Raw genomic sequence first — 56,088 nt, forward strand, 5'->3', positions numbered from 1 at the left:
ACGAGCCCGCGAAGGCCGCCTTCGGTCCAGCACAGCTGCTCGCCGCGACCCCGGGCGCCTTCCGCAAACTCGACCCGCGGCTCATGGTCAAGAACCCGGTCATGTTCATCGTCGAGGTCGGGGCGGCACTGACGACCGTCCTCGCGATCGCCGAACCGTTCCTCGGTGGTGCGCAGGAGTCAGGCGGGTCGGCCGTGCCGGCGTCGTTCACCTGGGGCATCGCGATCTGGCTGTGGCTCACGGTCGTCTTCGCCAACCTCGCGGAGTCCGTGGCAGAGGGCCGCGGCAAGGCGCAGGCCGACAGCCTCCGCAAGACGCGCACCTCGACCATGGCGAACCAGGTCACGGCCTACGACGCCTCGGCTGATCCGTCCGCGGAGCACGCCGCCATCGGCCAGGTCTCCTCGGCGGACCTCACCCTCGGCGACGTCGTCGTGGTGACCGCCGGCGAGCTCGTCCCGGGTGACGGCGACATCGTCTGGGGCATCGCCTCGGTCGACGAATCGGCGATCACTGGCGAGTCGGCCCCGGTCGTCCGCGAGTCCGGTGGCGACCGCAGTGCCGTCACGGGCGGCACCCGCGTGCTGTCCGACCGCATCGTCGTCCGCATCACCTCGAAGCCCGGCGAGACCTTCGTCGACCGCATGATCGGCCTCGTCGAGGGTGCGGCGCGGCAGAAGACGCCGAACGAGATCGCGCTCAACATCCTGCTCGCGAGCCTGTCGATCGTGTTCGTGGTCGTCGCGCTCACGCTCAACCCGATCGCCTCCTATGCGGCGGCTCCCGTCAGCGTCCCGGTCCTCATCGCCCTGCTCGTCTGCCTCATCCCGACGACCATCGGCGCCCTGCTCTCGGCCATCGGCATCGCCGGTATGGACCGACTCGTGCAGCGCAACGTGCTCGCGATGTCCGGCCGTGCGGTCGAGGCCGCCGGCGACGTCACGACCCTGCTGCTCGACAAGACCGGCACCATCACCTACGGCAACCGGCAGGCGGTCGAGTTCATCGCCCTCCGCGGCGTCACGCCGGAAGAGCTCGCGCAGGCCGCAGCCCGGTCCTCGCTCAGCGACCCGACGCCCGAGGGCAAGTCGATCGTCGACCTCGCGGCCGAGCGTGGCATCCACCTGGACGGGTCCGGCGCTGGCGAGATCGTCCCGTTCACCGCGCAGACCCGCATGAGCGGCCTCGACCAGCCGGACGGCGCACAGATCCGCAAGGGTGCCGGCTCAGCCGTACTGGCCTGGGTGGAGTCGTTCGGATCCCTCGCCGAGGCGACCCGCGCCGAGCTCCAGGAGCACGTCGAGGCGGTGTCCGCCGGCGGCGGCACCCCGCTCGTCGTCGCACAGACCGACACCACCGGCACCGCGCGGGTGCTCGGCGTCGTCCGCCTGAAGGACGTCGTGAAGGCCGGCATCGCGGAGCGGTTCGCCGAGCTGCGCGCCATGGGCATCCGCACGGTCATGATCACGGGTGACAACCCGCTCACCGCCAAGGCGATCGCCGCCGAGGCCGGAGTCGACGACTTCCTGGCCGAGGCGACGCCCGAGCAGAAGCTCGAGCTCATCCGCAAGGAGCAGGAGGGCGGCAACCTCGTCGCGATGACCGGTGACGGGACGAACGACGCTCCGGCGCTCGCGCAGGCCGACGTCGGTGTCGCGATGAACACGGGCACCTCCGCTGCGAAGGAGGCCGGCAACATGGTCGACCTCGACTCCGACCCGACGAAGCTCATCGACATCGTCCGGATCGGCAAGCAGCTGCTCATCACGCGAGGTGCGCTCACGACGTTCTCGATCGCGAACGACGTCGCCAAGTACTTCGCGATCATCCCGGCCATGTTCGCCGGGGTGTTCCCGGGGCTCGCTCTGCTCAACATCATGCAGCTGCACTCCCCCGCGTCGGCGATCCTCTCGGCGATCATCTTCAACGCGATCATCATCGTGATCCTGATCCCGCTGGCCCTCCGCGGCGTGAAGTACCGACCGCTCAGCGCCTCGAAGGTCCTCAGCCGGAACCTGTTGATCTACGGGCTCGGTGGCGTGATCGCGCCGTTCATCGGCATCAAGCTCATCGACCTCGTCGTCACCCTGATCCCCGGCTTCTAGCCCCACCCAGCACACGAAAGCAGACAGATCATCATGAGTGCCTCCCGCAGCGGCATCGCCCAGTACTGGGTCGCCATCAGGGCCATGCTCGCCCTCACCGTCGTCCTCGGCGTCGGCTACCCCCTCATCGTCACCGGCATCGGGCAGGCGACGATGTCCTGGCAGGCGAACGGATCCGCCGTCACCGAGGGTGGCGAGACGGTCGGCTCGGCGCTCATCGGGCAGTCGTTCACCGACGCCGACGGCGAACCGCTGCCGCAGTGGTTCCAGTCGCGTCCGTCGGCGGCCGGCGACGGCTACGACGGTGGCGCGTCGAGCGGCAGCAACCTCGGGCCGGAGAACACCGACCTCGTCGCATCGATCGAGGAGCGCCGCGCTGCCATCGCCGCCTTCGAGGACGTCGATCCGTCGAGCATCCCCGCCGACGCGCTGACGGCCTCCGCGTCCGGCCTCGACCCGCACATCAGCCCGGCCTACGCGCTGCTGCAGGTTCCCCGCGTCGCCGCCGAGCGCGGCCTCGACGAGGGTGAGGTCCGTGCCCTCGTCGAGCGCCTGACGCAGGGTCCCGACCTCGGCTACCTTGGGGAGTCCACGGTCAACGTCCTGCAGCTCAACCTCGCCGTGGCCCGACTGAACGGATAACCCATGCAGCGCGGACGACTCCGGGTGCTCCTCGGCGCGGCCCCCGGCGTCGGTAAGACCTACGCGATGCTCGAGGAGGGTCACCGTCTCGCCGCGGAGGGCGTCGACGTGGTCGTCGCGGTCGTCGAGACCCACGGCCGGGCCGCGACCGCCGCCCTGACGGAGGGGCTCGAGACCTTGCCGCGTCGGGGCGTCGAGCACCGGGGCGTGACGCTCGACGAGATGGACCTCGAGGCCGTCCTCGCGCGCCGCCCCGGACTCGCGCTCGTCGACGAACTGGCCCACACGAACGCCCCCGGCTCCACGAACGACAAGCGCTGGCAGGACGTCGAGGCCCTGCTCGCCGCCGGTGTCTCCGTGCTCTCGACGGTGAACATCCAGCACATCGAGTCGCTCAACGACGTCGTCCGGCAGATCACCGGGGTGCCGCAGCGGGAGACGATCCCCGACGCCGTGCTCCGGGCGGCCGACCAGATCGAACTCATCGACCTCGCTCCACAGGCCCTCCGCGACCGCCTCGCCGGCGGCCGGGTCTACCCGGCCGAGCGGATCGACGCCGCCCTGTCCAACTACTTCCGTCTCGGCAACCTCACGGCACTGCGCGAGCTGGCGCTGCTGTGGCTGGCCGACGAGGTCGATTCCGCCCTCCGCGACTACCGCGCCGAACACGGCATCGACAGCACCTGGGAGGCGCGTGAGCGGGTCGTCGTGGCCCTCACCGGCGGACCGGAGGGCGAGACCCTGCTCCGGCGCGGCGCCCGGATCGCAGCCCGCTCCTCCGGCGGTGAGCTCATCGCCGTGCATGTGACGACGCAGGACGGCCTCCGCACCGCGAACCCCGGCGCACTCGCGCAGCAGCGAGCGCTCGTCGACACCCTCGGCGGCACCTTCCACCAGGTCGTCGGCGACGACGTCCCCCGTGCGCTCGTGGACTTCGCGAAAGCGGCGAACGCGACGCAGCTCGTCATCGGCGTCAGCCGGCGCAGTCGCCTGTCCGCCGCGGTCACGGGGCCCGGCATCGGCAACACGGTCATCCGTGAGTCGGGCAACATCGACGTCCACATCGTCAACCACGAGGCGGCGGGCGGCCGGTTCCGACTGCCGAAGCTCGGCGGCGCCCTGAGCGCACGGCGCCACATCGCGGGCTTCGCGCTCGCGCTCATCGGCGGGCCGCTCGTCACCTGGCTCCTCCACCTCGCCCGCACCGAGGAGTCGATCACGAGCGAGGTGCTGTCGTACCAGCTGCTCGTCGTGCTCGTCGCGCTCGTGGGCGGGTTCTGGCCGGCGGTGTTCGCGGCCGTCCTGTCCGGGGTCACGCTCGACTTCGTCTTCGTCCAACCGCTCTACACCGTGACCATCGACGATCCGGCGCACCTCGTGGCGCTCGTGCTCTACGTCGTCATCGCGGTGATCGTGAGCGGGGTCGTCGACCTCTCGGCCCGGCGGGCTCGCACGGCCAGGCGCGCGGCCGCGGAGTCCGAGCTGCTCGCGACGGTCGCGGGCAGCGTGCTCCGCGGCGAGGGTGCCCTGCAGGCACTCGTCAGCCGGACCCGTGAGTCCTTCTCGCTCGCCGGGGTGCGCCTCGTCGCGGGTGAGCAGGTCCTCGCGGTCGACGGCGAACCGACCCGCGGAGGCGACTTCACGAGCATCCCGATCGGCACCCGTGCGGTGCTCGAACTGCACGGCGGGGTGCTCGCCGCCTCCGACCGCCGCCTGCTCGCCGTCATCGCAGCGCAGCTCGACGCCTCGCTCGAGCACACCGATCTACGCGCCACCGCCCAGGAGGTCGGCCCGCTGGCCGCGACCGACCGGGTGCGGAGCGCGCTGCTCTCGGCGGTCAGTCACGACCTCCGGCGCCCCCTCGCCGCCGCGACCGCCGCCGTCACCGGACTGCGCGCGACCGACGTCGAGCTCACCACGGCGGACCGCCGCGACCTCCTCGAGACCGCGGACGACAGCCTGCGCACGCTCGCGTCCCTCGTCACCAACCTGCTCGACGTCAGTCGCCTCCAGGCCGGTGTCCTCGCCGTGACCGTCGCACCGATCGACGTCGAGGACGCGATCCTGCCGGCCTTCGACGAACTCGGCATCGGCCCGCACGACGCCGAGCTCGATCTCGCACCGGACCTGCCACCTGTCCTCGCGGACGCCGGCCTCCTCCAGCGCGTCATCGTGAACCTCCTGACGAACGCGCAGCGTTTCAGTCCCGACGACACCCCCGTCCGGATCGCGACGAGCGGGTTCCGCGACGCCGTCGAGATCCGCATCGTGGATCACGGCCCTGGCATCGCACCCGACCGGCGGGAGGACGTGTTCGTCCCGTTCCAGCGGCTCGGCGACACCGACAACCTCACCGGTCTCGGCCTGGGACTCGCGCTGTCGAAGGGCTTCGTCGAGGGGATGGGTGGCACACTCGAACCGGAGGACACGCCGGGTGGGGGTCTCACCATGGTGGTGTCGCTGCCGGCGGCACGTGACCAGGAGGGGAGCGCTCGATGAAGATCCTCATCGCCGACGACGACCCGCAGATCCTCCGGGCCCTGCGCATCACGCTCACCGCCCGCGGCTACGAGATCATCACGGCCGAGGACGGCACCGCTGCGCTCAACGCCGCGACGACGCACCGGCCCGACCTGTACCTGCTCGACCTCGGCATGCCCGGGCTCGACGGGCGGCAGGTGATCGAGGGCCTCCGCGGCTGGACCGACGCGCCGATCCTCGTGGTGTCCGGTCGTGCCGGCTCGACGGACAAGGTCGAGGCGCTCGACGCCGGAGCCGACGACTACGTGACGAAGCCGTTCGCGATCGACGAACTGCTCGCCAGGGTCCGAGCGCTCACCCGACGGGTCCCCGGTGCCGAGGCGGAACCCACCGTGCGGTTCGGCGACATCATGGTCGACCTCGCCGCGAAGCAGGTCACCAGGCAGACCGCTGGTGCGACCCCGGTCACCGTCCGCCTGACGCCGACGGAGTGGCAGGTGCTCGAGCTGCTCATCCGGAACGCCGGCAAGCTCGTGACCCGACAGATGCTGCTCACGGAGATCTGGGGTCCGACGCACGTGACCGACACCGGCTACCTGCGCCTCTACATCGCGCAGCTGCGGAAGAAGCTCGAGCCGGAGCCGGCAACCCCCCGCCATCTGCTCACCGAGGCCGGTATGGGGTACCGCTTCCAACTCTGAGCGAGGGCACGCGTCGCGACGGGCAGGGTAACAGGTTGCAGCGCCTGTGGCCATGCCCCCGGAATCGCAGCTTGCACGCGTACCGTCGCAGTCGCGTCCGGGCTTTCCGGACGAGACCCGTGCAGGTACCGCAGCACCAGAGAGGATGGCGCCCATGACGCAGATCATCGAAACCATCGACGTGGACGTTCCCGTCTCCGTCGCCTACAACCAGTGGACCCGCTTCGAGGACTTCCCGAAGTTCCTCGACGAGGTCGAGTCGATCACGCAGGTCACCGACACCCTCACCGAGTGGACGGTGAGCGTCGCCGGCCAGACCCGCACCTTCGAAGCGGAGATCACCGAGCAGCACCCGGACGAGCGCGTCGCCTGGAACAGCACGGGCGGCGAGGCGGACCACGCCGGCGTCGTCACCTTCCACCGCCTGGAGGACGCCAAGACGCGCGTCACCGTGCAGCTGGACTGGGAGCCCAAGGGCCTCCTCGAGCACCTCGGTTCCGCCGTCGGTGTGGCCGGACATGCGGTGAAGAAGGACCTCGGCAACTTCAAGCAGCTCGTCGAGACCGAAGGTCAGACCGGGCAGGGATGGCGTGGCGATGTCGAATAACGGACCCGAGTCGGACGCGCAGCGCGCACACGACGACGACATCGAGCAGGCCGTGACGAAGCCCGAGGAGGTCGATCCCGAGACGGGGACCGACGCCGAGGGCGATCCCGTCGAGAACCCCTCGGGCTGATCCTTCCTCGTCGGCCCGTCCGAGGGGAGCACCGCCCCGAGACGGGGACCGACCCCGAAGGCGATCCCGTCGAGAACCCCTCGGGCTGATCCTCTGATTCCTGCCAGCCGGCAGTTCCACCGCCTCTAGGCTCGGAGCATGAGTGCTCGCGCCGGTCAGGCGAACCCCCGCCCCGCGCTGTCCGCCCCTCTTCGGCGGCGGCGCGGGGCGATCTTCGTCTTCATGCTCACCGTCGGGGTGGGCCTGTCGTCGTTCATCGTCCGCACGCCCGCGGTCCGCGACCTCGTGCACGCGAGCACCGCCGAGATGGGACTCATCCTCTTCGGGATCTCCGTCGGGTCGATGACGGGCATCCTGTCCTCCGCGGCCCTCGTCCGTCGGTTCGGTGCGCGTCGCCCGATCGTCATCGGCGGGGCCGCGTTCGTCATCGGGCTCGCACTGCTCGCCCTCATGGCGGGTGCCGGGCAGGGCGTCGGCGTCTTCATCGGTCTGATCGGCATCGGCCTGGGCTTCGGCCTCGCCGAGATCGCGATCAACATCGAGGGGGCGATGATCGAGCAGCTGTCCGGACGGTCCATCCTGCCCGTGCTCCACGGCTGCTACAGCCTCGGGTCCGTCATCGGCTCGGTGGCCGGCATCGCGCTCACGGCGATCGCCTTCCCGGTGACGATCCATCTGCTGATCGTCGCAGCCGTCGCGCTGGCGGCGCTGCTCTGGGCGATCCCGAAGATCCCGGCCGAAACCGGACGACAGGCGGACACGGGTGTCGGCTCCCCCGGCATCCGCGCGCAGCTCGCGGTGTGGCGACAGCAGCGCGTGATCTTCCTCGGACTCATCGTGCTCGCCCTCGCGCTGGCGGAGGGCGCCGCCGGCGACTGGTTGCCGCTGATCATGGTCGACGGACACGGAACCACGGCGGCCGTCGGTTCGATCGTCTTCGCCGGGTTCGCGCTCGCCATGACGATCGGTCGCTTCGCCGGCGAACCGCTCCTCGCCCGCTTCGGCAAGGCCAACGTGCTGCGGGTGAGCGCGCTGGTGTCGGCGGTCGGGATCGCGCTCGTCGTCTTCTCCGACAGTGTGCTCGTCGCTGGGCTCGCGGTCCTGCTCTGGGGGCTCGGAGCGGCCCTCGGCTTCCCCGTGACCCTTTCCGCGGCGGGTGAGAGCGACGATCCGACGACGACCGTCGGCGCCGTCGCTTCGGCCGGCTATGTCGCGTTCCTCGTCGGGCCGCCGCTGCTCGGGTTCCTCGGGGAGCATTTCGGTCTGCGCGGCGCGATGATCGTCGTGCTCGCCGTCGTCGTCCTGGCGTCGTTCCTGACGTCCGCGGCGAAGCCCCAGGCCCGGCAGCGGACGGCCGCGCCGACCGGTCCCTGAGCCGAACCCCGGTCCCTGAGCCGCGTCAACCAGTCCCTGGGTGACATCGCCCCGCTCAGCGCGGGTGGCGCTTGGAGCGCCGGATGTACCCGGGCAACAGCACGCGGCCGGAGACACCCGAGCGGCGAGCGAGGATCTCGCCGAAGGTGACGCCCGCGGCGAGCGCGAGGCCGGTGAGCCCCGCCTGCAGGAGCTGCTCGAAGCCCTCAGAGCCCTGCTCGCCGTTCACGAGGGCGAGCATGCCGCGGTAGATCGCGAGCCCGGGCAGCAGTGGGACGATCCCACAGATCGTCAGGATGATCGCCGGGATCCGCAGCCGCGGGCCGAGCGCCTCCGCAGCGAACCCGATCACGAGTGCGGCGAGCGCACTGGCCGCCGCCGGGGCGACGCCGCTGCCGGAGACGAACACGAACACCGAGAACGCGATGGCGCCGGTCACGCCCGCGAAGAACGCCGCGCGGAGGGCCGCGTACGAGGCCATCGCCCAGGCTGCCGAGGCGACGGCCGCTCCGACGATCTGCACGGCGACCGGCCAGGGGCTCACGGGGAGGTCGAAGAGGACGAGCGAGATGCCGAGTCGTCGGGCGAGGTCGAGCACCCCACCGATACCGACGACGATCCCGATGGTGAGGAGCATCACCTCGACGAGGCGTCCGCTTGCGGTGACGGGGAACCCGTTGATCGCGTCGTCGGCCGCCCCGACGAGCGAAGCGCCGGCGAGGAGGACGACGATGCCGGACGCCACGATGAGGGCTGGGGGCAGCGCGGAGAGGTCCGCCGGGACGTAGGGGCTGAGGATGGAGATGAGGACGGCGACCGTCGTGGCGATGGCCGCTCCGGTGAGTTGGAGGAAGAAGACGGGCAGCTTCCAGACGTTCAGGGCCCGGAACGCGCTGTCGATGAGTGCCGTGGTGGCTGCGGCGAGCAGCATCGAGACCACACCGCCGCCGAGGAGGACGGCGACGGCCGCGGCCATGGTCGACAGCAGCACGGTGATGAAGCCGCGACGGTAGGTGCGACGGGCGGTGAGGATGCGGTCGAGGTCGCGATGGGCGGTGCCGAGGCGGGCGTGCAGTTCGTCGAGCACCTCCGCCTCCTCATCGCGGGCGACGTCGGTGACGGTCATGATCGGCTCGGAGCGACGGGTGATCCCCTCGGCGACCACGACGACCTTCGCGAGCCGGTCGAAGTCGGCTGCGGGCGAACGCACGACGCGCAGCACCGTGACCCCAGGTGACCGCTCGGACCCGTCGTGCGCGATGAGGATGGAGGTGAAGGTGAGGTCGACCTGGCATTCGAGGTCGAACGCGCGGCAGACCCGACGGATGGCGTCGGTGACCTCGGCCGCTGCGGCCCCGAGCGCGAGCATCGACTCACCGATCCGGCCTGCCAATTCGAGCACCTCGCGCACGGGCCGTTCGGCGTTGAGGCGGACGACCGCCTGCTCGTCGACACCCTCCGGCGCCGCTCCTCGGACTCCCCCGGCCAGCTGACTCAGCAGCGAACGCATACCCACCCGCTCATCGTACGAGCCACCGGTGACGGCGGGCTCGCCCTGGTGTTCGGCGGTCGGCTGTGCGAGGCGATGGGCGGGTCAGAGCGGCCCGGATCCTCGTGATCATCTCGAATGTCAGTGGTCCATGTTGGACTGGAGTCATGACCGAGACCGCCACGTTCGAGGGCCCCGAGGTGCACGAGCGCTCGGGGTATCCGGAGCACCCGGAACACCCGAGCGATGTGTTCGCCGCTCGGATGGCGTCGTTCACCGACCGCTTCGTCGACCTCGCCCGGCGCCGCGCGGCGCTCGACGCCGAGGAGGCGCAGCTGCTGGCCGAGGCCTTCTCCTACGCCGATGCGACCGCGTCAGCGCTCGTCTCCGCGAGCACCACCTCGACCGACGCCCGCGACCTCGCGAGGCGGTCGATGTGCGCGTCGCTCGCGATCGCCACGAGGATGTCCGAGCCGACGCTCCAGGCGCGGGTCGGCGACGCCGAGGCGCTCGTCCACCACGCACCCGTCGTGCTCGAGGCGCTCGCGCAGGGTTCCATCAGCGGCGGTCACGCCCGCGCGATCACCGACCAACTCCGCGACGTCCCGGCGGAGGGCCGCGCGGTGTTCCTGGAGCAGGTGCTGCCCGTCGCCCTCCGATCGACGACCGCACGCCTCCGGCAGCGCGCGAGGGTCGTACGGGAACGACTGCACCCCGAATCGATCACCGCCCGGCGCACGCGCTCGATCACCGAGCGCCGTGTCGAGCTCGAGGCTGCGGCCGACGGCATGGCCTGGCTGCACCTGTTCACCACCGCCCCGCTGGCGCACGCGATCAGGAACCGCCTCGACGCCGTCGCGGTCCCGGCGCGGATCGCCGGCGACACCCGCACGCTCGCTCAGCTGCGTGCCGACGCCCTCGCGTCGCTCGCCGTCGCCGGAACGGTGCACGACGACGTCGGTCCCATCCCGGTCGACCCGGAGACGACCGGGACGTTCACGTGGCTCCCCGGTTCCGCGCCGCTCGACGACGCCGCCAGGATCGTCGAAGAGGCGGTCGCCGCCCGGGCCGACCCCCTACTCGCCGAGCCCGTCGGCATCGAGGCCCGCATCCGGGCCACCGTCCAGATGACCGTCCCGGCCCTGTCCACCCTCGGCATCACCGACGAACCCGGCGTGCTCGACGGCTACGGCCCGATCGACCCCGACACCGCCGCCCGACTCGCCGTCACGGCCCCCTCCATGACCCGCATCCTCACCCAACCGGAAACGGGAGCCGTCGTGTCCGTCGGGCGCGAGCAGTACCGGGTACCGGCAGACCTGGCGCGCGCCGTCCGCCTGCGAGACACCACGTGTCGGGCACCGGGCTGCGGACGGGCCGCCCGGAGCTGCGACCTCGACCACTCGATCGCCTGGCAGGACGGCGGCACGACAGCTGTCGACAATCTGGCCTGTCTCTGTCGACATCATCACCGGCTGAAACACCTGCCGGGTTGGAACCTCGAGCACCACCCCGGCGGCATCCTCACCTGGACCACACCCGACGGCCGACGACACGAGACGAGACCCGAGCTCGCCGAGACCGGGTGAGCCTGGGCGACCCCGGGCTCAGTCGGTGACGACCGGCACCACGAACCGGTGCTCACCGTGCGCGACCACCTGCTCCTCCGCACCGGGGAGGGCGATCTCAGCGGTGACGCCGACGGGCACGACCACGGCGACCTCCAACGTCTCACCGGCGACCCGCCAGGACACACTGATGCGACCGTAGGGCGACTCATGCGCGACCGCCGCCGACGTCAGCCGCGGATCGGGTCGAGGCGCGATCCGCACCCGACGGTACCCCGGCGCGACACTCGTGAGCCCACCGATGGTTCGGTGCATCCAGTCGGCGACGGCCCCGAGGGCGTAGTGGTTGAACGACGTCATCCCGCCGGGGTTCACGGTCCCGTCCGGACGGAGGCTGTCCCAGCGCTCCCAGATCGTCGTGCCGCCCTGCTTCACCGTGTACAACCACGACGGGCACTCGTCCTCGAACAACAGGTCGTAGGCGGTCGACAGGTGGCCGCTGTCGGTCAACGCGTCCGTGATGAGCGGTGTCCCCGCGAAGCCGGTCGCGATGCGGTTGCCGGCCGCGGCGACGAGCTCGGCGAGCCGACGACCCGCCCAGCCCCGCTGCTCCGGAGTCGGGAACAGTCCGAACTCCAGTGCCAACGAGTACGCCGTCTGCGCATCGCTCGTCAGCTCGCCCGAGTCGAGCACGTACTCCGCGGCGAAGGCGTCCCGGACCGCTGCCGCGAGCCGCCCGTAGTGCTCGGCGTCAGCCGTCAGTCCGAGTTCGGCCGCCGTCTCTCCCAGTCGCTTCGCCGACCACGCGAAGTACGCGGTCGCGACGAGGTAGCGGTCGGTCGCGGCATCGGCTGGATCGTTCGGGGGTGCAGCCGGGTCGAGCCAGTCGCCGAGCTGGAAGCCCGTGTTCCACAGATGGCCGGGCCCTGCGAGACGGTCGACGAGGTCCACCCACCGCTTCGCGCTCTCGTACTGCGTCGCGAGCACCCCACGGTCTCCGAACCGTTCGAACAGGGTCCACGGCGTCAGGACGGCGACGTCGCCCCACACCGCGCCCGGCCGGATCGGCGTCCACTCACTGCCACCGGGGATGACCGGGACGTACCAGGGGATGGTCCCGTCGTCGAGCTGCTCCGCCTCCACGTCCCGCAGCCACCCGCCCAGGAACCCCGCGCAGTCATAGAGGAACGACGCCGTCGGGGCGAACACCTGGATGTCTCCGGTCCAGCCGAGTCGCTCGTCGCGCTGCGGGCAATCGGTCGGTAGGCCGACGAAGTTGCCACGCATCCCCCAGACCACGTTCTCGTGCAACCGGTCGAGCAGCGGGTCGGACGATTCGAACCACCCCGTGCGCTCCATGTCGCTGTGGTAGACGAGCGCCTCGACGTCCGACGGATCGAACGCGCCCGGCCATCCCGTGATCTCGGCGTACCGGAATCCGTGGAACGTGAAGCGCGGCTCCCAGACCTCGACGTGATCCGGGCCATCGGTGCCATCGGCGGCATCGGCGTCGGATGCCGGACCACGCAGCGTGTACCGGTCGGTCGCGAGGGCACCACGCAGCGGACGGGTGTAGATCTCGCCGTCCTGCATGACCTCCGCATGGCGGAGCTGCACGGTCGTCCCGCGCGCTCCGGAGACCCGGATGCGGAGGCGACCAACGAGGTTCTGCCCGAAGTCGAGCACCGTGGCGCCCGAGGGCGAGGTGGTCACCTCCACCGGCAAGACGATCTGCGTGTTCCGGACCGGCGGCCCCTGCGGCGCCACCAGTGTCCCGGTGTCGCGCGACCCGACGGCGACGGGAGAGAAGCCCTCACCGTCGAACCCCGGAAGCGACCACCCGGCCACCTCCTCACGCGCGTCGTAGTGCTCGCCGAAGTAGAGGTTGCTGCGGAGGATCGGCCCGAACCCGGCCGTCCAGTCGGCGTCGGTGGCGATCGTCGTGCACGTGCCGTCGGCGTGCGTCACCTCGAGCTGCGCGATGAGCGACAGGTCGGCCCCGTACAGGTTGGGATACCCGCCGTGGAAGCCGATGCGGCCGCGGTACCAGCCGTCACCGAGCCAGGCCCCGATCGCGTTCCCACCCGCCCGCAGCGCGTCGAGGACGTCGTAGGTGCGGTACGTGAGGCGCTCGCCGTAGACGGTCCAGTCCGGCGCCAGGGCGTCCGCCCCGATACGGCTCCCGTTGATCTCGACCTCGGCGAGCCCGTGGGCGGTCACATAGAGGCGGGCGGAGACGACGTCGTCCGGCAGCGAGAACTCCCGACGGACGAGTGACGGTCGCCGTTCGGCCTCCGGGTCCTCCTCCCACGCGCCGCCCACCGGCGCCGCCGACCAGTCGGACGGCTCCAGCAGGCCGGCCTCAACGGTCGCCGACTCGCTCCACGCCGACCACGCACCGTCACGATCCTGGACCCGGATCCGCACCACGGCCGCCTCACGCGACGCGAGCGGTTCGAACGGCCAGTCGACGAGCACCTGCTCGGAGGACACGACCGGCTCCGCCTCCCTGCGGCTGCCGGCGCGCACCGCCTCGACCTGGTACGCGGACGGTTCGAAGCCGGACGGAGCGGTGAGCTTCCAGGACAACCGCGGCGAGGCGACGCCGATGCCGAGCGGCTCACGGAGGTGCTCGAAACGTGGCGCGGTCACGGTGACCTGCTCGGCGGCGGCAGCAGGAGGCCGACCGGCCTGGTCGGCGGTGGTGGCGGTGATGGAGGTGGTCATGGCGAGACATAGCCTTTCTCCCGGTCGGAACGGACCCGGGTGAGCGGAGTGGTGGGAAGCGCGATCGAGGGCGCTGGGGACGGCGGCGATTGAGGGATCAGCCCTTGACGGAGCCCGCCGTGAGCCCCTTCATCACCCGCTGGTTCAGCACGAGGTAGAGCACGAGGGTGCCGAACACGTTGATGCAGATGGCTGCGAACAGCGGACCGTACTGCGTGGCCCCGAACTCGCCGGTGAAGTTGAGCAGCCCGACCTGGATCGTGCGGAGGTCGGAGCTGTTCGTGAAGGTCAGCGCGATGAGCAGGTCGTTCCAGATGAAGAAGAACTGCACGAGGGCGATCGTGAAGATCCCGTTCCGGACCATCGGGAACCCGATGACGAAGAACGAGCGGATGATGCTCGCGCCGTCGAGGGTCGACGCTTCGAAGACCTCGCGCGGAATCGCCCGGAAGAAGGTCGCCATCATGAACACCGTGAGCGGCAGGCCGATCGCGGTGTAGGTGATGATGAGCGGCCAGAGCGTGCCGGAGAGCCCGGTCTGGAAGTAGACGGTGAACAGCGGCAGCAGGATCATCTGCCCCGGCACCATGATGCCGACGAGGAACGCCAGCAGGACGCCGTTCCGGCCCTTCCACACCATGACCTCGAGGGCGAAGCCGGCGGCGGTCCCGAGGACGATGATGAGCGCGAGCGCCGGGAACACCGCGAGCGCGCTGTTCGTGAGGTACTGGCCCATGTTGCCGGTGGTCCACGCTTCGATGTAGTTGTCCCAGGCGATCGAGGACGGCAGGGCGAAGGCGTCACCGTTGATGAACTCGTCGTTCGTCTTGAACGAGCTGATCACCAGCCAGAACAGCGGATAGATCGTGATGACGAGGATGACCGCGACGAGGACGTTCAGGGGCAGTTTGACCAGTCCGCGGCGGAAGCGCCGGGCGCCGGGTGAGACGCGCGGTCGGCGCTCGGGGGTCTTCGTGGGAACCGCGGTGGCGGGCAGGGTGCTGGAGGTCATCGGCTCAGGCTTTCGTGAGGTCGCGACGCGAGGAACGGAAGATGAACACGGTCACGACGAGGCAGATGATCGTCAGCAGCAGGGCGATGGTGCTGCCGTAGCCGTACTCGCCGTAGGAGAAGGACGTCTGGAACATGTACAGCGTCAGGGGGCTCGTCGCGTTGCCCGGGCCGCCGTTCGTGAGCGCGATGATCGAGTCGAAGACCTTGAGGGTGCCGTTGATGCTGAAGATGATCGCCGACAACAGGACGGGGAGCGACAACGGGATGACGATGTGGCGCACGAGGCTCCAGCCGGTCGCTCCGTCGAGGCGGGCGGATTCCAGCGTGTCCTCGGGGATCTCGACGATGCCCGCGTACAACAGGACCCCGTAGAAGCCGATGGAGCGCCAGATGTCCATGATCGCGATCACGAGGAAGGCGTTCGCGCCACTGCCGAACCAGTCGACGGAGTCACCACCGAAGCTGGTGATGACCGTGTTGACGACCCCGGTGGAGGGTGCCACCTCGAACATCTTCTGGAAGAGGAGCGCGACCGCGACGGTCGGCAGGACGACCGGGAAGAACACGAGTGTGCGGATGATTCCGGACGAGCGCTTCAGGACGAACACGTACAGGAGCGACATCAGGTACCCGATGAACACCTGCCCGATCGTGACGACCAGCGCGTACTTGACCGTGAAGAGGACCGCGTCCCAGACCTTCGGATCGCCGGCCGCGCGCACGAAGTTGTCCACGCCCACGAACGTGAAGCCGGTGATGGCGTTGCCTTCGAAGACCGTGTAGCCGAGCGACCAGATGACGGGGACGAGCATCACCAGGGTGTAGACGAGGAGGGCGGGACCGAGCAGGATCGCGATCGCCCGCTTGTCACCGAGTACGTGTTTCATGTCATGTCACTTCCGTGTGCAGCCGCGGTTGGAGGCGGGCGACGGCGCGAGGTCGCCGCCCGCCGCGGGTCAATTGTCGAGGTCCGCCTGGACGAGCTGCATGAACTCCTCGGGGCTGATGGCCCCGGTCACGAGCTGTGCGGCGTTCGTCTGGCTGGTGGTCGTCGCCTTCGTTGAGAACAGCGCCTCGAACCAGAGCACACTCGACGTCGACTCGGAGATCGTCGTCTGGATCTCCTGCGTGAGCGGAGCGACGCCGGTCACCTCAGTGTTCGTCTTGAAGCCCGAGATGGTCCCCTGATCCTGGAGCGCCGCACTGCCGTAGTTCTCGGCGATGCAGCCGAGCCAGTCGCCGACCTTGTCGTCGTAGAGCTTGGCGTTCATGGTCGTCGGCAGGCCGACGTTCGCCGGGTACTCGTCGATCGACCCCTTGCCGCCCTCGACGGCCGGGAACGGCATGAAGCCGACGTTGTCGATGCCGATCTGGTTCGCCGTCTCGTCGTTCATCGACTCGAGGATCCAGCTGCCCATGTAGAACATCGCGGCCTTGCCAGTGAGGAACTGCTGCGCGGCCGTGTCGTAGTCGATCGATCCGACGCCCTGTCCGAAGTAGCCCTTCGCGCCGAGGTCGGCGACGGCAGCTGCCGCCTCGACGTACTCGGGGTCGGTGAGCTTCGCATCGCCGTCGGCGACCTTTTGGAGCGCGTCGGCGCCGAGGTCGCGGAAGAGGTAGTCGCCGACGAGACGGGTGAGCGGCCAGCCCTGCTCCCCGGACGCGGAGAACGGGGTGACGCCCGTCTTCGAGATGGTGTCGGCCGCGGTGACCAGCTCATCCCACGTCTGCGGGATCTCGACGCCGGCGTCGGCGAAGATCTGCTTGTTGTACCAGATCCCCTCGATGTTGTACTGGTAGGGCAGCACGTTGAACTTGCCGCCGTAGAGCGCCTTGATGGTGCTGATCGCCGCGGGCTCGATGTCGTCGAGCGCGTCGAGGTCGGTGAGGGCCTGCTCGAAGTCGACCACGTTGCCGGAGCCGTCGAGCGTCTTGGTGAGATCGGGCGCGTTACCCGCCGCGTACATGACGGGGAGGGAGTTCTGCCCGGCGAGCAACTGGAGCTTCTGGTCGAGGTTCGTCTGCGGGACCGTCTCCACCTTGAGCGGCAGGGCCGTGTTCTCGGCCTTGCACTGGTTCTCGCTGAGGGCCGTGATCTGCCCCGGGATCATCGTGTTCTCGGAGTTGATGAGGTAGGTGAACGAGGTCGCCGTGGTCGAGCCACCGCCGCCACCGCAACCGGTGAGGACGAGAGCGAGCGCTCCGGCGCTGGCGGCCAGCGGAGCCAGGACGGCTTTCCGGCGCATGGGTCGTGTCATTGCGATTCCTCCTTGAATGCAGGCCCCGAGCGGTGCCGTGTGTTGTTGACGCGCATCAATTGATGCGCGTCAAGTGATGAGACTAGGTAAACTGGCCTCGATCCGCAAGGTGGAATCGGTAACGATTCACCGATCGACGCGGATCACGACGAGGGTGGGCGAAGATGTCGGAAGCGAGAGCGCGGCGCGGGCAGCAGGGCGACTCGCGCATGGGCGACGTCGCTGAGCGCGCGGGAGTGTCCCACGGCACCGTGTCGAACTTCTTCAACCGACCCCACCTGCTCAGTGACGCGACGCGCGAGAAGGTCGCCGCCGCGGTCGACGCCCTCGCCTTCGTCCCCAACGACGCAGCCCGCACACTCGCGAAAGGGACCGGCAACACCGTCGGCGCCGTGCTCGTCGACATCGGGAACTCGTTCTTCGTCGACATCGCGCGCGGGATCGAGTCCGCAGCGGCGGAAGCCGGGCTGAAACTCCTCCTCGCCAACAGCGACGTCGACCTCCAGCGCCAGAACGACTACCTCGACCTGTTCGACGAGACCCGCGTGCGCGGCATCATCCTCGCTCCACTCGACGGCGAACAGCGGGGCGCGGCCCGTGTGCGCAGTCACGGCCGCCCGGTGGTGTTCGTGAACTGGCCGGGCGATCCCGCGCAGTCCTGCGGCGTCATCGTCGACGAGGAGTTCGGCGGCTACCTCGCGGCGAGCCACCTCATCGGACTCGGACGGAGCAGGCTGCTGTACGCCGGCGGACCGCTCCACCTGCACGCCGTCGCCGACCGGCTCGCGGGCGTGCGACGCGCCGTGTCCGAGCACGCCGGCGTCGAGCTCGAGGTCGCGGAAACCCACAGCCTCACCACCAGGGTCGGCCGCATCCTCGGTGAGCAGCTGGCCGACCGCGCGGCCACGGATCGGCCCGACGCGATCGTCTGCGCCGCGGACTCACTGGCCGTCGGGTGCATCGAGCACCTCGTCACCGCCGGGATCAGCGTCCCCGACGACATCGCCGTCACCGGGTACGACGACAACCACTACGCCGCCGAGAGTGCCGTCCCGGTGACGACGATCGCGCAGCCCGGTCGGGAGATGGGCGTGATCGCAGCCGGACTGCTCGCCGAGGAGGTCGACGAGCCGGCGACGCACGAGCACCGCACGGTCGTGCTCAAGCCGGAACTCGTCGTCCGGCGCAGCTCGGTGCGGTGACCGCGGCAAGCTCCGCCGATCTCCGCGGTTACCATGGATACCCGTGACTGATCGCCGACTCCCGCTCCTCGTGCAGCTGCGCCGGCGCATGCCGCTCGTCCGACTCGGGACGGATCCCGCCGAATCCGGGACGTCGCTCCGCCGTTCGCTCGGCGTCTGGCAGCTCACGATGATCAGCGTCGGCGCGACGCTCGGCACCGGCATCTTCGTCGTCCTCGGCACCGCCGTCCCGCTCGCCGGACCCGCCGTCTGGATCGCGTTCGCGGTCGCCGGGCTCGCAGCACTGCTGTCGGCCCTGTCCTACGCCGAGATGGCCGGGTCGGTGCCGGTCTCCGGATCCAGCTACTCCTACGCCTACGCGACCATGGGTGAGGGCGTCGCCTGGGTGTGCGGTTGGTGCCTCGTGCTCGAGTACGGGGTCTCCGTCGCCGCGGTCGCCGTCGGCGCCGGGCAGTACGTGAACGAGGCGCTCGCGGTCTTCGGCCTGGGACTGCCGCCGGCACTCGCGAACCCGATCGGCGTCGCCGACGGACTGATCAACCTGCCGGCCGCGGCCCTCGTCCTGCTCGCGATGCTGCTGCTCGTCCGCGGTGCGAAGGACAGCGCCTGGGCGAACACGATCATGGTGTTCGTGAAGCTCGCCGTGCTGCTCGTCTTCGTCGTCATCGCGTTCTCGGCGTTCTCGCTCGGCAACTTCGAACCGCTCGCACCCATGGGGGTCGCCGGCATCGCGGCAGCCTCCAGCCGACTGTTCTTCTCCTACATCGGGTTCGATGCGGCATCGACCGCCGGCGATGAGGCGACGAACCCGCGACGCGACCTGCCGCGCGCGATCATCCTGTCGATGGTGATCGTCACCGCCGTCTACATCCTCGTCGCCATCGCCGCGATCGGCGCCCGGCCGTGGACCGCCTTCGCGGACGACGAGTCGGCGTTCGTCGGCATCCTCACCGAGATCACCGGACAGCCGATCGTCGCGCTCTTCTTCTCCATCGGCGCGGTCATCGCGATCGCGAGCGTGGTGCTCACCGTCTACTACGGGCAGACGCGCATCCTGTACCGGATGGCGCAGGACGGCATGGTGCCACGGGTGTTCTCGCGCGTCGGTCGCCGCAGCGGGACGCCCGTCGCCGGGACCGTCATCGTCGGAGCGGTCGTCGCCGTGGTCGCCGCCCTCATCCCGCTCGGCGAACTCGCCGACGCCACGAGCATCGGCACGCTGTTCGCGTTCGCCCTCGTGAACCTCTCCGTCATCCTGCTGCGTCGCCTACGCCCCGACCTCGATCGCAGCTACTCCGTCCCGCTGTTCCCGGTGGTCCCCGCGCTCGGCATCGTCATGTGCCTCGGGCTGATGGTGTCGCTCGGCGGGACGACCTGGATCGTGTTCCTCATCTGGATGCTCGTCGGCGCGGCGCTCTACCTCGGGTACGGACGCCGGCACTCGACGGTCGGTGCCCTCAGCGACGAGGAGTACGCCGAGGCGATCGCGGCGGAGGACACGTCGCAGAGGTGATGTCCGGGGCCTAGATGACGCCCTGTTACGGGAGAGGCCGATTGCCAGGCGACGTCCGGGACGCGTGATGCAGGATCGTGCCTATGACCCGACAGATCCGATTCAACGCCTTCGACATGAACTGCGTCGCCCACCAGGCGTCGGGGATGTGGCGTCACCCAGACGACCGCTCGAGCACCTACAAGGACCTCTCCTACTGGACGGACCTGGCGCAACTACTCGAGCGAGGCAACTTCGACGGCATCTTCATCGCCGACGTCCTCGGCACCTACGACGTCTACGGCGACAGCAACGAGGCCGCGATCCGCAACGGTGCGCAGGTGCCGGTGAACGACCCGATCCTGCTCGTGTCGGCGATGGCAGCGGTGACGAAGCACCTCGGCTTCGGCGTCACGGCCGGCACCGCGTACGAGCACCCGTACCCGTTCGCGCGGCGCATGTCGACGCTCGACCACCTGACGAAGGGGCGCGTCGGTTGGAACGTCGTCACCGGGTACCTGCCGAGTGCGGCGCGCAACATGGGGCACGACGACCAGCTCGAGCACGACGAGCGGTACGACGTCGCCGACGAGTACCTCGAGGTCCTCTACAAGCTGTGGGAGGGCTCGTGGGAGGACGACGCCGTCGTGCGCGACCGCGAGACGGGCGTGTTCACCGACCCGACGAAGGTCCACGAGATCGGGCACTTCGGCAAGCACTACACGGTGCCCGGCATCCACCTGTCCGAGCCGTCCACGCAGCGGACACCGGTCATCTACCAGGCCGGTGCGTCGCCGCGCGGCATCCAGTTCGCCGCCGGCAACGCGGAGGCGATCTTCGTCGGTGCGTCGACGAAGGCGGGCTTGAAGGCGACGGTCGGCCGCATCCGCGACGCCCTTGAGGCCGCCGGTCGCGACCGGCACTCGGCGAAGATCTACACGCTGCTGACGATCATCACCGACGAGACGAGCGAGAAGGCCCAGGCGAAGCACGAGGACTACCTGCAGTACGCGTCGCAGGAGGGTGCGCTCGTGTTCATGTCGGGCTGGATGGGCATCGACCTGTCGCAGTACGACCCGGAGGAGCCGATCGGCAACGTGAAGAGCAACGCCATCCAGTCGGCGGTCGCCAACTACCAGGCGGCCAACGAGGAGGGTGGCGAGTTCAAGGTGAAGGACATCGCGCGCATGGGGGCGATCGGTGGTCTCGGTCCGCGGATCGTCGGCAGTGCGTCGGAGATCGCCGACACCCTGCAGGAATGGGTGGAGGAGACCGACGTCGACGGCTTCAACCTCGCCTACGCGATCACGCCCGGCACCTTCGAGGACATCGTCGAGTTCGTCATCCCCGAGCTGCGTCGTCGTGGTGCCTACCCCGAGGAGTACGCCGAGGGCAGCCTGCGCCACAAGCTCCACGGCCGTGGTGACCGTCTCCCCGAGGAGCACACCGGCGCCCGCTACCGCTACACGAGCTGACTTCCCCGGCCTCTGCGCCTCAACCACCCCGTCCCCTGAGCCCCACCCCGGTCCCTGAGCCCACGAGCACACCCCGCCCGTCGACGAGCTCGGGACCGAGCATCACCCGATCAGCGCGCGTCGAGCCACTCCCGCACTGCCGCTTCGACCGCCTCCGGCGCGACGTTCCACTCCAACCCGTGCGGTGCCGCGTCGACCTCAACGAGCTCGAACGAGGGTGAACGCCGAGCGACTGCCCGCGTGAGCTCCACGGGGATCGTCGTGTCGCCGGGCGAGTGGATCGCGAGCGTCGGCAGGCCGTCGACCGGCCCGGCCGACAGCGCACGGACCGGAACCGCACCGCGCACCCCGGCCGATCGCGCCAGCACCGGCGTCGAGAGCACGGTGAGCGCCGAGTGCACGAGCGCCCGCGGCACCCCGGCGACCGCAGCCGCATGGAGCACCGTCTCGCTGAGGCCGAGCATCGGCGAGATGAGGATCGCGCCCTGCACCACCTCGGGGCGCTCGCGTGCCGCCGCGAGGCTCAGGGCGGCGCCGTAGGACCAGCCGCAGACGATGACCCGACGGGCACCGAGCGCCACGGCGTCGTCGATGGCCGCGACGACGCGGTCGACGTCCGTGGCGTCAGCCCCCGAGCGACGCTCGGCGAACGCGGACCCGAGGCAGGTGACGAGCGACGGCAGACCCGCCCGCCGCACGGCCTGCACCGAACGAAGCGTGGCCAGTGGCGATGCCCCGAGTCCGTGGGTGTGCACGACCCAGGTGTCGTCATGAGCGTCGCCGTCGACGAGCGTCTCGAAACGCCATGCCCCCGACGGCGTCCTCGGCACGCGCGCCTCGTCCACCCCGAAGTCCGCGGGTGTCACAGCCGCCCCGGTGAACCGCGCACGGGTCGTCCCAGCGGGAACCTGGCCGTTGACGACCGCTCGCATCACGGACCCGTCGGTCGTCTCGCGGCCGATCACCGGTCCGACGATGACCCGCGAGCCGTCGTCGAACTCGAGCCCGTACCGTCCCGGCAGCGCGGTGGCAGCGTTCCGTTCGAGCCGCACGGTCGTCGGCGACGAGGTCGGCAACACCTCGCTGTAGTGCACTCGTCCGGCCCCGATGACGCGTCGGGCGACCATCGCGCTCGCGACCCCGAACCCGGCGACGGCAACGGTGGCGAGGCCGGCCACGACGACACCTGCACTGCGCTTCACGTCACACCCTCGATCCCGTCCCGCTCGGGGAACGGTGAACCAGCCTAGCTCCGCGCACCCCCGGCTCACTGAGCCGACCCCGGTCGCTGAGCTATCCCTGATCCCTGAGCCCAACCCCGGTCCCTGAGCCGAACCCCGGTCCCTGAGCCAACACTCGCCCCGGTCCCTGAGCCTGTCGAAGGGCACACGAGGACACCCCACCCTTCGACGAGCTCAGGGACCGAACGGAGGCCCGCCGGGTCATGTACGATTACTCAGGACGCTCCGGCGCCACGCGGATGTAGTTCAATGGTAGAACTTCAGCTTCCCAAGCTGATAGCGCGGGTTCGATTCCCGTCATCCGCTCCAAATGCCTGGTCAGAGCCGGTTTTGCACTCGGTCTCAGATGGGTTTCCGGGCTCGACTTCAGCAGAACTTGTTCCCAAGCTCTTGAGACAATTAGTTCATCTGACCAGGCATTTCAGCCCGTTCTGTGTCGGCTTCATTAACCGTGAGTCACGGTTTTCTCACCACAAATTCGGCAACCACGTGCGCTGCCCGTGTGCACAATGCCCGGGGGGGGTGACTGTCTGGGTAGCCAATCGCGCATCCGGGCAGTGCGTCGGCCCCGTTGGGCGGCTGCGCGTGCTGCCCGTGGGCCGTGTATGGTCGCCACGTGGAAGACCCCGATCGTCACAGTGCCTGGGACGTCGTGAACGTCGTCCAGAGCGATTTCAACGCCGAAGACGAGCCGCTCGGCACGAAGGAGAAGTTCTGGGTCGAGAATCCTGATGACGAGACCGCCTGGCTCTTCAAGTTCGTCCGTCAGGTCAACGGCCGTGTGCTCGGCGAGGATTGGGCCGAGTGGATCGTCTGCCAGGTTGCGCAGGTCGTTGGGGTCCCCGCGGCGGTGATCCGTCCGGCGGTGTGCGAGGAGCGGCGGGGGATCGTGTCGCGAAGCGTCGTTCCTCAGAATGGCCGGCTCGTGCATGGCAACAGCGTGATGGCCGCGCGCATCGAGGGTTACGACACCACCACCTCCCGCAACAACCCTGCGTACACGCCGTCCAACGTGGCGACTGCCCTGACGGATGTTGCTTCGCCAGCCACCGAGCTCGTGCCGGCCGGGTTCAGCGCTTACGACGTGTGGGCGGGCTACCTCCTGCTCGACGCGCTCGTCGCAGGGAGAGACCGACACCACGAGAACTGGGGCGTGATCAGTACCCCTACCGGGCGCTTCCTCGCTGCGTCGTACGACCACGGCAACGCACTGGGGTTTCAGGAGCACGACGAGCAGCGCCAACGGTGCCTCGATTCAACGGAAGCGCTCGAACGATGGGCCGCGAGAGGGTGCAGCCACCACTTCGCTGGCAAACCTGCGCTCGTGTCGCTGGCCCACGAGGCACTGTCGCTCACAAGCCCCGCGGCACGAGACCACTGGGGAAATGCTCTCGAGGCGTTCTCAGAGAAGGACGTCGAGCCTATTCTGGAAGCGGTACCGGGCCCGCTAATGTCGGGGGTCACCCGTACGTTCGTCTCAGAGCTGCTGCTCGTGAACCGGAGGAGGCTTCTTGATGACTACCCAACTGCATGATCGAGTGGCGTCCGACGTGCCCGCGCAAGTTCTTCGTCGTCTCAGCGTCGTGTGGCGCAACCCCGAATCGCGGCGCTTCTCGCCCGTCGGTACCCTCGACCAGCTCGACAACGGCCGCTTCGTCTTCGAATACACCGCTCAGGCCCAGTCCACCGATGGGTTCGTGCCTCTGGACGAGTACCCGGACTTCGGCGAGTCCTACGTGTCGGACGCGCTGCCGGTGTTCTTCCAGAACCGTGTGATGTCGACTGGCCGTGTGTCGTACGCCGACTACCTCGACCGCCTCGGCCTCACCGGGGTGTCCGCGGAAGACATCCCAATGGAGGTCCTCGTCCGCTCGGGCGGTGGCCGTGCGACCGATACCTTCCACATCGTCGAAGCCCCGGTCCATGAGGGGGATGAATTTTCCAGCCGGTTCTTCGTCTCCGGAATCGGTCACACCGAGGGTGCGGGCGTCCTCGTCGCTGCGCTCAGCGCCGGCGACCAACTCGAACTCCGACCCGACCCCGCGAATCCGGCGAATGCTCGGGCGGTGCTCCTCGACGCCCAGGAGGGCCGACCGATCGGCTGGGTGCCGGACTGGCTCTGCGAGCAAGTCAGCGAGCTTGTGGAGTCCGGGGTTGAGCTCCGGGCGACGGTCGACCGTGTGAACAAGGACTCACCGGCGCGACTGCAGGTGCTGTGTCGGATCGACGTGCGGCCGCGGTAGGCGGCCTGCGTCCAGCTGACAGAACAGGGACAGCGGTTGGTTCGATGGTTCCGCTACCGGCGCTCCGGAGGTCGCCACGATCGGCCAACCCGAGAAACCGCACCCCATCCTTCACTGCCTGCGCGGCAAGCCCGGCCGACGATGTCAACCCGTAGTGCGGCGACAGGTGTGACGCGACGTGAAGGTGGGAGAAGCTCACGTCCAGGCGACCGCGAGCGCACACCCTCCATCTGCGGCGCGCCGCAAGTCATACCGCGCCGACCCCTCGTCAGCCCGACTCGTATCCACCCGCCAGACCTCGATACCGATCCGCGCCGACGATCGGGCACCATGCCACCGCGCCTCATGCCAGAACAACACCTGCGGCTGCCCCAGCACCCGGTCGCGTGTGCCCTGGATTGACCGCGGCAGATGATCTGGATGAGACCGCCGCGCCAGGAGTCGGCACCCGCAATACGCGCGAGGAACTGCCTTCTCTCGGGGAATTCGACGCTGACGGGCTGCTCGGCCTAGGCGGAGAGGGGAGGACCTCCATCACGAGCGACCAGTGACCATATTGGCCAGCTCCGTAGGGCATCGAGCTGATCTGCAGACAACTCGTCTAGGACAAGCGCTAGCTCTTCGGGATCCTCGAGGAGGATGACTAAGCATGCTTCGCGCAGGATCGCATCCTCTGACACTGTCCGTTGCAGTGCTCGCCGGGCACGCCGAACCTCCGTGGAATCCTCAGCGGTGAACTGACCCCGTCGGCGCCGAACTTGCCATCGATTGATCTGGTATACGAGGGTGTCCTCGCCGTTCGAAACCAGCCAGTCACTCAGGATGGCCGCGCCTTCGAGTAGGTTGCGATGGCTCCATCCGCTCGCCATATCGGCAGCCCTGAGAAAGTTCAGTAGCGTCTGATTGGCTGACGCAACAGTGGCACTTCGATTGCCAAGGGCATCATAAGCCTCAGCGATCGCGTGAACGTGTAGGTTCAGTGTGGCAACCATCTCCGCCGCGTCTAACGAATCATAGACTGTTCCATCAACGAATTCCTCGACAGATTGATCTTCAGCCGTTCGATACATGCGGAATCGGGCACGCATCGCTGGATTAAAGGGGTCAATGATGCGTTGTTTATCGTTACTTGAACCGGGCGCGATGAGGGTGACGATATTGCATTGCCCAAGTTTGAAATCATAGCGCCCAAACCCATCCGTTTGACCTCCGACTTCTTGGTCTAGGACGAGAGCTTTATGGAGATGGAGAAGCGTTCTTCGGTCTTGAATTGTGAGAGTGTAGTCGTCGAAGACTTGTTCGTCGATTCCGAGAGCATCTAGTACTTCCATGATGCGATTTAGCCGATCACGGACGTCTGAGAGACGCCTCGTGCGATCAGGTGATGCCGAACCCGAGATGTGTGATATGCCATCGATAACGAGTGCTTCACCCCGCAAGGCTGCAAGAAAGAAGTCAAGCTCCTTCAGTTGCGCGCGAGGGCTGGTGTGCGAGAACTCGGCACCGTGTGTCTCCAGTGAAAGCTCGCCCTCTTCTGCTCGTATCGAGAGCCCCTCTGAGAGTTGGAACCGAATGGTCTTCGGGTCAACCTGCTGGACTGTCGATTGTGAATAGGTGATTGTCCCGCATTGAATTTCAATTCCGCTCTTTTGTGGCACATAGCTCGCAGGATACACCGTGAGATCCATGTCAAAGGGCATGCGAATTCCATCGGCGGTTTCGATTGTTACGGCGAAGTCCGTCTCGTCGAGGTTGAAGACCGTCGGACGATCCTCATGGATGGCATCGATCGAGTGGATTGTAATGCTGCGAAGTCCTTGCAGAACGTTTGAGTCGATTCCTTCTAGCTTGCCTTGTTTGCGACCCTCTAGGGCCAATTGGAAGATCTTCTCAATATGATGAGGATCTTCGGGAAGTCGTCGCAGAGAGACTGCAAAACTCTTCTGACTTGGATTACCATTGTTGAGCAGTCTGTCAATTTTATGAGGCAGTAGAATGGCATAGAGAATGCTTCGATCTGCACTATCTGAGCTCATTGAGACATAGAAGTACACCCCGCCACCTTCGCCTCTGAAGAATGTCAATACATCACGATCTACTTGGAAGCTCGCGGTGTCGCGTTTTCGCTTCAGCGTTCGCGTAGAGGTTCGTCCCTTGACCTGCACAGGCACCCGGCCCATGCGGGTAGAGTTGCTGTGCTCTTCGCTGGAATGAATGTCAACATGTCCATCAGTGATTGGAGTTCTGTCGTTCGAATCGACGAATCCCTCAAGGTGTGGGCAGAGCTCGATCCGATCACTTACGGCGTTTATTGCGAGTTTTTCAACTTTCGACACGATCTCATTGTCGCTGATGACATGCGGATTGCAAGGGAGGCAAGCTGATCAGGCGCAATCAGTGGCGGCGAAGTCCTGATCTCCAGTGCGGCGTGGGCAAACCGTTGCGCTGAACAGGCTCAACTACAGTGGGATCCTCCCGGTGGGCGGCCCTGACGACCGTGGTGCCCCCGGATGCCATTCACTTCGAGAGATGCCCAGTCCTTTCGCCCTCTCCCGCCATTCGTTTGAGCACACCAGGCCTTCACGTCTCCCCCCTCCCGCGGGAGGGGGTGCTCGATCGCCCCGAATGCTACGACGTTTCGTGCTGCACTCGACTGCGAGGACCTCACGGCCGCGGTAGCGACGAGCAGCGCGCGGCCCGCCTGAGCCCCAGATAACTGAGCCGCGCTGTGCTTGCGTGGGGGGGGCGACTTCGAATCCGGAACTCGTCTCTGCCGATGCGCGCGAGTCCGACGAGCTGGCCTTTCTTGCTGTCAGCGCACCATCCTCTGGCTCAGTGGTCCGGGCGTCAGGCGGAGAGTCAGGCGGACTCGTCGACGTGGTCCGGTGGCGGTGCGGTGCTTGCGCGCACGCGGAGATGCGGTGTCATCGTGTCGTGCTCCACGACGCGCCAAGCGCATGGAATCGTCGTCATGCGAGGTCCGCCGCTCCCGAGCTGTCGACACGTCGGGGCAATCGGGAGCGAACGCACTCGACATCGCGATCAAGCCAGGCATGCTCGTTTCGCTGCTATCTCACGATTGCGCCTCGCCGGACCTCTTCCTGCGGAAGTTGCAGCTGCAAGCTGAGCGGCGTTCCTCGCCGGAGTCGCCGGGGTGTGAGTAGTCGGAAAGTTGACGGGGGCCGGCGCGCGATCCCCCTCCCCCGGCATCGTTCGCCTTCCGATCTGCTCGTTCCTGCCGCTCACCCTTTTCTCACCCCAAATTCGAGCACACCACGCCTCACCACGGCTCACCCTCCCTTGGAATCACGCGGATGTGCGCTTCGGTGAGCCCCAGTTAGCCGACAATTGGTAACTTCAGCTTCCCAAGCTGATAGCGCGGGTTCGATTCCCGTCATCCGCTCCATACACCAGGTCAGCGGTCGCTCTAGAGTCGACGACATGCCCTCGATTCGGAACATCTCCGTCGGCCTTCCCATCCGAGACGGTCACGTACTCGTCTTGAACGGCGTGGACACCGTGAAGGACCAGGCCTTCCATCCCGCGATCGGGGGCGGTATCGAGTTCGGTGAAACCGCGGAAGCCGCCTTGCGCCGAGAGTTCGTCGTGGAGCTCGGCGTCACACTGGGCCGTGTGACCCTCCTCGACGTCGCGGAGAACATCTTCGAATACGAAGGTGAGCCAGGCCACGAGATCGCCCACATCTTCGCCGTCGAGTCCGCCGAGATCGATGCCATCCCGCTCGATGCCGAACTGCACGTCCTGGATGAGGGAAGCCCTGTTCGGTGGGTGTCGATCAGCGGGACCGACCACCCCTTCTACTCGGCAGGTGTCACGCGCCTCCTCCGTTCCCCGGCACTCACGGCCTCATCACGCCAGGTCGTTCGCCACATCGACTCGCCGTGACAACACCTGGCCCGGCCACGCGTCAGTCCCGTCGCCGACCGTGAACGTCAGGTCACGCTCAAAACCAGCGGCCTCATAGAAACGGATGAGATTCCCCGAGCCTCCCGCGTAGCAGTCGACCCGCATGCGACCGACCCCGGCGGCCCGCGCGCGCTCCTCTGCGAATGCCAACAAGTGGCGACCGGTGCCCTTCACACGGACATCGCGCGAGCCGATCAACACTCGGACGTAGACCTCCGGCTCGGTGGCGGCCGGCACGTACTCGAGCGCCTCGCCCAGCACGAGCGCTCCGCAGACGCCGACCGCGGGATGTTCGGCGACCCAGGCATCCGATGAGGCACACCACTGCTCGACACGCGCGATCCAGCGCTCTTGCCCGGATGCAGGTTCGACACCCCACTGCCGTGTGTTGCCGATCCGCACGAACCAGGCGATCGCTTCATCGAACAGTGCGAGCACCGCGGCTGCGTCCGCCAGGACGGCCCGACGGATTTTGAGCTCGTCCATCAACGCGCTCAGCTGTGCGTCGTGTTCGCCCGCATCTCCTCGACGGTCATCTCCGGCGCGCCGCCGGCGGCCGCCTCCGGATCCATCCAGACGAAGTCCCAGTGGTGACCGTCGAGGTCGTCGAAGCTCTTCGAGTACATGAAGCCATGGTCCTGCTCGCCGGCAGGCGTAGCCCCGCTCGCGATGGCCTTCTCAACGATCGAGTCGACGTCGTCCTTGCTCTCAGCACTGAGCGCGAGCTGCACCTCAGTGGAGGTGGTGGCGTCGATGATCGACTTGCTCGTGAATTCCGCGAAGAACTCCCGCGTGAGCAGCATCGCCGTGATCGTGTCGCTGATGACCACACTGATGGCGTTCTCGTCACTGAACCCCTCATTGATCGAGTACCCGAGTGCCTCGAAGAACACCCGTGACCGGTCCAGGTCGCTGACGGGAAGATTGACGAAGATCATGGTGGACATCGGGGCCTTCTCTCTCAAGGGTGCCGGCGGTCCGTTACCGTCGATCGTTGTTGAATGATGGCGAGGATGGTCGACATCGTCAAGCGTGATAGGGCGCGAAGCGGCTCGAGCAGCGCACGCCTGTGGTCACGACGACACGTCCGCGCACGGATTCACGCCTCCATGTGGCGGACAGCAGCCACCGACAGCGTCGGCCGACGGTCGTTCCCGGGATGATGACCCGGTCGCATCGAGCTGAATCCGATCACCGGCGGGAGTGTCGACAGTTCGGCCAACGGCACCTCTGCTCCCGCCGACGCGTGTCCGACTGACAACGCTGCTCCACGCCCCGCTGACGGCGATCCCGACATCCGGCCGTGGTGGCCCGGAGCGGGCGGGCCACCGCGCCGCTCAGCGAGGCAACGGTCGCAGCTGGTCCTCGGTCACGGGGAAGGACACCTCGTAGTACAGCTGCGTGGCGGTCATGTCGCCCCAATCGTCCTTCTTCACGCGGACACCGGCGGTCGAGACCTCTGCGATCCGAACCCGCAACCAGGAGCCGTCCTCCAGACGAAGCTCGTGCGGGTCGGCGAGATAGCCCATGCCGATCTCGTCGAGCGCCTCCTCGGCATGGAACCAATCCAGCGCCTCGGTTCGCTGACGCCCCAGGAGATCGATGACGACGAACCCCTCACCGACAGACTTCATCCACCCCAGCCGCTCTCGGTCCTCCGAGCGCCGATGTTCGATCCAGTCCGGTTCCATGCAGCGAGCGTAACGGCCACCGAGGAACAACGCCTGATGGGTGACCGACCGAACGCCAGCCCGTCAACAGCACGAGGGGGCCGACTCGAAAGCCGACCCCCTCGTGCGTCGTGTGACGACGAGTGCTCAGTGCTCGTCGTAGTGCTCGCCGTGCGCGGCGTGCTGGTGGCCGTCGTGGAGATAGTCGACGTGACCGTCGTGGTCGACGGCGTCGTGACCGCACGCCGCACCGTGCTCGTGGTCGGCGACGGTGTGCTCGGCGACACTCTCGTGCTCGTCGTAGTGACCGTCGTGCAGAGCGTGGTGGTGCGTGCCGTGCACGTAGTCGGTGTGGTCGTCGTGCTGGACGGCCTCGTGGCCGCAATCCGTTCCGTGCTCGTGCTCGGTGACGGAGTGCTCGGCGTGGATGTCAGTCGTGCTCATGGTTGCCTTTCGAAGGAGGAGATCGGGTGTCGCGATGGACGGCGACGCTTGACCAGTACATCTCACGCATAAGCGAATTGCAATACATGCAGCTAATCGATAGTGGTTCTCGCTATCCCTCGAGCGCGTGCTGCACGGCATCGTCGACGATGTGCGAGACGTGCACGTCAGCGACGTCGTAGTGCGCCTCTCGACCAATCCGCTGCACCGAGACGAGGCCGGCTGAGCGCAGCGTCCGCAGGTGCTGCGAGACCAACGGCTGCGACAACTGGCTCTGTTCGGCGAGTTGACCAACCGTGGATGTGCCGCCGGCCAGGATGCGCAGCAACCGCAACCGCGAGGAGGAGGACAGCGCCTTGAACAACTCGGCAGCAGGTTCGAGATCCTCGTTCATCTGTACATATAAGCAGATGTGAATGCATCAGGATCGCCGGGACCCTCGAAGACCCCGTTCGACGTCCGCGTTCTGGATCGTCACCCTGACGATTAGGCTGGGCGACTGTGCTCGATGGACCGCTGATCGCCGAATGGCTCCCCGTCTCGGTGGCCGCGCTCATCCTCCTCCTCGTGGCGGCGGGAGTGGCCGGTTGGGTCGACGCGGTCGTCGGCGGTGGTGGACTGATCCAGCTGCCCGCGCTCGTCATCGCCGTTCCGAGCGACGTCGCGACCCCGTTCATCCTGGGCACGAACAAGCTGTCGTCCTTCTTCGGCACCCTGTCGGCGAGCTGGGTGTACCTGCGCAAGATCAGGGTGCAGCTCGTGCTGTTGGTGCCTCTCGTCGCCGGGGCCTACGCAGGATCGACCGCCGGTGCCGCGTTGTCGCGGTACGTCCCTCGCGACGTCTTGACGCCCGTCGTGCTCGTCGCCGTGATCGCCGTGGCGCTGTACACCCTGTTCAAGCCCACCATGGGCCTGCACCACGAACCCCGCCATGACCGTGCCAGCGCGGTCGCCTGGCGGGCGGCGATGATCGGCCTGCTGGTGGGCTTCTATGACGGCATCCTCGGGCCGGGAACGGGTTCGTTCTTCGTCATCCTCATCGTCGGCGTGCTGGGGTACGGCTTCCTGCAGGCCAGCGTGAACGCGAAGATCGCCAATCTCACCACGAACCTCGCCGCCCTCGTCGTGTACGGCGTGCACGGCGAGGTCCTGCTCGCGCTCGGTCTCGCCATGGCCGTGATGAACATCACCGGCGGGTTCATCGGTGCCCGGATGGCGACGAAACGCGGAAGCGGCTTCGTGCGCATCGTGTTCCTGGTGACCCTGTCCATCCTCATCGTGAAGCTCGCCTGGGACACCGTGACGCAGTTCACCGGTTCATGATGCAGCAGGCACAGCGACCTCGTCGACGGATGTTCCGAGCAGCCGTGTCGTCCAATCACCCAGGGCCGCGATGGCGGTCCGCGAGATGGCGGCGGCCGGCATCATGCTCGTGAAGCCGTGGAACGCCCCCGGCCACACGTGCAGTTCGGCATCGCCGCCGGCCGCCCACATCGCACTGGCGTAGGCGACCGTCTCGTCTCGGAACACCTCGGCGCTACCACAGTCGATGTAGGTGCGCGGAAGACCGGCGAGGTCGGTAGCCCGCGCGGGGGCGGCGTACATGGACACGTCCTCACCGGCGCGACGGTGTCCGAGATAGGCATCCCAGCCGAACCGCGTCATCTGCCGATCTGCGACCCCGACCCCGTCGATCTGCATCGTCGACACGGTGGCATCGCGGTCGTCGAGCATCGGCGAGACGAGGATCTGCCCGAACAGGGCCGGCCCACGGCGGTCTCGGGCGAGCAGGGCGGTCCCCGCGGCGAGCCCGGCACCCGCGCTCTGCCCGGCGATCACGATGCGGTCCGGGTCGATGCCGAGTTCATCCGCGTGCTCCGCGACCCAGACGAGTCCGGCATAGCAGTCCTCCACCGGGTACGGGTCGGGGTACTCGGGGGCGAGGCGGTAGTCGACGCTGATGAGCACCACGTCGTGGTCGTTCAGGAGCCAGTCGTCGTAGGACTCGAGGTTGCCGAGGTGATGGCCGAACATCATCCCGCCGCCGTGGATCGTGTAGACCGCCGTCGTCGCGCCCGAGCGCCCGATCCGCTGGATGACCGCGAGCGTGATCGGATCCCCGAGATGGCCGGGCACCGTGAGGGAGCGCCGCTCGAACCCCCGCGAGCGCAGCCGTTCGTCGAGGGCCTCCTCGGTCGTGTCGAGGCTGCGCATCCTCGGCAGCATCTCGGTCGTCAGGGTGAACGGCCCGCGCGCCTCGAGCGCGGCGAGGAAGGGGGCGAGTTCGGGGTCGAACGGGGGACGGGGCATGCGGTCAGACATGGGAAGGCTCCTGGGTTGCGGGCTGAGATGGGAGGTGATGTGAACGGAGGACACCGACAGCCACCAGGGCTGCAGCGAGGGCGGTGATGGTCGATCCCGCGATGAGGACCGCTTGCTGGAACGACGCGACGAGGGCCGGGGTGAAGTGCTCGGTCGCGATACCGTCGCCGACGACCGCAGCGAGGATCGTCCCGGTCGCAGCGATCCCGACAGCGGTGGCGATCTCGCTCGCGGTGTCGACCAGGGCCGCACCGATGGACGTGCGGTCCGCCGGAAGCCCGCGGAGGACGTTGTTGCCGGCGACGACGCCGACCACCCGCATCCCGGCGGCCACGAGGACGAGTGCGACGAGGACCCACGGATAGCCGAACCGGCTCAGGAGCGCGAACACGGCGAGCCCCGACACGACGGCGGCGGCGCTCATCCAGGCCGCCCGATCGAGACCGACGCGGTGCACGAACGGACCGACGAAGCGACCGCCCGCCAACAGCACCACGACCTGCGGGAGCATCGCGACAGCGGCCAGGGCCGGCGGCCACCCCCAGGCGAACTGCAGCTGCAGGGTCGCCAGGTACGACAGCCCGGCCATCGCCAGCCCGGCGGCAGCCTTGTACGCCAAACCGGAGGCCACGAGCGGCTGAGCCACGAGACGGAGATCCAGCAACGGGTGGCGGGCGGTGCGCTCCCTGACCACGAAGCCGATCGCGGCGGTCACCGTTGCCGCCGCCGCACCCCAGCCCGCAGCGACGTCGGTGTCGGCGACGAACAGGGTCGGCGTGAGGAGCACACCGACGACGGTCGCAGTCCCGAGCACAGCGCCGAGCACGTCGATCCGGTCACGGTGCAGGTGCGACCGCTCGTCGGCACCGATCCCGGCACGGATCCCGATCCAGGCGATCACCGCGATCGGCGCGTTGGCGACGATGAGCACCTGCCACGGCGCCACGGCGAGCACGAGTCCGCCGATCGTCGGCCCGGCGGCGAGGCCGACCAGCCCGGCGGTCGAGATGACCGTCAGCGCGCGGACACGCAGGTCGTCCCGGTCGAACAGGCGGAACGCCAACGCCATCGATCCCGGAGTCGTCATCGCCGCGGCGACACCCATGAGCGCGCGCACGGCGATCAACTGCTCCACCGAGGCGACGAACACGGTCAGCACGCTGACGACGGCGAGCAGCGTCAGGCCGATCAGCATGACCCGACGCCGGCCGAACCGGTCGGCGACCGCACCGAAGAGCAGCATCAGACCACCGAAGGCGACCGAGTACGCCCCCGACACCCACTGCAGTGACGCGGTGGAAGCGGTGAGGTCACGGCCGATGGTCGGGAGCGCGACGTTCAGGACGGAGTTGTCGAGCATCTCGAACAGGAACACGGCCGAGAGGCCGGCCAGCGCGACCCAGGCGTCGCGGAGGCGTGGCGGCGAGTCTTCGACAGCCGTGGAGGTTGAGGGTTCGGGCATGGGCGCACTCCTTCGATGAAGAAGTGACGACTCCCACGAGCCGCGTGCGCGTTTCCGTCGGCCGGAGCACGACGGGATTTTTCCCTCTGCGTCGAGAGTAACGCATCATCGGCCGGTCGTCGCACCTGCGGATCACCGCAGATACGCGTCGACCAGCAACGGACCTCGGACGGCCCTGAGCGTGTCGACCAGCCGGTCGAGTGCTCGGCGGTTCCAGGAGGAGAGCTGGAGATCGTGAGGACCGAGCGGTTCGAGCTTCCCGGTCCGGAGACGGATGACCTCCCAGCCGGCCGAGCGCAGCGCGCGGTCCTTCCGTCGGTCGACGGCTTCACGGCGACCGACGTGCTCGAGACCGTGCCGGCCGATGCTGTCGTACTCGATGGCGATGCGCAGTTCCGGGTAGACGAGGTCGGGCCACACCTCGAGGTGCTGGAAGAACGGACGTTGCACGCGCACCGCGTTCAGTCCCTCCGTCAGCGCCAGCCGCTCATGGACGTCCGCGCGCAGCTGAGCCTCGACAGCGGACGCCGGTTTCGGCGCGCACACGGACAAGAAGGCCTCCCCCACCGGCAGGTCGGGGGTCTTCTCGCACAGCGACGCCTTCGGCCGCGCGCGACGCTCCCGGATGATCCCGGCGACCGCGGGCACGGGATCGGTCACCGACTCCCGCATCGGCAACGCGACGATCTTCGACGGATCGGCCTCGTCGGAACATTCCGGACACCACGCGCTGCGGCGACGCTCGCGTCCGGGCCGCGAGCGCTGCTCCGCCGGTATCGCGACGAAGCGGTGTCCGCGGTCGCACTGCCACTGCAGGAGGACGTCGGCAGCCGGCGGCACCTGGCTCAGGACGATTCCGGCGTTGAGATCCGCGTGGTACTGACGCCACAGCGCGGGGAACGACGCCCAGGCCTGCCGGTAGGCGCCCACCGGGTACGGCGTGTCGAGGCCCTTCGACCATTGACGGCGGGCCCACCACGCTTCCACACGTTCCGGCACGATCCCGAACCTACGACGGGCCGCCGACATCGGGCCCCGCGAAGGGCGCCCACCTCGGCGACGCCGTCGTCAGCGCTTCGCGTGGACGGTGTCACCCCACCGGGACCTGGAAGTCCTCGCTGCAGGGGACGTTGTCCTGCCCGGTTTCGAAGTGGCCCGTCGGCGCCTTGCGCTTGACGTCGTCGATGTAGTGGGTCTCGGTGCTCTGCGAGTAGCCGTCTCCACCCTGGAATTCGTAGACGGTGATGTCGACGCGGATCCGGCCGGTCTGCTCGACGTACTCGGTTCCCGCAACGGCATCGACGTGTCGGGTGAGGTCGATGTGCCGCTCTTGTGCCGCCGACTGATCGAGTACTTCGATCAGTCGGAGACCCTCGTCACCGGCGAGCTCCTCGTCGCTCAGGACCTCCGACAGCACTCGATCGGCACGGTGCTCTCCAACCGCTTCGCCTGACCCGGGCCGGACTGCACATGCGGATCCGGCCGACGATTTCCTCGTCACCCTCTGAGTCGCCACGGAACGTGAACAACGGGTGAATCCGCCCGCTCACCCGTTGTCGATCCCGCGATCGAGGAGCAAGCTCGTCGCCGTGGACCCCATCATCCTGCTCTCGCTCGTCGTGATCACGGCGCTCGCCTTCGATTTCACCAACGGATTCCACGACACGGCGAACGCGATGGCCACCTCGATCGCCACCGGTGCGCTGCCGCCGAAGGTCGCGGTCACCCTCTCGGCGGTGCTGAACCTCGTGGGCGCGTTCCTCAGCATCGAAGTCGCGCTCACCGTCACGAACGCGGTCGTGAAGATCCAGGACTCGTCGGGAGCTCCCGATCCGGCGCTGCTGGAGGGCGGCGGCTCGGCACTCCTGCTGATCGTGCTCGCCGGGCTCATCGGTGGCATCATCTGGAACCTGCTCACCTGGCTGCTCGGTCTTCCGTCGAGCTCGTCGCACGCACTCTTCGGCGGTCTCATCGGCTCGACGCTCGCGGGCCTCGGCCTGAACGGCGTGAACTGGGCCGGTGACGGCTCGAAGCTCGACGGCGTCGTCGGGAAGGTCATCCTGCCGGCCCTCATGTCGCCCCTGCTCGCCGGCGCGGTGGCTGCGATCGGCACCTGGCTCGTCTTCCGGGTCATCGGCAACCTCGCTCAGGGACGTCTCCACCGCGGCTTCCGGATCGGGCAGATCGGCAGCGCGTCGCTCGTCTCCCTCGCCCACGGCACGAACGACGCACAGAAGACGATGGGCGTCATCACCCTCGCGCTCATCGCGGCCGGCGGCTGGGACGACACCGAGTCGGTCCCACTCTGGGTGAAGCTCGCGTGTGCCCTCGCGATCTCGCTCGGCACGTACATCGGCGGGTGGCGGATCATCCGCACCGTCGGCAAGGGCATCGTGGAGTTGAACACGCCGCAGGGCATGGCCGCCGAGAGCTCCTCCGCCGCGGTCATCCTCGCCTCGAGTCACCTCGGCTTCGCGCTCAGCACCACGCACGTCGCGACCGGATCGATCCTCGGCTCCGGGGTCGGACGACCGGGGGCGCAGGTGCGCTGGCGGGTGGCGCTCCGGATGGTCGTCGCCTGGGTCATCACCCTCCCGGCTGCCGCGCTCGTGGGCGCCGTGATGTGGTGGCTCGGTCACCTCGCGGGCGGGGCGATCGGCGGGATCCTCATGGTCGCGATCCTCGCGGGTGTCGCACTCGCCATCTACCTCCGCTCACGCCGCGACAGCATCGGATCCCACAACGTGAACGACGACTGGCAGGACGCCCCCGCCCGTTCGTCGCAGAAGACCGCAGCGTAAGGACGTCGGACATGTTCATGCTCTTCCTCGAAGCCGCCGGCCAGGTGGCCGTCATCGCGCTCGTGCTCGGAGCAGGTCTTCCCGCGCTCTTCGCGCTGGGTGTCCGCTCGTTCGCGGTCGCCGGAGGTGCCGGTTCCGAAGACCGGAGCGCGCCGGCCACGCCGACGCTCCCGTCGGCGCTCCTCCGTGCCATCGGCGTGCTGTGCTTCGCCGTCGTCGTCGCCGCGGTGCTGGTCGGCCTCACGATCATCGTGGCCACCGGTCTGGGGCAGGAGGTCAGCTTCGAACACGTGATCCCGACCTTCACCCCGAAGGACTGATCGTGTCGCACGAGAACGGTGTGGACGCGACCGGCGCAGACGTGGCCGGCGTCGATGTCGCTGGCAGCGGGTCCGGCGTGGTGGCGCGCGTCGTCGGTTGGCTCCGCGCCGGATACCCGACGGGCGTGCCCGAGCACGACTACGTGCCGCTGCTCGGCATCCTCCGACGGAGTCTCACGCCTGAGGAGCTGGACCAGGTCGTCAAAGGACTGCTCATCGAGGCGGAGAACGCCGATGCGAGCGGTGAGCAGGTCGGCAACGATCGCCTGCGGGCGCGTGTCGAACAGCTCCTCCTCGGTCCGGCGCTCCCGGAGGACCTCGTCCGCGTCTCCGCCCGGCTCGCGAGCGCGGGGTGGCCGCTCGGGAGCCCGGACGACGTCCGCGCGGTGGCGACCGACCATGACGTCGGTCGGGAGGCGCGCGCGAACCTCTTCGAGGAACGCGGAGGGCTGGTCGCCCGCATCGTGCGCTGGCTTCGAGCCGGGTACCCTGCAGGATTCCCCGAGCAGGACTTCGTCCCGCTCGTGGCGCTCCTCCGTCGTCGGCTGACCGATGCCGAGGTGGCTGAGGTGGGCGCGCGCCTCGCGGCGGAGGGCGACGCGTCGCTGAGTCGGGTCGACGTCGCCACGGCGATCGCCCGGGTCACCGCGGAGTTGCCGAGTGACGAGGATGTGGAGCGTGTCCGCCGGTCGCTCGCCGAGCACGGGTGGCCGAGCGACTTCGCGGTCTGAAACCCGCCCGCGGTCCACGTTGCGGGTCATCTGCAGGACGGCTCCCGGCTCAGCTCGGAAGGATCACCCGCACCTGTGCCTCGATCTCCGCGACGATCTCGTCGATGGTGTTGCCGACGTTGATCGTCGCCGCCATGCTGACGAACATGATCGCGGACACGATGTGCGCCGTCGTCGCGGCACGCTCGGCGGTCATGAGGCCGTCTCGTCGCAGCACCGCGGCGATCGCCTCCTCGGTCTGCACGGTGAGGGCGAGCGCGGCGCGGTGATACGGCTCCTCGGGATCGCCGAAGACGATCTCCCGCAGGTAGGTGCGGCCGTTGTCGACCTGCTTCCGATTGCACTCCACGACCGGACGGATGATCGCCATGACCGCATCGAGCGGGTCGGCGGCGGCGTCAGCGTCAGCCACCCCGCGGACGAGTGCATCCGCATAGGTGGAGTTCTGCACGAGCAGCAGGAGCTCACCCTTCGTCTTCGCGTAGAGGAAGAGCGTGCCGGTGCCGATGTCGGCACGGTCGGCGATCTGCTGCGTGGTCACGTCGTCGACCCCGTGCTCGGCGAACAGCTCGCCGGCTGCTGCGGTGATGCGTTCGAGTTTGTCGAGCTTGTTGCGCTCGCGGCGACCGAGCGGCCGGGGTTCGGCGGTCATGGGTGTCCTTCGGGAATACAAGATGATTGCGCTCAGTTGTGAGCATAGTCAGTGGATCGCGACATCACGGGATGTCGCTCATTGTTCCACGGCCACATCGGAACCACTCATTCGAACAGAACGGTCAACCACATGCCCTCACTCAACGGAGCAGTCGTCCTCGTCACCGGCGCGAACGGCGGCATCGGGACCGACTTCGTCCGCGACGCCCTCGAGCGCGGCGCCGGCAAGGTCTACGCCACGGCTCGGAACCCGCGCACCTGGGACGACGAGCGTGTCGTCCCGCTCGCGCTCGACGTCACCGACCCCGCTTCGATCGCCGCCGTCGTCGCCGCGGCCCCCGACGTCACGATCCTCATCAACAACGCCGGCACGAACGCGTCGACACCCGGCATCCTGTCGCACACCGACGAGGAGATCCGGACCAACGTGGAGACCAACTTCCTCGGCCCGCTCTTCCTCGCTCGCGCGTTCGCACCGATCCTCGCCGCCAACACCGGATCCGCGATCATCGACATCCACTCCGCCCTCAGCTGGTACGCCGTCGCGGGAATCTACAGCGCGACGAAGGCCGCACTCTGGTCCGCGACCAACTCGCTGCGCCTCGAACTCGCCCCCGCAGGCGTGCACGTCGTCGGCGTGCACGTCGGCTACGTGGACACGGCCATGGCCGCCGGCGCGACCGACCCGAAGCTCGATCCCGCCGTCCTCGTGACGAAGGTGCTCGACGCGACGGAGGCCGGTGAGTACGAAGTCCTCGCGGACGACACCTCGGTGCAGCTGAAGGCCGCCCTCAGCGCCCCACTCGAGGCGGTCTATCCGCAGCTCGCCTGACCCCTCCCGAGAGTGCACAAAACGCTCCCAAACCTCGTGTTTGGGAGCGTTTTGTGCACTCTCGCTGTCATCACTGACTAGTCCGCGATGACCGCTTTGCCGCGGATGCCGCCGCCAGTGAGCGAGCCGAGGGCCTCCACCGTGTCGTCGAAGGGGAACACCCGTCCGACGACGGGACGGATCGCGCCGCTGTCGATGAGGGCGGTGATCTCGCGCAGCTGGTCACCACTCGCCTGCATGAGGAGGAACCGGTAGCTCACGCCGAGCCGCTTGGCCTGCCTGCGGATCTTGCCGCTCAGTGCGGAGATCGCGAGCCGGAGCACCGCGCTGAGACCGACGGACCGGGCGAAGTCCGGGGTGGGCGGTCCGGCGATGCCGACGGCCGTTCCACCGCGTTTGAGGATGCGGAGCGACTTCTCGAGGTTCTCGCCGCCGAGGCTGTCGAGCACGAAGTCGTATCCCCGGAGGAACTGCTCGAAATCCTCGGTGCGGTAGTCGATCACGGTGTCCGCGCCGAGTTCGCGCACGAAGTCCGCGTTGGAGGCGCTGGCCGTCGTCGCGACCTCCGCACCGAGCTGCTTGGCGAGTTGGATCGCGATCGATCCAACCCCGCCCGCACCGGCGTGGATGAGGACCTTCTGACCGGGCTGCACGTCGCCGAGCTCGACGAGGGCCTGCCAGGCGGTCAGTGCGACGAGCGGCAGCGATCCTGCCTCCACCATGCTGATCGACGCCGGCTTGAGCGCGACATCCGCCTCTGCGAGAGCGATGCGCTCGGCGAAGGTCCCGATCCGGTGATCACGAGGACGCGCGTAGACCTCGTCACCGGGCTTGAAGCTGCGGACATCCGCGCCGACGCGGATCACGGTGCCGGCGACGTCGTGGCCGAGGATGATCGGCAACCGGTGAGGGAGGATCTGCTTGAACTCGCCGAGACGGATCTTCTCGTCGAGCTGATTGAGGCCGGCGGCCTGCACCTGCACCAGGACGTCGCCGGCGCCGACGACGGGCTCGGGCACCTCGGTCTCGTGCAGTGGGGACGCGTAGCTCGAGATGGTGAACGCCCTCATGGGTGGGGCTCCTTCCGGGTCGATTTCCCGGATTGACCCGAGTTAGCTCAATTATGAGCAGACTCAGTTATTTTGTCAAGGAGCCCCCACAGCCGCCCCGACGCCCAACTCCCCCCAACCACATCACGCCCCGACTGGGCACCACAAGACCATCGGGCCGCTGGTCGAGCGGCAGCCGTCAGACCCTCGACGACGAGGATGCTCGCCGATCAGGGCGTCGCGTACGCGGGGATCGACGAGTCGATCATCCAGTACGTGTCCTCCACCCGCTGCGCGGTGTCGGTGAAGCCCGAGTCGGGGATCATGAGGTACGCCGAGGGGTCGCCGCCATCGTTCCAGGTGGTGTCGACGGCGAGCCACTGCCCGTCCACGAACACCTTGTTCCACGCGTGCGGCCCACCGGAGAGGACGTCGCCGGTCACGACGACCGTCTGCACACCCGCGGCGTTCGCGAGCGCGTTGAAGGCGTAGGAGTAGCTCGCACACACACCGAGCCCCTGCAACAGCGTCCCGGTGGCGTTCCAGGCGTACTCGTAGCCGACCGGGACCCCGTCGAACGCGTCGCCCTGCAGGGTCGCGAAGGCGGTGTCGTCGTACTCGGCGTTCGAGACGAGCCACTCGTTGAGCGCGGTGACCTTCTCCCGATCACTCAGCCCCTCGGGTGCCACTGCCGCCACGACCTCGTCGACGCGTTGCTTGAGTTGCGCCTGCAGCGCCGCCACCTCGTCGTTCGGCAGCGAATACGTCACGAGCAGGGTGTCTCCCCCGTCGCGGAGTCCGACGTAGCTGACGTTGAAGACGTAGGGGTTCTGGGCCCGCGCCTCGTACACGGCGTCGTACGGGTCGGGCGCTCCCGGAGTGTCGACGAACTCGGAGATGTCGATCGACTTCGTCTGGGCGATCAGGTGCCCGGCGAGGAACCTGGTGAACTCGGTGCTGCCGTAGACCGGGTAGTCGGTGGGCGGCACCTCGGACACCGGTTCGGCGTCGGTGTTCTCGGGCGCCACGAAGGCGTCGAACCGCGGCATGCCGGTCGGCGGGGCAGCCTCCTGCGCTGCGGCGTTGAACTGGGCGATGGCTGCGACCGGGTCGGGGGTCGACCGCTTCGTGATCGGGATCCACTCCCCCAGCTGTGTGTTGCGTCCGCGGAGCGGGACGACCCATCGATCGCCGTAGTCGAGCACGGCGCTGTCATCGAGGTACGCGACGGTCGAGCGGGTGCGCCCGTCGACCGAGACGAACGGCAGCACCTTCTGCACGTTCTCGATGCCCTCGATGTAGCCGCTGGCACCCCAGTTCTTCAGCGCCCGCGTGGAGTTCGACGCGACCTCGAGCGGGAGGAAGCCGGCGGAGCGGGTGAAGTCGTACGGCTTGTACGGGGAGAAGGAGGTTCCGTCGGTGGCGATCACGCCGAGGTCGAACCCGATCGTCTCGGCGGCGATCTCCTCCTCGCCGGCGTCCTGCTCCTCGCCGCCGGCCACGTCGTCCTCGGTCTGCGAGCGGTAGTTGTAGGCCTGCAGCCCGATGTTCTGACGACTGACGAACGGGGCCTCCTTCACCTCGAGGTTCTCGGTGTCGCCAGCGGAGGACCACTCGGTCCCGTCGACCTCGGCCACCAGTTTGAAGACGCCGTCACCCCGCTTGGTGACCTCGTGGTGCACGATCAGGTAGGTGTCGGCGCCCTCCACCGACTCCCAGGACAGCGTGACACCGCCGCTGTCGTCGGCCGCCCCGAAGGTCACCTCGGGCGCCGAGTACTCCGACTCGACGGTGAACTTGGTCACGAGCGGCTTGTCCCGCTCGGTGCCGTCCTTCTCGAGCCGGCTCACGAGGAAGTACTCGTCGTGCAGGCCCCAGCGGCCGCGGGATGCCCCGGCCTCGTCGAGGATGTCCGCCTCGGTCTTCCCGAACGTCTTCCCGAGTTCGGTTCCGGAGATCGTGACGCCGCCACCGGAGTCGGACTGGTACACCGAGTACTCGGCCTGCTTCGTCAGAGCCGCGTCGTAGAAGACCTGGAACGCCCATGGGGGCGCGTTACCGCCGCGGTCGAGGTCGTCGGCGTCCGCCCGCTTCTTGTTCTCTGCCTTGACGTCGTAGTCGACGTCGATCTCGAACTCGTGGTCGCGTTCGAGGCCCGCCTGTGGGGCCGTGAAATCGTAGAGTGCGGACTGGTCGGTGGTGATACGGCCCTCGTCGCCGCCGGTCACGGCAGGGACCACGACGAACGCCGCCACGACGGCGAGCGCGGCCGCGATCGCGACGCTCCCGGTGACGATGCCGATCGTGCGGCCCCGCCGTTTGCCGGGACGCTTCGACTGGTGTGGCTGCTGTGGCTGACGCTGAGCCTGCTGTGGGGCTGGTGGCTGCTGCACGGGTCGTGGCTGCGATGGCGGCTGCGGCTGCTGCTGCGAAACTCCGCTGTGCACCTGCGGGGTCCACTCCGAGCCGTTCCAGTACCGCTGCCCGGTCGGGTTCCACGGGTCCGCATACCAACCGGCCGGCGTACCCCCACGCGATTCCGTCACCCGACATCCCCCTTCAATCCGAACGCATCACTGCGATGACCCCATCAAAGCAACGCAACATACGATATTCGATTCACGGGAATCGGGAAGCGAATCGGCCCGCCGTCACCGCACGACCTCGAGCGGTCAGATCGTCGCGCCGACGTCCCGGAACCCCTGCGGGGACGTGCCGGCGAGGCGCTGATCGACGGACGAGCCGGCGCTCACAGGGCGAAGATCACAGCGCCTGGATGATGAGGGCGACACCGAATGCGGCGATCAGGCCGTTGCCGACGATGGCCGTCCACCTCCGAAAGGACGCGCCCGTCCTCCGCCGCAGTCCGGCTCCGAGCGCGACCAGCAGCGCTTGCCAGCCGAAGGATGCGAGCCCGACACCCACGATGAAGGCGACCGCCGTCGACCCTGGTGCCGTGAACTCGGTGAGCCCGGTCAGGATCGCCGCGAAGTACACCAGCGTGGCCGGGTTGATCGCCGTCAGGCCGAGGAAGAGCACGTACCGCTGAGGCGAGGTGCCCGAGCGCTCAGCGGATCGCTCCCCGGCTGACGGCTTCGCACGGAGGCCCTGCAGGAGGCCGTGCACTCCGAGCGCGATGACGACGACACCCCCGAGAAGCTGCGGCCAGGGAGACCAGCCGCCCACGATGGGCGCGGCGAGCGCACCGGCAGCGACGGCGACCGTGCAGTACGCCACGTCCACCGTCGCAACGGCGACGGCCGCAGGCAGTCCACGGCGCAGCCCGCGCGTGATGCCTTCCTGGAGGAGCAGCATCCCGATCGCCCCGAGCGGTGCGGCCAGGGCGAGCCCGGCGACGGAACCGGCGAGGAGGGCGACGAGAAGGTCCATGCCGACGACTCTGGTGCAGCACACCGGTCGAGACAGTGTGTTCTGGCGCTGAAACGGCATACTGTGTCGCATGGACGACCTCGACAGTGCAATCATCGATGTCCTGCGGACCGACGGGCGCATTTCGTTCAGTGAGCTCGGTCGTCAGATCGGGTTGAGCACGAATGCGACTGCGGCTCGTGTCCACCGTCTGGAGCGCAGTGGTGTCATCACCGGGTACCGCGCGATCCTCGGCTCCGACGCCCCGGTCGCCGAGGACGGGCTGGAGGCGTTCATCGACGTCCGACTCGACCCCGCGCGCAAGTCGGAGGAGTTCCTGGAGTGGACCCGTCGGATCCCCGAGATCAGAGACGCGGTGCACGTCACCGGCGCCTACGACTACCTCGTCCACATCCGCGTCGCCGGCACTGCCGCCCTCGACCGCCTCCTCCGCAGCATGAAGAACGACGGCGGCGCGACCCACACGCAGACGCGGCTGGCGCTCCGGTAGGCGGGAATCACACGCACCGTCGCACCGCGATACACCGCGATACTGCGGAGCTGCCACTACACCGGCGCGAGGGGTACCCGGGCTCCGTCCGGAAGTTCCACGGCGATCGGGTCACCGGGCTGCACGACGCCGCCGGCGAGCACGACGCCCATGACTCCCGCCTTGCGCACGGTGCGACCCTCGGCGTCCGTGCCGACGACCTGCTTGAGCAGACCTGGTTCGAAGCGGTCGATCTGGACACAGGGATTCCGAAGCCCCGTCACCTCGACGACGGCGTCCGTCCCGAGCCGGAGCACGGCACCCGCGGGGAGGTCGAGGAGGTCCAGCCCCTCGGTGGTGATGTTCTCGCCCAGCTCACCCGGGGTGAGATCGGCGTCCACCTCCACGAAGAGCTCACGGTGGATGAGGTGGACCTGTCGGAGGTTGGGCTGCGTCGGATCCCGTCTCACGCGGGATCGATGCTGCACCGTCGCACCGAAATGCGCGTCGCCTTCGACACCGAGACCAGCGATGAGCGTGATCGCGTCCCGTCGCGGCTTGGAGAAGCGGTGCTCATCGTCGCTGCTGACCGAGACGACACGGGCGTTTGTCATCACTCCAGTGTGCACGGGGCAAGCGCGGATGACCACTCGACCCACACGACACGGTCAGTCGTGCAGGATCACCTGGTACAGGTTGTGGTCCTGCCAGGTCCCGGCGATCCGCAGGTACGACGGCGCCATGCCGATGTGCTCGAACCCGGCGTTGCGGAGCACCCGTTGCGAACCGTGGTTGTGCAGCAGGGTGCTCGCCTCCACCCGATGCAGGCGGAGGTCGTCGCGCGCCACCCGGAGGATCGCCTGCACGGCGGCCGTCGCGAGGCCCTTGCCCGCGTACTCCGCATCCACCCAGTAGCCCAGACCGGCGTTCTGGAACGGGCCGCGGACGATCCCCGACAGGTTGAACCGGCCGACGATGGTCGCGCCGTCGAACAGGCCGAGCGAGTATGCGCTCCCGGCGGCACTCGACGCGAGCTTGCTGGTGAGGTCCGCCGCTTGCGCGGCCTCGGTGAAGAACTCGTCGGATCGGGCCGGCTCCCACGGGGCCAGATGGTCGCGGTTTCGCACGTATGCGGCGGCGAGTTCGCGCGCGTCGCCGAGTTCCAAGGGCCGCATGTCGATGCCGTCGGCGAGGTTGATCACGGTGAACACCCGTCAACGGTAGTCGCCGCCGGGTGCACTCGACCACCCCGATGCGACATGCGGACCGCAGAGCGAGATTCAGCGACTGGCGATGGGGTGGGCCGGGTACTCGCGCAGCACCAGGGCCGTGCTCACGGGACCGAACCGACCGATGGCGTCGATGATCTGCTCGAGGCGTTCCGGCGAGGAGGCGTGCACGTCGAGGACGAAGCAGTCCTCGCCCGTCACGCGGTAGATCCGGTGGATCTCCGAAAGCTCGTCGAACTGGGTCAGCGACGCCTGTATCTGTGCGTGGGTCGTCCGGAGTCGGACGACGGCGTGCGTCGTGAGGCCGAGCTTCTGCGGTGACACCCGAGCCCCGTAGCCGGTGATGTACCCGGCGAGCTCGAGCTTGCGGACCCGCGCCGACACCGCCGGCTGGGACAGGTGCACGAGCCGGGCGAGGTCCGTCATCGTGGTTCGCCCGTCGACCTGGAGCACGTCGAGGATCGTCTGATCCGTTCGATCGAAGGAAAGCGAAGCATCGTCCGTCATCTGCTTAGTAAACAACGGATGGTGACGCTCCAGCTGCTGAGACGGAGGGTTCGACTGGCACGCTGAGGGCAGATCGCCCGACCACGACGAAGGAATCCCATGTCGATCATCACCATGCCCGGGATCGGTGGCTCCGACGACGCCCACTGGCAGTCCCTCTGGGAGCGCGAGACACCCGCGATCCGACGGTTCGCGCCGGCCTCCTGGGACGAGCCGGATCTCGACGACTGGTCCGCCGCGCTCGACCGGGCGGTGGCAGGTGAGCCGGCGATCCTGGTGACTCACAGCCTCTCGTGCCTGCTGGCCGTCCGCTGGGCGGCGGCGAACCCTGCACGAGTCGCCGGGCTGTTCCTCGTCGCCGCACCCGATCCCGAGGGGCCGCGATTCCCGAGGGTCGCCGCCGCGTTCGCCGAAGATCTCGATGTCCGGCCATCCGCACCCGCAGTGCTCGTGACCAGTGACGACGACCCGTACTGTTCAGAGGCACGCGCAGCCGAGTTCGCCGCAATGTGGGGCGTGCCTCGGATCAGCATCGGGCGGCAGGGCCACGTGAACGCCGCCAGTGGACTCGGCGCCTGGCCGGAGGGCCGGCGACTGCTGACCGCCTTCAGCGCGGGCACTGCGAACGCCTCCCCGCCTGGAGGGGGCTGAGCGCCGGGATCGGCGGCAGGAGTGAGCTGCGCGGTGCCGCTAACCGTTGTCGCTCACGCGGACTTCTTGACCGGACCGCCGCGCTCGGGCTGCTCGGGGCGTCACTCGCCGGCCGCCTGGACGTCGGGAAGTCCGGTCGCACCCGATGAACCCTGCGATGGACGGCGTTCGCGCTGTGCGGGCGTCGGGCAGACTGGAACCGTGACCCGAGCCGAAACGACCCGAGCAGCCCTCCTCCGCGACCGCATCGTCCAGCAGGTCGCCGAGCTGGGCTTCGACGCGCACGGCCTGCACGTGCTCGCCGGTGACGACGAAGCCGGGCACCGCTGGACCGAGGACGTCCGCGAGGACATCCACTCCGCAGCGAAGGGCGTCTGTGTGCTCGCCGTCGGCATCGCCATCGACGACGGTCTCATCACGATGGACACCACGCTTGGCGCGGTGTTCCCGGAAGTCGACTTCGGCGAGGGTACTGCCGACGTCACCCTCCGCCACCTCCTGAACATGACGAGCGGCGTCGACCTCCCCTGGTCACCGACCCTGCTGTCCGACTGGCCGGACCTCGCCCTCGAGTTCCTGAGCAGGCCGTCCCGCGGTCGTGTGTTCCAATACTCGAACGCCAGCACCTACACGGCGATGCGCGCGCTCGAGACCCGGGTCGGCGACGTCGGCGACTACATCGAGCAACGGCTCCTCGCACCGCTCGGCATCCACGACGCGCCCTTGGAGCGGTGTCCCCGCGGATTCATCGCGGCCGGCGGAGGGCTGCACCTCCGCACCACGGAACTCGCGCGCATCGGCCGCCTCATCCGCGACCGCGGCCGGTGGGGAGGCGAACGACTCCTGTCGGCGGAGTGGATCGACGCCATGCACACCGAGTGGGTGCCCTCCGGCACCGGCGATGGCTACGAGCGGTATGCGCTCGCCGGGTGGGATGGTCCTGGCGCGGCCTGGCGACTCCACGGGGCCTACGGGCAGCTCGTCATCTTCGCCGGCGACGCCGTGGTCACCATCACGGCCGCGGACCACGAGGGGGCCGACCACATCGCGACCTCCGTGTCCTCGCTCCTCACCGACACCGCGGGCTGAGCCCGGCTGCGGGCGCGGGTCAGCTTCCTGCGCGGAGCACTCCCGCCGCCGCTTCGACGGTCGAGACGAACGTGGCGCCGACGCTCCGGTGCCCGGACCGGATCTCCTGTTGAGGAGCATCGGAGACCACGACCACGTCGATGTCGAGGATGCGACAGACACGCGCTTTGTACGCGATGTCGACCCGGTCCCCGACTCGCGGGCACAACACGACCGCACTCGGAGGGAACCGGTCGTCCGTGAGCATCTCACCCCAGGACGACGCCGCGATCGTCACCTGCAGATCAGGTGCGTGGGAGCCGAGCCACGACACGGCAGACGCACGGGCGCGGTCGTCACTGTCCAGTACGCCGACCGTTCGCATCGATACCTCGTCACTCCTCACCGCATCCGGATTCACACCCCGATGGTGTCGGCGGCATCCGTAAGATACCAGCGCTGGGACCGCCCGCGGAGCACGGAACCCGAACTCCACCGCACGACCCACCCACATCTCACGCGGACCGTCCACCGCGGGCGACTCGCGACGCTTGCACCCCGCAGGCCTGGCGGGCACGATGGACGGGTACCGCGGTGTCGTGGTGATCGTCGAAGCCCAGGCCGACTTGTCTGCCGATCGATCCCCCGCTCCGCCTCGGAGGCATCGTCCATGACGACTGCTCGCTCATTCCCGCCCTCCATCCTCGGCCACTTCCGCTCAGCCGCCCGCCGGTATCGCGGCGTCCTCGGCCACCCCGGCGCGCCCCGGTTCTTCCTCGCTGCAGCCCTCGCCCGGCTCGGCGTCGCCATGACCGGACTCGGGCTGCTGTTCTCGATCCAGCACGCCACGGGGTCGTTCGCGGCCGCAGGGGCGGCGACGGGGGCGTTCGCGCTCGCCGAGGCGGTGGTCGGCCCGCAGATCGCCCGACTCACCGACCGGTGGGGACAGACGGCGACCGTGCCGGTGGCCGTGCTCGTGCACGTCAGTGCAGTCGTCGTCGCGATCGCCACTGCAGGACGTGCGCCGTTCGGCATCACCCTGGCGATCGTCGTCGTCGCGGGTGTCGCGATCCCGCAGCCCGGTGCCCTGTCGGCGGCGCGCTGGTCGCGGCTCCTCCCGGAGCCCGATGCGCTGCGGACCGCCTTCGCCCTCGAGGCGAACGTGAACGACGCGGTGTTCCTGTCGGGACCGATCCTCGTGACGCTCATAGGTACCTCGCTCGCGCCGTGGGCGGGATCCGCGGCTGCGGGGATCCTCGTGGCCACCGGCTGTGTCGCACTCTCACTGCAACGCTCCACCGCCCCGAAACCGCGACGTCGACCGGAGCGTGGGGCGGACATCCACCGCTCCACCCTCCTCGCCCCACCGTTCCTCGCGGCGCTCGGGGTGAACCTCGGGCTGGGGTGCTTCTTCGGTGCGGTACCACTCCTCGTCACGGCGGCGGCGACGGCGGAGGGACGACAACCGTTCATCGGACTCGTCCTCGCGCTCTCCAGTGCCGCGAGCATCGTCGCCGGCGCGCTGTACGGTGCGCTGCGATCGACACCGCAGCCCCGGACCGTGCAGCTGATCGCGTCCGTCGTCCTCACGCTCGCCGTCGTCGTCGGTGCCGTCTGGCCCGCCTTGCCTGGCCTGGCGATCATGCTCCTCGTCGGCGGGACCGCGATCGCACCGCTCCTCGCCTCGTCCTCACAGATCGTGCAGGCGACGGTCGTCCCCCAGGAACTGACGCAGGGGTTCACCTGGATCAACTCGGCTTCCGCCGCGGGTATCGCGGCGAGCGCCGCGCTCACCGGTCGGCTCGTCGCACAGGGAGGCGCCGAGGCCGCGATGCCGCCGCTCATGATGCTCGTGCTGATCGCGGTCATGGCTGCAGCGTCGGCGTTCCGGACACGCACGCCCGTCGACTGAACGGCACTCCGAGCGGCGGTCGATGTGACATCGGCGAGATCCACCCACTATGGTATTGATAACCATTATCAATATGGAGGGTGCGGTCATGAAGGTCAGGAACTCGTTGAAGTCGCTGAAGAAGATGCCAGGAGCGCAAGTGGTCCGCCGACGCGGTCGCGTCTTCGTCATCAACAAGCTCAACCCGCGCTTCAAGGCGCGTCAGGGTTGAACGAGGTCGTCGTCGCGTCGATCCGGCGTGGCCGCCGGCATGACGCGGCGATGACCGTCAGTCTTGCCATGCTCGCCGTGGCGACGATCCTCATCGCCGTGGCGATCGGCCCCGTCCCCATCGAACCGCCGACGGTGGTGGCTGTCCTCGCCCGGCACCTCTTCGGAAGCGCACCCGGCCCCTGGCCGGACTCGGTCGATCAGATCGTCTGGATCACGAGAGCGCCGCGGGTGGCGATGGGACTCGTCGCCGGCGCCGTGCTCGCCGTCGCGGGAGTCATGCTGCAGGCCCTCGTCCGCAATGCGCTCGCAGACCCCTACCTGCTCGGACTCAACTCGGGCGCTTCGACGGGTGTGGCCCTCGTCGTGCTCGTCATCGGCGGTGGCGGCGCGCTCCTCGTCGCCGGCGCCGCATTGGCCGGGGCCATCGGTGCGGTGCTGCTGGTCGTCCTGCTCGCCGGGATGGCGAATCGACGCGGGCCCCTGCGCTTGGTCCTCGCCGGGCTCGCCGTCGGGTACGCGCTGAACGCCACCACGAGCTTCCTCGTCTTCTCCAGCGACGCACCGGAAGCGGCACGCTCCGTGCTGTTCTGGCTCCTGGGGTCGCTGGCGTCGGTGCAACCGGCCGCCCTCCTCGCCGCGGCGATCTCCGCGGTGATCGGCCTGAGCGCCCTCATCGTCCTCGCGCCCTGGACCGACGCCCTGGCATCAGGCGACGACTCGGCCAGATCGGTCGGACTCGACCCCGAGCGAGCGCGGATCGGACTGATGGTGGGCGTCTCGGCGATGGTCGGCGTGACGGTGGCGGCCGTCGGGGGCGTCGGCTTCATCGGGCTCGTGATCCCCCACCTCGCGCGCCGGCTCGTCGGCGGACGCCACCGGGCCGTGCTCCCCGTCGCCGCCCTGCTCGGCGGCATCGTCCTCGTCATCGCCGACACCATCGCAAGGACGGCGTTCGCTCCGCAGGAGATCCCGGTCGGTGTGATCACCGGGATCCTCGGCGCGCCATTCCTCCTCGCGCTCCTCCGCCAGGGCCACGGTGCCCGGTCCGAGACATGAGCCCCTCCCCTCCCCCATCAGAACGGAAGACACCCGATGACCACACCCCGACTCCGGCGAGCGCTCCTCGCCGCGACCGTCCCCGTGCTCGCGCTCGGCATCCTGAGCGCCTGCTCGGCCACCACCGCAGCTGAGCCCTCTGGCGCTCCGAGCGACGCCGGCTTCCCGGTCACCATCGACAACTGCGGTTCGACGATCACCCTGGACGCGCCGGCCCGACGCATCGTGCTCGTGAACGACGACGAACTGCCCAACCTGGAGGCGCTCGGAGCCGTCGACCGGATCGTCGCCATCACCGCGACCCCACAACCGGGCCTGTACGCGGACGCCACGTACGACGCACTCGACGCCCTGTCGCCGCTCACCACCGAGCAGAACGCGACGGGTGGTTCGGTCGTCTCCCAGGAGAGCATCCTCGGTGCGTCGCCGGATCTGGTCATCGCCCCCGAGAACGCCGTCGACCGTGACGCGTTGGCGGCGAGCGGGATCCCCGTCTACTCCCCCACCGCCTACTGTTCGAACCCCGACCCGGCGCTCAGCAGGACGGCGACCTTCGACCGGGTCTGGGACGAGGTCCGGTCCCTGGGCGGCCTGCTCGGAGCGGGCGAACAGGCCGAGCAGGCCATCGCCGCGGCGAAGGCGACCGTGCAGTCACCTGCTCCCGACGCGGGGACCGCCGCTGCCCTCTACGTCTCGTCCGGCGGCGCCGTGCTGTCGCCGTACGGCGGGCCGAGCATGGTCACCCCGGTCTTCGCGGCCGCGGGCCTCACCAACGTGTACGCGGACTCCGATCAGCGGGTCTTCGACGCCAGCGTGGAGGACATCATCTCCCGCGATCCCGGCACGATCGTGCTGCTGTACTCGAGCGGCGACCCGCAGAGTACGATCGACGCCTTCCTGAGCACGCCGGGTGCCTCCGGGCTGAGCGCCGTCCGTGACGACCGGGTCACAGCGCTCCGCTTCCCGTACACGGATCCGCCGAGCCTGCTCTCGATCAAGGGCCCTCACGAGCTCGCTCGGCTCCTGGACGATCTCGGATGATCGAAGCCGCGGCGGTGACCGTCCGCTCCGGTGGCCGCAAGCTGCTCGACGCCGTCTCCTTCACCGCACCGACCGGCAGCGTGACCGGGATCGTCGGGCCGAACGGCGGCGGGAAGACGACGCTGCTGCGCGCGATCGTGCGAGCCGTTCCGATCGAGCGTGGTCGGATCGCCGTCGACGGGCAGGACGTCGGCACGCGGCGCCGACGGTGGATCGCCCGCAGGGTCGCCGAGGTCGGCCAGCGAGTCGACCCGGACCCGGGGCTGCGCGTCGTCGACGAGGTGTCGTTGGGCGGTCTCGCAGAACACGGCGTACTCCGCGTCGGTGGCACCACCCACGATCAGGAGGTCGCCGCCGCGATCGACGCGGTCGGGCTGACCCACCGGGCGTTCGACCGCCTGGCCACCCTGTCCGGAGGAGAGCTCCAGCGGGTCGCCCTCGCCCGAGCCCTCGCGCAGCGTGCGCCGCACGTCCTGCTCGACGAACCCACGAACCATCTCGACCTCAGACATCGGCTCGAGGTCGTCGCGCTCCTGCGCACGATCGCACCCACCGTCGTGGTCGTGTTGCACGATCTCGACCTCGCGGCTCAGGCCTGCGACCACCTCGTCCTCCTCCACCACGGCCGCGTCGCCGGTGCAGGCCCACCGCGGGACGTCCTGCATCCCGGCCTGATCGACCGGGTCTACGACGTGAGCACCCACCGGCACGAGGACGCGGCCGGCCGGGTGCGCTTCGAATTCTCACTGCCACCGGAACGACACCTCCACCCCGACACCAAGGAGTCCCCATGACCGAATCCATCTCCACCGACGACGCGACGACGCTCGCGACCGCTCGGAGCCTCGCATCGCGCTGGGATGCGCAGCAGACCGGCTACATCAGGCATCGAGCAGAGCGGTTCGACACCATCGCGCGGGTCGTCGCGGCGATCTGCGCGGACTCGCCCGCGCCCCGCATCCTCGATCTCGCGGGCGGGACGGGCTCTCTCGCCGAGCACGTCCTCGCAGCCGTCCCGAATGGTCGGGCGGTCGTCGCGGACAAGGACCCCGCGCTCCTCGCCATCGCCGCCGACCTCTCGGCAGCAGACCCGCGGCTCTCGATCGCGGAGGTCGACCTCGCCGACGCCGGCTGGGCCGCGCATCCGCTCATCGCGGACGGCCGGTTCGACGCCGTGGTCTCCTCGACGGCACTGCACTGGCTCCGACCCGCCGACCTCGTCGACGTCTACCGCGCACTGCCCGCCCTCATCCGGCCGGGCGGCATCGTCGTGAACGGCGATCACCTCTCGTACAGCGGACACCACGAGTCGACGCTGGCCGACATCGCCCGCACCGACGACGAGGCGATGCAGCAGGAGACCTTCTCCGGCGACACCGACACGTGGGACGGCTGGTGGGACGCGGTCGCGGCCACGCCGCGCTACGCCGACGCGCTCCGCCGTCGTGACGAGGTCTGGGGTGCATCGCTCCACGAGGCGCCGCCGAAGGTCACCCTCGGCTTCCACCTCGAGACACTCCGCAGCGCGGGGTTCGCCGAGACCGGGACCGTCTGGCAGTACCTCGACGACTACGTGCTCTACGGCGTCATGGCGAGCTGACCGCCTGAGGACCCCGGAGACCGACCTCCGTCCTGCTCGACGGTGCGGCGTTGCAGAGCCGGCGGCCACCGTCAAGCGGGCTCGACAGGTCGGTGCGCGGAGGTACCGTCGCAGGCATGGGTTCCTCTCGTACGTCCGCCGGTTCCGTCGATCGCATCGCTCGCGATGACTTCGGATGGGAGACGTTCCTGCCGGGACAGCGGGAGGCGATCCAGTCGGCCGTCGCGGGGCGCGACACGCTCCTCGTCCTCGCCACGGGCGGCGGGAAGTCGGCGGTCTACCAGGTCGCCGGCGCCCAGCGCGGTGGCGTGACCCTCGTCATCTCACCGCTGGTCGCGCTGCAGGCCGATCAACTCGCCTCGATCGAGGCGGCGCCTGCCGCCCCTCCGGCCGTCGCACTCAACGGCTCGCTCGGGCCGCATGCGATCGCGGAGGCCTGGGAGCGCATCGACGAGCGCGGGCCCGTCTACGTGCTGCTGGCTCCGGAACAGCTCGCGAACGAGGAGACCGTCGCCCGGCTCGGCGCGGCCGGTGTCTCACTCATGGTCGTTGACGAGGCGCACTGCGTCTCCTCATGGGGAACCGACTTCCGACCCGACTACCTGCGCCTCGCAGACGTCCGCCGCGAACTCGGCGATCCGCCGGTGCTCGCCATGACGGCCACCGCATCCGGCCCCGTCCGCGCCGAGATCATCGAACGCCTGCGCATGCACGATCCGGACGTCCAGGTGCACGGCGTCGACCGCCCGGAGATCCGCCTCGTCGTGCACCGGCACGAGAGCGAAGCGGAGAAGCGAGCCGCGGTCGTCGACGAGGCCCGCGCCTGGACGGCGCCCGGACTGGTCTATGTGGCGACGCGCCGCGACACCGAGCGATACGCCGAGGAGATCGCGGCCGAAGGACGCCGGGTGGCCGCGTACCACGCCGGCCTGAAGACCTCGGAACGTCGCGCCGTCCACGATCGCTGGCGAGCCGGCGAGCTCGACGTCGTCGTCGCGACCTCGGCGTTCGGGATGGGGATCGACCGCGCCGACGTGCGCTTCGTCCTCCACGCCACGACGACCGAGTCACTCGACGCCTACTACCAGGAGGTGGGACGGGCCGGACGGGATGGTGAACCTGCCACCACCGCGCTCCACTACCGCGCGGAGGATCTCGGTCTCCGTCGTTTCTTCACCAAGCGTTCGGTGTCGGAATCCGCACTGCGCGCCGTCTGGCGGGCCGTCCGCGCTGCTCCGGGTTCGAGCGTCGGCGATCTGGCCGAGCAGCTCGATCGGCCGCGCCGCACGGTCGCCCGCCTCGTCAACGACCTCGCGGACGCCGGCCTCGTCGACACCGCCGACGGCGTCCGGGCGATCGACGAGATCGGTCCGAAGCGCGCGATCGGCACTGTGCGCCAGACGCTCGAGTCACGCGAGCGGATCGCTGAATCGCGGCTCGCCATGATGCGTGCCTACGCCGAGACGTCGCACTGCCGCCGGCGGGTGCTGCTCGAGTATTTCGGTGTCGAGGCAGCGGAATGGTGCGGGAACTGCGACGGCTGCGAACGGCATGAGGCACACCAGGAGGAGGAGCGCGCCGGGTCAGGAGATGCCGTCGGTGGTTCGCCGCTGCATGTCGACCAGGCGGTGCACCACGAGGAGTTCGGTCCCGGCACCGTGATGGGTGTCGAGCCGGATCGCGTCACCATCTTCTTCGACGCCGAGGGCTACAAGGTCGTGGCGCTCTCAGCGCTCGAGACCGGCGTCCTCACCACCCGCGAGCTCGCCTCGGCCTGAGCGCGGCAGATCCACGCTTGCGTCGTCGATGACGCGATCGATCCAGTCGCGCCGCGGCAGCGTCGGGATCTCGTCCCGCGCGAACCAGCCGAGTTCGAGGAGCTCCTCAGGATCCGCGGTCGCCTCACTGAGGAGCTCGCAGTCGTAGGCGGTGGTGACGTACCCGACGTGGTCGCCGTTCGGGTAGCGCACCATCATCGGTTCACCGCCGTA

Annotated in this window: 54 protein-coding genes, 1 tRNA gene and 1 pseudogene (2 of these 56 only partly in view); 30 read left to right on the forward strand and 26 right to left on the reverse strand. The window is 68.7% G+C overall.

Annotation, left to right across the window (positions count from 1 at the left end; translation table 11 throughout):
- From kdpB to RWN05_RS00310, 7 genes are all read left to right on the forward strand, one after another.
- A protein-coding gene (gene kdpB / locus RWN05_RS00280) for a potassium-transporting ATPase subunit KdpB (RefSeq protein ID WP_314137765.1) crosses the window boundary here: on the forward strand, positions 1–2,105 show its 3' portion. The gene continues 61 nt to the left of window position 1, outside the view; only the last 2,105 of its 2,166 coding nucleotides appear in the window; its start codon lies beyond the left edge, outside the window; it ends in the stop codon at positions 2,103–2,105.
- A 33-nt stretch (positions 2,106–2,138) separates the two neighbouring features.
- Positions 2,139–2,747 carry a potassium-transporting ATPase subunit KdpC gene (kdpC, locus tag RWN05_RS00285; protein ID WP_071261704.1) on the forward strand — a complete coding sequence of 203 codons (609 nt, stop codon included), beginning with the start codon at positions 2,139–2,141 and terminating at the stop codon, positions 2,745–2,747.
- A gap of 3 nt (positions 2,748–2,750) precedes the next feature.
- The gene (locus RWN05_RS00290; protein ID WP_071261702.1) at positions 2,751–5,246 is read left to right on the forward strand and encodes a DUF4118 domain-containing protein; all 2,496 of its coding nucleotides are present in this window, start codon (positions 2,751–2,753) and stop codon (positions 5,244–5,246) included.
- Positions 5,243–5,929, forward strand: coding sequence for a response regulator (locus RWN05_RS00295; RefSeq protein WP_071261701.1), 687 nt, complete (start codon positions 5,243–5,245; stop codon positions 5,927–5,929). The genes RWN05_RS00290 and RWN05_RS00295 overlap by 4 nt, the downstream gene beginning before the upstream one ends.
- A 154-nt stretch (positions 5,930–6,083) precedes the next feature.
- A complete protein-coding gene (locus RWN05_RS00300) occupies positions 6,084–6,536 on the forward strand; it encodes an SRPBCC family protein (RefSeq protein ID WP_071261699.1) in 453 nt (150 codons plus the stop codon).
- Entirely contained in the window at positions 6,526–6,666 is a 141-nt protein-coding gene (locus RWN05_RS00305; RefSeq protein WP_153303361.1) for a hypothetical protein, read from the forward strand. Before RWN05_RS00300 ends, RWN05_RS00305 begins: the two co-directional genes overlap by 11 nt.
- A gap of 138 nt (positions 6,667–6,804) precedes the next feature.
- Complete coding sequence (locus RWN05_RS00310) at positions 6,805–8,040, forward strand: MFS transporter (RefSeq protein WP_314137768.1); 1,236 nt, start codon at positions 6,805–6,807, stop codon at positions 8,038–8,040.
- 55 nt (positions 8,041–8,095) lie between these two features.
- Here the strand turns inward: RWN05_RS00310 and RWN05_RS00315 are convergent, their stop codons facing one another.
- Positions 8,096–9,550: a threonine/serine exporter ThrE family protein gene (locus tag RWN05_RS00315; RefSeq protein ID WP_082915996.1), complete on the reverse strand. Its 1,455-nt coding sequence runs from the start codon at positions 9,548–9,550 to the stop codon at positions 8,096–8,098.
- A 146-nt stretch (positions 9,551–9,696) separates the two neighbouring features.
- Between RWN05_RS00315 and RWN05_RS00320 the strand changes: the two genes are divergently transcribed.
- Positions 9,697–11,118, forward strand: coding sequence for an HNH endonuclease signature motif containing protein (locus RWN05_RS00320; protein WP_071261696.1), 1,422 nt, complete (start codon positions 9,697–9,699; stop codon positions 11,116–11,118).
- An 18-nt stretch (positions 11,119–11,136) separates the two neighbouring features.
- Here RWN05_RS00320 and RWN05_RS00325 read toward each other — a convergent pair whose 3' ends face one another.
- From RWN05_RS00325 to RWN05_RS00340, 4 genes are all read right to left on the reverse strand, one after another.
- A complete protein-coding gene (locus RWN05_RS00325) occupies positions 11,137–13,824 on the reverse strand; it encodes an alpha-L-rhamnosidase (protein ID WP_079001062.1) in 2,688 nt (895 codons plus the stop codon).
- Between the two features lie 97 nt (positions 13,825–13,921).
- Complete coding sequence (locus RWN05_RS00330; RefSeq protein WP_071261694.1) at positions 13,922–14,836, reverse strand: carbohydrate ABC transporter permease; 915 nt, start codon at positions 14,834–14,836, stop codon at positions 13,922–13,924.
- Between the two features lie 4 nt (positions 14,837–14,840).
- Positions 14,841–15,725 carry a carbohydrate ABC transporter permease gene (locus tag RWN05_RS00335; RefSeq protein WP_071261693.1) on the reverse strand — a complete coding sequence of 295 codons (885 nt, stop codon included), beginning with the start codon at positions 15,723–15,725 and terminating at the stop codon, positions 14,841–14,843.
- 69 nt (positions 15,726–15,794) lie between these two features.
- Positions 15,795–17,096, reverse strand: a complete 1,302-nt coding sequence (locus RWN05_RS00340; RefSeq protein ID WP_071261691.1) for an ABC transporter substrate-binding protein — start codon at positions 17,094–17,096, stop codon at positions 15,795–15,797.
- Between the two features lie 164 nt (positions 17,097–17,260).
- On the opposite strand from RWN05_RS00340, the gene RWN05_RS00345 reads away from it, so the two are divergent.
- The 3 genes from RWN05_RS00345 (at position 17,261) to RWN05_RS00355 (ending at position 21,265) form a co-directional block, all read left to right on the forward strand.
- A complete protein-coding gene (locus RWN05_RS00345) occupies positions 17,261–18,298 on the forward strand; it encodes a LacI family DNA-binding transcriptional regulator (protein WP_240555659.1) in 1,038 nt (345 codons plus the stop codon).
- Between the two features lie 88 nt (positions 18,299–18,386).
- A complete protein-coding gene (locus RWN05_RS00350) occupies positions 18,387–19,811 on the forward strand; it encodes an amino acid permease (protein WP_314138580.1) in 1,425 nt (474 codons plus the stop codon).
- A gap of 83 nt (positions 19,812–19,894) precedes the next feature.
- Positions 19,895–21,265 carry an LLM class flavin-dependent oxidoreductase gene (locus RWN05_RS00355; RefSeq protein WP_314137773.1) on the forward strand — a complete coding sequence of 457 codons (1,371 nt, stop codon included), beginning with the start codon at positions 19,895–19,897 and terminating at the stop codon, positions 21,263–21,265.
- 110 nt (positions 21,266–21,375) lie between these two features.
- On the opposite strand, the gene RWN05_RS00360 is transcribed toward RWN05_RS00355, so the two are convergent.
- Positions 21,376–22,467, reverse strand: coding sequence for an alpha/beta hydrolase (locus tag RWN05_RS00360; RefSeq protein WP_314137774.1), 1,092 nt, complete (start codon positions 22,465–22,467; stop codon positions 21,376–21,378).
- Between the two features lie 274 nt (positions 22,468–22,741).
- Between RWN05_RS00360 and RWN05_RS00365 the strand changes: the two genes are divergently transcribed.
- The 3 genes from RWN05_RS00365 to RWN05_RS00375 all read left to right on the forward strand — a co-directional run bounded on the left by RWN05_RS00365 (position 22,742) and on the right by RWN05_RS00375 (position 24,749).
- A tRNA-Gly gene (locus RWN05_RS00365) sits at positions 22,742–22,815 on the forward strand.
- A gap of 307 nt (positions 22,816–23,122) precedes the next feature.
- Positions 23,123–24,040, forward strand: coding sequence for a hypothetical protein (locus RWN05_RS00370; RefSeq protein ID WP_314137775.1), 918 nt, complete (start codon positions 23,123–23,125; stop codon positions 24,038–24,040).
- Positions 24,021–24,749, forward strand: a complete 729-nt coding sequence (locus RWN05_RS00375; protein WP_314137776.1) for an HIRAN domain-containing protein — start codon at positions 24,021–24,023, stop codon at positions 24,747–24,749. The genes RWN05_RS00370 and RWN05_RS00375 overlap by 20 nt, the downstream gene beginning before the upstream one ends.
- A gap of 509 nt (positions 24,750–25,258) precedes the next feature.
- Here RWN05_RS00375 and RWN05_RS00380 read toward each other — a convergent pair.
- Entirely contained in the window at positions 25,259–27,085 is a 1,827-nt protein-coding gene (locus tag RWN05_RS00380) for a hypothetical protein (RefSeq protein WP_314137778.1), read from the reverse strand.
- A 1,105-nt stretch (positions 27,086–28,190) separates the two neighbouring features.
- Here RWN05_RS00380 and RWN05_RS00385 point away from each other — a divergent pair.
- Entirely contained in the window at positions 28,191–28,655 is a 465-nt protein-coding gene (locus tag RWN05_RS00385) for an NUDIX domain-containing protein (protein WP_314137780.1), read from the forward strand.
- Here RWN05_RS00385 and RWN05_RS00390 read toward each other — a convergent pair.
- The 5 genes from RWN05_RS00390 to RWN05_RS00410 all read right to left on the reverse strand — a co-directional run bounded on the left by RWN05_RS00390 (position 28,620) and on the right by RWN05_RS00410 (position 31,184).
- Entirely contained in the window at positions 28,620–29,162 is a 543-nt protein-coding gene (locus RWN05_RS00390; RefSeq protein ID WP_314137781.1) for a GNAT family N-acetyltransferase, read from the reverse strand. The two genes, RWN05_RS00385 and RWN05_RS00390, sit on opposite strands and share 36 nt — an antisense overlap.
- A gap of 8 nt (positions 29,163–29,170) precedes the next feature.
- On the reverse strand, positions 29,171–29,623 hold the full coding sequence (locus RWN05_RS00395) for a VOC family protein (RefSeq protein ID WP_314137783.1): 453 nt from the start codon (positions 29,621–29,623) through the stop codon (positions 29,171–29,173).
- 390 nt (positions 29,624–30,013) lie between these two features.
- Complete coding sequence (locus RWN05_RS00400) at positions 30,014–30,367, reverse strand: hypothetical protein (protein ID WP_314137785.1); 354 nt, start codon at positions 30,365–30,367, stop codon at positions 30,014–30,016.
- A 126-nt stretch (positions 30,368–30,493) separates the two neighbouring features.
- Entirely contained in the window at positions 30,494–30,790 is a 297-nt protein-coding gene (locus RWN05_RS00405) for a hypothetical protein (RefSeq protein ID WP_064295040.1), read from the reverse strand.
- A 112-nt stretch (positions 30,791–30,902) separates the two neighbouring features.
- Positions 30,903–31,184, reverse strand: a complete 282-nt coding sequence (locus RWN05_RS00410; RefSeq protein ID WP_064295041.1) for a helix-turn-helix transcriptional regulator — start codon at positions 31,182–31,184, stop codon at positions 30,903–30,905.
- 107 nt (positions 31,185–31,291) lie between these two features.
- Between RWN05_RS00410 and RWN05_RS00415 the strand changes: the two genes are divergently transcribed.
- A complete protein-coding gene (locus tag RWN05_RS00415; RefSeq protein WP_314137787.1) occupies positions 31,292–32,113 on the forward strand; it encodes a TSUP family transporter in 822 nt (273 codons plus the stop codon).
- Here RWN05_RS00415 and RWN05_RS00420 read toward each other — a convergent pair.
- The 4 genes from RWN05_RS00420 to RWN05_RS00435 all read right to left on the reverse strand — a co-directional run bounded on the left by RWN05_RS00420 (position 32,108) and on the right by RWN05_RS00435 (position 35,991).
- A complete protein-coding gene (locus RWN05_RS00420; RefSeq protein ID WP_079001055.1) occupies positions 32,108–33,112 on the reverse strand; it encodes an alpha/beta hydrolase in 1,005 nt (334 codons plus the stop codon). The two genes, RWN05_RS00415 and RWN05_RS00420, sit on opposite strands and share 6 nt — an antisense overlap.
- A complete protein-coding gene (locus tag RWN05_RS00425) occupies positions 33,105–34,574 on the reverse strand; it encodes an MFS transporter (RefSeq protein ID WP_314137789.1) in 1,470 nt (489 codons plus the stop codon). Before RWN05_RS00425 ends, RWN05_RS00420 begins: the two co-directional genes overlap by 8 nt.
- Positions 34,575–34,706: 132 nt before the next feature.
- Positions 34,707–35,573: a hypothetical protein gene (locus RWN05_RS00430; protein WP_314137790.1), complete on the reverse strand. Its 867-nt coding sequence runs from the start codon at positions 35,571–35,573 to the stop codon at positions 34,707–34,709.
- A gap of 91 nt (positions 35,574–35,664) precedes the next feature.
- Complete coding sequence (locus RWN05_RS00435) at positions 35,665–35,991, reverse strand: hypothetical protein (protein ID WP_071261609.1); 327 nt, start codon at positions 35,989–35,991, stop codon at positions 35,665–35,667.
- A 172-nt stretch (positions 35,992–36,163) separates the two neighbouring features.
- Here RWN05_RS00435 and RWN05_RS00440 point away from each other — a divergent pair, with 172 nt between their 5' ends.
- Genes RWN05_RS00440 through RWN05_RS00450 form a run of 3 tightly spaced genes read left to right on the forward strand, consistent with a single transcriptional unit; the run spans position 36,164 to position 38,426 of the window.
- On the forward strand, positions 36,164–37,375 hold the full coding sequence (locus RWN05_RS00440) for an anion permease (protein WP_314137793.1): 1,212 nt from the start codon (positions 36,164–36,166) through the stop codon (positions 37,373–37,375).
- An 11-nt stretch (positions 37,376–37,386) separates the two neighbouring features.
- Entirely contained in the window at positions 37,387–37,695 is a 309-nt protein-coding gene (locus RWN05_RS00445) for a hypothetical protein (protein ID WP_314137794.1), read from the forward strand.
- Positions 37,696–37,697: 2 nt separating this feature from the next.
- On the forward strand, positions 37,698–38,426 hold the full coding sequence (locus RWN05_RS00450) for a DUF3349 domain-containing protein (protein ID WP_240555658.1): 729 nt from the start codon (positions 37,698–37,700) through the stop codon (positions 38,424–38,426).
- 49 nt (positions 38,427–38,475) lie between these two features.
- Here RWN05_RS00450 and RWN05_RS00455 read toward each other — a convergent pair whose 3' ends face one another.
- Positions 38,476–39,078 (reverse strand): TetR/AcrR family transcriptional regulator, encoded by a 603-nt coding sequence (locus RWN05_RS00455; RefSeq protein WP_079001045.1) that lies wholly within the window; start codon positions 39,076–39,078, stop codon positions 38,476–38,478.
- 132 nt (positions 39,079–39,210) lie between these two features.
- Here RWN05_RS00455 and RWN05_RS00460 point away from each other — a divergent pair, with 132 nt between their 5' ends.
- On the forward strand, positions 39,211–39,912 hold the full coding sequence (locus tag RWN05_RS00460; protein WP_079001043.1) for an SDR family oxidoreductase: 702 nt from the start codon (positions 39,211–39,213) through the stop codon (positions 39,910–39,912).
- 77 nt (positions 39,913–39,989) lie between these two features.
- Here the strand turns inward: RWN05_RS00460 and RWN05_RS00465 are convergent, their stop codons facing one another.
- The 4 genes and pseudogenes from RWN05_RS00465 to RWN05_RS00475 all read right to left on the reverse strand — a co-directional run bounded on the left by RWN05_RS00465 (position 39,990) and on the right by RWN05_RS00475 (position 44,351).
- Complete coding sequence (locus RWN05_RS00465) at positions 39,990–40,982, reverse strand: NADP-dependent oxidoreductase (protein WP_079001041.1); 993 nt, start codon at positions 40,980–40,982, stop codon at positions 39,990–39,992.
- A 209-nt stretch (positions 40,983–41,191) separates the two neighbouring features.
- Complete coding sequence (locus tag RWN05_RS00470; RefSeq protein WP_153303360.1) at positions 41,192–43,354, reverse strand: transglutaminase domain-containing protein; 2,163 nt, start codon at positions 43,352–43,354, stop codon at positions 41,192–41,194.
- A gap of 36 nt (positions 43,355–43,390) precedes the next feature.
- Positions 43,391–43,507, reverse strand: a pseudogene (locus RWN05_RS18095) (DUF2510 domain-containing protein); the annotation flags it as partial.
- A 217-nt stretch (positions 43,508–43,724) separates the two neighbouring features.
- The gene (locus RWN05_RS00475; RefSeq protein WP_167620429.1) at positions 43,725–44,351 is read right to left on the reverse strand and encodes a LysE family translocator; all 627 of its coding nucleotides are present in this window, start codon (positions 44,349–44,351) and stop codon (positions 43,725–43,727) included.
- Positions 44,352–44,421: 70 nt separating this feature from the next.
- On the opposite strand from RWN05_RS00475, the gene RWN05_RS00480 reads away from it, so the two are divergent.
- Positions 44,422–44,841 carry an Lrp/AsnC family transcriptional regulator gene (locus RWN05_RS00480; RefSeq protein WP_079001035.1) on the forward strand — a complete coding sequence of 140 codons (420 nt, stop codon included), beginning with the start codon at positions 44,422–44,424 and terminating at the stop codon, positions 44,839–44,841.
- A gap of 56 nt (positions 44,842–44,897) precedes the next feature.
- Here RWN05_RS00480 and RWN05_RS00485 read toward each other — a convergent pair whose 3' ends face one another.
- The 3 genes from RWN05_RS00485 to RWN05_RS00495 all read right to left on the reverse strand — a co-directional run bounded on the left by RWN05_RS00485 (position 44,898) and on the right by RWN05_RS00495 (position 46,556).
- Entirely contained in the window at positions 44,898–45,434 is a 537-nt protein-coding gene (locus RWN05_RS00485; protein ID WP_314137801.1) for an MOSC domain-containing protein, read from the reverse strand.
- A gap of 54 nt (positions 45,435–45,488) precedes the next feature.
- Entirely contained in the window at positions 45,489–45,995 is a 507-nt protein-coding gene (locus RWN05_RS00490) for a GNAT family N-acetyltransferase (protein WP_399542865.1), read from the reverse strand.
- Between the two features lie 105 nt (positions 45,996–46,100).
- The gene (locus RWN05_RS00495; RefSeq protein ID WP_314137805.1) at positions 46,101–46,556 is read right to left on the reverse strand and encodes an Lrp/AsnC family transcriptional regulator; all 456 of its coding nucleotides are present in this window, start codon (positions 46,554–46,556) and stop codon (positions 46,101–46,103) included.
- Positions 46,557–46,655: 99 nt separating this feature from the next.
- Here RWN05_RS00495 and RWN05_RS00500 point away from each other — a divergent pair, with 99 nt between their 5' ends.
- Together RWN05_RS00500 and RWN05_RS00505 are read left to right on the forward strand one after the other, a co-directional pair.
- Positions 46,656–47,207, forward strand: coding sequence for an alpha/beta hydrolase (locus RWN05_RS00500; protein WP_079001029.1), 552 nt, complete (start codon positions 46,656–46,658; stop codon positions 47,205–47,207).
- Positions 47,208–47,408: 201 nt separating this feature from the next.
- A complete protein-coding gene (locus RWN05_RS00505) occupies positions 47,409–48,296 on the forward strand; it encodes a serine hydrolase (protein ID WP_314137807.1) in 888 nt (295 codons plus the stop codon).
- A 19-nt stretch (positions 48,297–48,315) separates the two neighbouring features.
- Here RWN05_RS00505 and RWN05_RS00510 read toward each other — a convergent pair whose 3' ends face one another.
- The gene (locus RWN05_RS00510) at positions 48,316–48,660 is read right to left on the reverse strand and encodes a hypothetical protein (RefSeq protein WP_064295059.1); all 345 of its coding nucleotides are present in this window, start codon (positions 48,658–48,660) and stop codon (positions 48,316–48,318) included.
- 285 nt (positions 48,661–48,945) lie between these two features.
- Here RWN05_RS00510 and RWN05_RS00515 point away from each other — a divergent pair, with 285 nt between their 5' ends.
- From RWN05_RS00515 to RWN05_RS00545, 7 genes are all read left to right on the forward strand, one after another.
- Positions 48,946–50,187: an MFS transporter gene (locus RWN05_RS00515; protein ID WP_314137809.1), complete on the forward strand. Its 1,242-nt coding sequence runs from the start codon at positions 48,946–48,948 to the stop codon at positions 50,185–50,187.
- A gap of 88 nt (positions 50,188–50,275) precedes the next feature.
- Entirely contained in the window at positions 50,276–50,398 is a 123-nt protein-coding gene (gene ykgO / locus RWN05_RS00520; RefSeq protein ID WP_064295097.1) for a type B 50S ribosomal protein L36, read from the forward strand.
- Positions 50,399–50,448: 50 nt separating this feature from the next.
- On the forward strand, positions 50,449–51,456 hold the full coding sequence (locus RWN05_RS00525; protein ID WP_079001024.1) for an iron ABC transporter permease: 1,008 nt from the start codon (positions 50,449–50,451) through the stop codon (positions 51,454–51,456).
- Between the two features lie 36 nt (positions 51,457–51,492).
- A complete protein-coding gene (locus RWN05_RS00530; RefSeq protein WP_314137813.1) occupies positions 51,493–52,497 on the forward strand; it encodes an ABC transporter substrate-binding protein in 1,005 nt (334 codons plus the stop codon).
- Positions 52,494–53,291 (forward strand): ABC transporter ATP-binding protein, encoded by a 798-nt coding sequence (locus RWN05_RS00535; protein WP_314137815.1) that lies wholly within the window; start codon positions 52,494–52,496, stop codon positions 53,289–53,291. Before RWN05_RS00530 ends, RWN05_RS00535 begins: the two co-directional genes overlap by 4 nt.
- Complete coding sequence (locus tag RWN05_RS00540; RefSeq protein ID WP_229939791.1) at positions 53,288–54,097, forward strand: trans-aconitate 2-methyltransferase; 810 nt, start codon at positions 53,288–53,290, stop codon at positions 54,095–54,097. Before RWN05_RS00535 ends, RWN05_RS00540 begins: the two co-directional genes overlap by 4 nt.
- Positions 54,098–54,213: 116 nt before the next feature.
- A complete protein-coding gene (locus RWN05_RS00545; RefSeq protein ID WP_314137819.1) occupies positions 54,214–55,875 on the forward strand; it encodes a RecQ family ATP-dependent DNA helicase in 1,662 nt (553 codons plus the stop codon).
- Here the strand turns inward: RWN05_RS00545 and RWN05_RS00550 are convergent.
- Positions 55,825–56,088 carry the 3' portion of an NUDIX domain-containing protein gene (locus tag RWN05_RS00550; RefSeq protein ID WP_240555657.1) on the reverse strand. The gene runs 246 nt beyond the window's last position, so the window shows 264 of its 510 coding nt (coding positions 247–510); its start codon lies beyond the right edge, outside the window; it ends in the stop codon at positions 55,825–55,827. The two genes, RWN05_RS00545 and RWN05_RS00550, sit on opposite strands and share 51 nt — an antisense overlap.

It is taken from the genome of uncultured Plantibacter sp. (assembly GCF_963518075.1).
In the GTDB taxonomy this organism is placed as follows: domain Bacteria; phylum Actinomycetota; class Actinomycetes; order Actinomycetales; family Microbacteriaceae; genus Plantibacter; species Plantibacter flavus_A.

Coding starts and splice junctions, on each gene's coding strand:
- RWN05_RS00305 (WP_153303361.1), top strand. CDS start 6,526: ATGTCGAATAACGGACCCGAGTCGGACGCGCAGCGCGCACACGACGAC.
- RWN05_RS00495 (WP_314137805.1), bottom strand. CDS start 46,556: ATGACGGACGATGCTTCGCTTTCCTTCGATCGAACGGATCAGACGATC.
- RWN05_RS00340 (WP_071261691.1), bottom strand. CDS start 17,096: ATGACACGACCCATGCGCCGGAAAGCCGTCCTGGCTCCGCTGGCCGCC.
- RWN05_RS00445 (WP_314137794.1), top strand. CDS start 37,387: ATGTTCATGCTCTTCCTCGAAGCCGCCGGCCAGGTGGCCGTCATCGCG.
- RWN05_RS00500 (WP_079001029.1), top strand. CDS start 46,656: ATGTCGATCATCACCATGCCCGGGATCGGTGGCTCCGACGACGCCCAC.
- RWN05_RS00485 (WP_314137801.1), bottom strand. CDS start 45,434: ATGACAAACGCCCGTGTCGTCTCGGTCAGCAGCGACGATGAGCACCGC.
- RWN05_RS00320 (WP_071261696.1), top strand. CDS start 9,697: ATGACCGAGACCGCCACGTTCGAGGGCCCCGAGGTGCACGAGCGCTCG.
- RWN05_RS00420 (WP_079001055.1), bottom strand. CDS start 33,112: ATGTCTGACCGCATGCCCCGTCCCCCGTTCGACCCCGAACTCGCCCCC.
- RWN05_RS00290 (WP_071261702.1), top strand. CDS start 2,751: ATGCAGCGCGGACGACTCCGGGTGCTCCTCGGCGCGGCCCCCGGCGTC.
- RWN05_RS00325 (WP_079001062.1), bottom strand. CDS start 13,824: ATGACCACCTCCATCACCGCCACCACCGCCGACCAGGCCGGTCGGCCT.
- ykgO (WP_064295097.1), top strand. CDS start 50,276: ATGAAGGTCAGGAACTCGTTGAAGTCGCTGAAGAAGATGCCAGGAGCG.
- RWN05_RS00460 (WP_079001043.1), top strand. CDS start 39,211: ATGCCCTCACTCAACGGAGCAGTCGTCCTCGTCACCGGCGCGAACGGC.
- RWN05_RS00490 (WP_399542865.1), bottom strand. CDS start 45,995: ATGCGGCCCTTGGAACTCGGCGACGCGCGCGAACTCGCCGCCGCATAC.
- RWN05_RS00530 (WP_314137813.1), top strand. CDS start 51,493: ATGACCACACCCCGACTCCGGCGAGCGCTCCTCGCCGCGACCGTCCCC.
- RWN05_RS00295 (WP_071261701.1), top strand. CDS start 5,243: ATGAAGATCCTCATCGCCGACGACGACCCGCAGATCCTCCGGGCCCTG.
- RWN05_RS00510 (WP_064295059.1), bottom strand. CDS start 48,660: ATGCGAACGGTCGGCGTACTGGACAGTGACGACCGCGCCCGTGCGTCT.
- RWN05_RS00330 (WP_071261694.1), bottom strand. CDS start 14,836: ATGACCTCCAGCACCCTGCCCGCCACCGCGGTTCCCACGAAGACCCCC.
- RWN05_RS00375 (WP_314137776.1), top strand. CDS start 24,021: ATGACTACCCAACTGCATGATCGAGTGGCGTCCGACGTGCCCGCGCAA.
- RWN05_RS00390 (WP_314137781.1), bottom strand. CDS start 29,162: ATGGACGAGCTCAAAATCCGTCGGGCCGTCCTGGCGGACGCAGCCGCG.
- RWN05_RS00540 (WP_229939791.1), top strand. CDS start 53,288: ATGACCGAATCCATCTCCACCGACGACGCGACGACGCTCGCGACCGCT.
- RWN05_RS00475 (WP_167620429.1), bottom strand. CDS start 44,351: ATGGACCTTCTCGTCGCCCTCCTCGCCGGTTCCGTCGCCGGGCTCGCC.
- kdpC (WP_071261704.1), top strand. CDS start 2,139: ATGAGTGCCTCCCGCAGCGGCATCGCCCAGTACTGGGTCGCCATCAGG.
- RWN05_RS00385 (WP_314137780.1), top strand. CDS start 28,191: ATGCCCTCGATTCGGAACATCTCCGTCGGCCTTCCCATCCGAGACGGT.
- RWN05_RS00345 (WP_240555659.1), top strand. CDS start 17,261: ATGTCGGAAGCGAGAGCGCGGCGCGGGCAGCAGGGCGACTCGCGCATG.
- RWN05_RS00300 (WP_071261699.1), top strand. CDS start 6,084: ATGACGCAGATCATCGAAACCATCGACGTGGACGTTCCCGTCTCCGTC.
- RWN05_RS00315 (WP_082915996.1), bottom strand. CDS start 9,550: ATGCGTTCGCTGCTGAGTCAGCTGGCCGGGGGAGTCCGAGGAGCGGCG.
- RWN05_RS00535 (WP_314137815.1), top strand. CDS start 52,494: ATGATCGAAGCCGCGGCGGTGACCGTCCGCTCCGGTGGCCGCAAGCTG.
- RWN05_RS00335 (WP_071261693.1), bottom strand. CDS start 15,725: ATGAAACACGTACTCGGTGACAAGCGGGCGATCGCGATCCTGCTCGGT.
- RWN05_RS00425 (WP_314137789.1), bottom strand. CDS start 34,574: ATGCCCGAACCCTCAACCTCCACGGCTGTCGAAGACTCGCCGCCACGC.
- RWN05_RS00400 (WP_314137785.1), bottom strand. CDS start 30,367: ATGGAACCGGACTGGATCGAACATCGGCGCTCGGAGGACCGAGAGCGG.
- RWN05_RS00405 (WP_064295040.1), bottom strand. CDS start 30,790: ATGAGCACGACTGACATCCACGCCGAGCACTCCGTCACCGAGCACGAG.
- RWN05_RS00355 (WP_314137773.1), top strand. CDS start 19,895: ATGACCCGACAGATCCGATTCAACGCCTTCGACATGAACTGCGTCGCC.
- RWN05_RS00455 (WP_079001045.1), bottom strand. CDS start 39,078: ATGACCGCCGAACCCCGGCCGCTCGGTCGCCGCGAGCGCAACAAGCTC.
- RWN05_RS00525 (WP_079001024.1), top strand. CDS start 50,449: ATGACCGTCAGTCTTGCCATGCTCGCCGTGGCGACGATCCTCATCGCC.
- RWN05_RS00310 (WP_314137768.1), top strand. CDS start 6,805: ATGAGTGCTCGCGCCGGTCAGGCGAACCCCCGCCCCGCGCTGTCCGCC.
- RWN05_RS00410 (WP_064295041.1), bottom strand. CDS start 31,184: ATGAACGAGGATCTCGAACCTGCTGCCGAGTTGTTCAAGGCGCTGTCC.
- RWN05_RS00465 (WP_079001041.1), bottom strand. CDS start 40,982: ATGAGGGCGTTCACCATCTCGAGCTACGCGTCCCCACTGCACGAGACC.
- RWN05_RS00480 (WP_079001035.1), top strand. CDS start 44,422: ATGGACGACCTCGACAGTGCAATCATCGATGTCCTGCGGACCGACGGG.
- RWN05_RS00545 (WP_314137819.1), top strand. CDS start 54,214: ATGGGTTCCTCTCGTACGTCCGCCGGTTCCGTCGATCGCATCGCTCGC.
- RWN05_RS00515 (WP_314137809.1), top strand. CDS start 48,946: ATGACGACTGCTCGCTCATTCCCGCCCTCCATCCTCGGCCACTTCCGC.
- RWN05_RS00350 (WP_314138580.1), top strand. CDS start 18,387: ATGCCGCTCGTCCGACTCGGGACGGATCCCGCCGAATCCGGGACGTCG.
- RWN05_RS00395 (WP_314137783.1), bottom strand. CDS start 29,623: ATGTCCACCATGATCTTCGTCAATCTTCCCGTCAGCGACCTGGACCGG.